The 46582-nt window shown below is 62.4% G+C and carries 41 protein-coding genes, 1 pseudogene and 1 riboswitch; of the genes and pseudogenes, 28 read left to right on the forward strand and 14 right to left on the reverse strand.

From position 1 onward, the window contains the following. Positions 1-28 precede the first annotated feature (28 nt). The 3 genes from DEM27_RS20690 to DEM27_RS20700 all read right to left on the reverse strand — a co-directional run bounded on the left by DEM27_RS20690 (position 29) and on the right by DEM27_RS20700 (position 3979). Complete coding sequence (locus tag DEM27_RS20690) at positions 29-1393, reverse strand: glutamine synthetase family protein (protein WP_109460148.1); 1365 nt, start codon at positions 1391-1393, stop codon at positions 29-31. Positions 1394-1531: 138 nt separating this feature from the next. Next, complete coding sequence (locus DEM27_RS20695; RefSeq protein ID WP_109460149.1) at positions 1532-3079, reverse strand: amino acid permease; 1548 nt, start codon at positions 3077-3079, stop codon at positions 1532-1534. A gap of 126 nt (positions 3080-3205) precedes the next feature. Beyond that, positions 3206-3979 (reverse strand): N-formylglutamate amidohydrolase, encoded by a 774-nt coding sequence (locus DEM27_RS20700; protein ID WP_109460150.1) that lies wholly within the window; start codon positions 3977-3979, stop codon positions 3206-3208. A gap of 178 nt (positions 3980-4157) precedes the next feature. Here DEM27_RS20700 and DEM27_RS20705 point away from each other — a divergent pair, with 178 nt between their 5' ends. The 6 genes from DEM27_RS20705 to DEM27_RS20730 all read left to right on the forward strand — a co-directional run bounded on the left by DEM27_RS20705 (position 4158) and on the right by DEM27_RS20730 (position 10173). Continuing rightward, on the forward strand, positions 4158-5033 hold the full coding sequence (locus DEM27_RS20705; protein WP_109460196.1) for a MurR/RpiR family transcriptional regulator: 876 nt from the start codon (positions 4158-4160) through the stop codon (positions 5031-5033). 338 nt (positions 5034-5371) lie between these two features. Further along, positions 5372-6478 (forward strand): ABC transporter substrate-binding protein, encoded by a 1107-nt coding sequence (locus DEM27_RS20710; RefSeq protein WP_109460151.1) that lies wholly within the window; start codon positions 5372-5374, stop codon positions 6476-6478. An 84-nt stretch (positions 6479-6562) separates the two neighbouring features. Further along, positions 6563-7453 (forward strand): ABC transporter permease, encoded by an 891-nt coding sequence (locus DEM27_RS20715; protein WP_109460152.1) that lies wholly within the window; start codon positions 6563-6565, stop codon positions 7451-7453. Beyond that, positions 7450-8232 carry an ABC transporter permease gene (locus DEM27_RS20720; RefSeq protein WP_109460153.1) on the forward strand — a complete coding sequence of 261 codons (783 nt, stop codon included), beginning with the start codon at positions 7450-7452 and terminating at the stop codon, positions 8230-8232. The genes DEM27_RS20715 and DEM27_RS20720 overlap by 4 nt, the downstream gene beginning before the upstream one ends. A 9-nt stretch (positions 8233-8241) precedes the next feature. Continuing rightward, positions 8242-9303 (forward strand): ABC transporter ATP-binding protein, encoded by a 1062-nt coding sequence (locus DEM27_RS20725; RefSeq protein ID WP_109460154.1) that lies wholly within the window; start codon positions 8242-8244, stop codon positions 9301-9303. An 85-nt stretch (positions 9304-9388) separates the two neighbouring features. Further along, positions 9389-9536: riboswitch (FMN riboswitch) on the forward strand. Positions 9537-9696: 160 nt separating this feature from the next. After that, entirely contained in the window at positions 9697-10173 is a 477-nt protein-coding gene (locus tag DEM27_RS20730; protein ID WP_109460155.1) for a 6,7-dimethyl-8-ribityllumazine synthase, read from the forward strand. 64 nt (positions 10174-10237) lie between these two features. On the opposite strand, the gene DEM27_RS20735 is transcribed toward DEM27_RS20730, so the two are convergent. Next, the gene (locus DEM27_RS20735; protein WP_109460197.1) at positions 10238-11047 is read right to left on the reverse strand and encodes a helix-turn-helix domain-containing protein; all 810 of its coding nucleotides are present in this window, start codon (positions 11045-11047) and stop codon (positions 10238-10240) included. A gap of 193 nt (positions 11048-11240) precedes the next feature. Here DEM27_RS20735 and DEM27_RS20740 point away from each other — a divergent pair, with 193 nt between their 5' ends. The 6 genes from DEM27_RS20740 (at position 11241) to DEM27_RS20765 (ending at position 16880) form a co-directional block, all read left to right on the forward strand. After that, on the forward strand, positions 11241-12323 hold the full coding sequence (locus DEM27_RS20740) for an ABC transporter ATP-binding protein (protein WP_109460156.1): 1083 nt from the start codon (positions 11241-11243) through the stop codon (positions 12321-12323). Positions 12324-12361: 38 nt separating this feature from the next. Beyond that, positions 12362-13522, forward strand: a complete 1161-nt coding sequence (locus tag DEM27_RS20745) for a polyamine ABC transporter substrate-binding protein (protein ID WP_109460157.1) — start codon at positions 12362-12364, stop codon at positions 13520-13522. Between the two features lie 251 nt (positions 13523-13773). Then, positions 13774-14640, forward strand: coding sequence for an ABC transporter permease (locus DEM27_RS20750; protein WP_109460158.1), 867 nt, complete (start codon positions 13774-13776; stop codon positions 14638-14640). After that, entirely contained in the window at positions 14640-15464 is an 825-nt protein-coding gene (locus DEM27_RS20755) for an ABC transporter permease (RefSeq protein ID WP_109460159.1), read from the forward strand. The genes DEM27_RS20750 and DEM27_RS20755 overlap by 1 nt, the downstream gene beginning before the upstream one ends. 4 nt (positions 15465-15468) lie before the next feature. Further along, positions 15469-16230: an SDR family NAD(P)-dependent oxidoreductase gene (locus tag DEM27_RS20760; RefSeq protein ID WP_109460160.1), complete on the forward strand. Its 762-nt coding sequence runs from the start codon at positions 15469-15471 to the stop codon at positions 16228-16230. Between the two features lie 326 nt (positions 16231-16556). Beyond that, the gene (locus DEM27_RS20765; protein ID WP_205908936.1) at positions 16557-16880 is read left to right on the forward strand and encodes a DUF2834 domain-containing protein; all 324 of its coding nucleotides are present in this window, start codon (positions 16557-16559) and stop codon (positions 16878-16880) included. A 140-nt stretch (positions 16881-17020) separates the two neighbouring features. On the opposite strand, the gene DEM27_RS20770 is transcribed toward DEM27_RS20765, so the two are convergent. Then, positions 17021-17986: a GlxA family transcriptional regulator gene (locus DEM27_RS20770; RefSeq protein ID WP_109460161.1), complete on the reverse strand. Its 966-nt coding sequence runs from the start codon at positions 17984-17986 to the stop codon at positions 17021-17023. Between the two features lie 110 nt (positions 17987-18096). Here DEM27_RS20770 and bcoG point away from each other — a divergent pair, with 110 nt between their 5' ends. The 11 genes from bcoG (at position 18097) to DEM27_RS20825 (ending at position 30975) form a co-directional block, all read left to right on the forward strand. After that, positions 18097-18999: a 3-dehydrocarnitine:acetyl-CoA trimethylamine transferase BcoG gene (bcoG, locus tag DEM27_RS20775; RefSeq protein ID WP_109460162.1), complete on the forward strand. Its 903-nt coding sequence runs from the start codon at positions 18097-18099 to the stop codon at positions 18997-18999. A 246-nt stretch (positions 19000-19245) separates the two neighbouring features. After that, entirely contained in the window at positions 19246-20736 is a 1491-nt protein-coding gene (locus DEM27_RS20780; RefSeq protein ID WP_109460163.1) for a carnitine 3-dehydrogenase, read from the forward strand. A 102-nt stretch (positions 20737-20838) separates the two neighbouring features. Next, positions 20839-21999 (forward strand): acyl-CoA dehydrogenase family protein, encoded by a 1161-nt coding sequence (locus tag DEM27_RS20785; RefSeq protein ID WP_109460164.1) that lies wholly within the window; start codon positions 20839-20841, stop codon positions 21997-21999. Positions 22000-22002: 3 nt separating this feature from the next. After that, the gene (locus DEM27_RS20790) at positions 22003-24081 is read left to right on the forward strand and encodes an acetate--CoA ligase family protein (protein ID WP_109460165.1); all 2079 of its coding nucleotides are present in this window, start codon (positions 22003-22005) and stop codon (positions 24079-24081) included. Continuing rightward, complete coding sequence (locus DEM27_RS20795) at positions 24078-24860, forward strand: carnitinyl-CoA dehydratase (RefSeq protein WP_109460166.1); 783 nt, start codon at positions 24078-24080, stop codon at positions 24858-24860. The genes DEM27_RS20790 and DEM27_RS20795 overlap by 4 nt, the downstream gene beginning before the upstream one ends. A gap of 146 nt (positions 24861-25006) precedes the next feature. After that, the gene (locus tag DEM27_RS20800; RefSeq protein ID WP_109460167.1) at positions 25007-26596 is read left to right on the forward strand and encodes an ABC transporter substrate-binding protein; all 1590 of its coding nucleotides are present in this window, start codon (positions 25007-25009) and stop codon (positions 26594-26596) included. Positions 26597-26799: 203 nt separating this feature from the next. After that, a complete protein-coding gene (locus tag DEM27_RS20805; protein WP_109460199.1) occupies positions 26800-27801 on the forward strand; it encodes an ABC transporter permease in 1002 nt (333 codons plus the stop codon). Next, on the forward strand, positions 27798-28625 hold the full coding sequence (locus DEM27_RS20810; RefSeq protein ID WP_109460168.1) for an ABC transporter permease: 828 nt from the start codon (positions 27798-27800) through the stop codon (positions 28623-28625). The genes DEM27_RS20805 and DEM27_RS20810 overlap by 4 nt, the downstream gene beginning before the upstream one ends. After that, positions 28618-30249, forward strand: a complete 1632-nt coding sequence (locus tag DEM27_RS20815) for an ABC transporter ATP-binding protein (RefSeq protein WP_109460169.1) — start codon at positions 28618-28620, stop codon at positions 30247-30249. Before DEM27_RS20810 ends, DEM27_RS20815 begins: the two co-directional genes overlap by 8 nt. Positions 30250-30319: 70 nt before the next feature. Then, complete coding sequence (locus DEM27_RS20820) at positions 30320-30547, forward strand: type II toxin-antitoxin system Phd/YefM family antitoxin (RefSeq protein ID WP_109460170.1); 228 nt, start codon at positions 30320-30322, stop codon at positions 30545-30547. Continuing rightward, positions 30544-30975, forward strand: coding sequence for a PIN domain-containing protein (locus DEM27_RS20825; RefSeq protein WP_109460171.1), 432 nt, complete (start codon positions 30544-30546; stop codon positions 30973-30975). The genes DEM27_RS20820 and DEM27_RS20825 overlap by 4 nt, the downstream gene beginning before the upstream one ends. Before the next feature lie 47 nt (positions 30976-31022). Here the strand turns inward: DEM27_RS20825 and DEM27_RS20830 are convergent, their stop codons facing one another. Beyond that, a complete protein-coding gene (locus DEM27_RS20830) occupies positions 31023-31364 on the reverse strand; it encodes a PAAR domain-containing protein (RefSeq protein ID WP_165823511.1) in 342 nt (113 codons plus the stop codon). A 100-nt stretch (positions 31365-31464) separates the two neighbouring features. Between DEM27_RS20830 and DEM27_RS20835 the strand changes: the two genes are divergently transcribed. Both DEM27_RS20835 and msrA read left to right on the forward strand, forming a co-directional pair. Then, positions 31465-33465, forward strand: coding sequence for a CocE/NonD family hydrolase (locus DEM27_RS20835; protein ID WP_109460173.1), 2001 nt, complete (start codon positions 31465-31467; stop codon positions 33463-33465). Between the two features lie 182 nt (positions 33466-33647). Continuing rightward, positions 33648-34343: a peptide-methionine (S)-S-oxide reductase MsrA gene (msrA, locus tag DEM27_RS20840; RefSeq protein WP_109460174.1), complete on the forward strand. Its 696-nt coding sequence runs from the start codon at positions 33648-33650 to the stop codon at positions 34341-34343. A 2-nt stretch (positions 34344-34345) separates the two neighbouring features. On the opposite strand, the gene DEM27_RS20845 is transcribed toward msrA, so the two are convergent. From DEM27_RS20845 to metH, 3 genes are all read right to left on the reverse strand, one after another. Then, positions 34346-35266 carry an alpha/beta hydrolase gene (locus DEM27_RS20845; protein ID WP_245445972.1) on the reverse strand — a complete coding sequence of 307 codons (921 nt, stop codon included), beginning with the start codon at positions 35264-35266 and terminating at the stop codon, positions 34346-34348. Positions 35267-35407: 141 nt separating this feature from the next. Next, on the reverse strand, positions 35408-36610 hold the full coding sequence (locus tag DEM27_RS20850) for a GGDEF domain-containing protein (protein WP_109460175.1): 1203 nt from the start codon (positions 36608-36610) through the stop codon (positions 35408-35410). A 132-nt stretch (positions 36611-36742) separates the two neighbouring features. Then, positions 36743-40507 (reverse strand): methionine synthase, encoded by a 3765-nt coding sequence (metH, locus tag DEM27_RS20855; protein WP_109460176.1) that lies wholly within the window; start codon positions 40505-40507, stop codon positions 36743-36745. A 170-nt stretch (positions 40508-40677) separates the two neighbouring features. On the opposite strand from metH, the gene DEM27_RS20860 reads away from it, so the two are divergent. Beyond that, a complete protein-coding gene (locus DEM27_RS20860; RefSeq protein ID WP_109460177.1) occupies positions 40678-41940 on the forward strand; it encodes an AGE family epimerase/isomerase in 1263 nt (420 codons plus the stop codon). A gap of 122 nt (positions 41941-42062) precedes the next feature. Here DEM27_RS20860 and DEM27_RS20865 read toward each other — a convergent pair whose 3' ends face one another. From DEM27_RS20865 to DEM27_RS20880, 4 genes are all read right to left on the reverse strand, one after another. Next, a complete protein-coding gene (locus DEM27_RS20865) occupies positions 42063-42230 on the reverse strand; it encodes a hypothetical protein (RefSeq protein ID WP_165823500.1) in 168 nt (55 codons plus the stop codon). Between the two features lie 175 nt (positions 42231-42405). Then, positions 42406-43701, reverse strand: a complete 1296-nt coding sequence (locus DEM27_RS20870; protein WP_128755541.1) for a hypothetical protein — start codon at positions 43699-43701, stop codon at positions 42406-42408. Next, positions 43658-43969 carry a DUF4214 domain-containing protein gene (locus DEM27_RS20875; protein ID WP_109460180.1) on the reverse strand — a complete coding sequence of 104 codons (312 nt, stop codon included), beginning with the start codon at positions 43967-43969 and terminating at the stop codon, positions 43658-43660. Before DEM27_RS20875 ends, DEM27_RS20870 begins: the two co-directional genes overlap by 44 nt. Before the next feature lie 108 nt (positions 43970-44077). Continuing rightward, a complete protein-coding gene (locus DEM27_RS20880) occupies positions 44078-45226 on the reverse strand; it encodes a DUF4214 domain-containing protein (protein WP_165823512.1) in 1149 nt (382 codons plus the stop codon). Between the two features lie 328 nt (positions 45227-45554). On the opposite strand from DEM27_RS20880, the gene DEM27_RS20885 reads away from it, so the two are divergent. After that, positions 45555-46100, forward strand: a complete 546-nt coding sequence (locus tag DEM27_RS20885; protein WP_128755542.1) for a hypothetical protein — start codon at positions 45555-45557, stop codon at positions 46098-46100. On the opposite strand, the pseudogene DEM27_RS20890 reads toward DEM27_RS20885, so the two are convergent. Beyond that, positions 46078-46317, reverse strand: a pseudogene (locus tag DEM27_RS20890) (integrase core domain-containing protein); the annotation flags it as partial. The gene DEM27_RS20885 and the pseudogene DEM27_RS20890 overlap by 23 nt on opposite strands. A 92-nt stretch (positions 46318-46409) precedes the next feature. On the opposite strand from DEM27_RS20890, the gene DEM27_RS20895 reads away from it, so the two are divergent. Next, the coding region (locus DEM27_RS20895; protein WP_165823513.1) for a transposase at positions 46410-46582 on the forward strand (173 nt) is incomplete at its 3' end.

Here is a 46582-nt window from a genome sequence, read left to right on the forward strand (position 1 = left end):
GCAGTCCAAGCCTAAAACCACGAATGCCTTACGCCCTTTCGAAGCCGCGCGCCACTTCCCAATCGGTGATGCGACGATCGTACTCTTCCTGCTCCCATTCGGCGGCACGGGTATAATGGTCGATGACATCGTCGCCGAAGGCGTCGCGCAGCATCTTCGATTCCGTCATCGCCCTGGTGGCGTCGCGCAGCGTGCGCGGGATCTCGCGCACACCCTTGCCGCCATAAGCGTCGCCGACGAAAGCCGGTTCCAGTTCCAGCTTGTTCTGGATGCCGTCGATGCCGGCGGCGATCAGCGCCGCCATGGCGAGATAGGGGTTGAGGTCGGAACCGCCGACGCGGCATTCGACGCGGATCGCCTTGGTGTCCTCGCCGCAGAGGCGGTAACCGGCGGTTCGGTTGTCCTTGCTCCAGACAGCCTTGGTCGGCGCGAAGGTGCCGGCCATGAAGCGCTTGTAGGAGTTGATGTAGGGCGCCAGGAAATAGGTGATCTCGCTGGCATGCGACAGAAGGCCGGCCATGTATTGCTGCATGGCTTCCGACATGCCGTGCTGGCCCTTCTCGTCGAAGAACAGCGGCGTCTTGCCGTCGGCGCTCCACAACGACTGGTGGATGTGCGAGGAACTGCCGGCGGCATTGTAATGCCACTTCGCCAGGAAGGTGATCGCCTTGCCCTTCAGGAAGGCGATTTCCTTGCAGCCGTTCTTGATGATGACGTGCCGGTCGGCCATGGTCAGCGCGTCGGCGTAGCGGACGTTGATTTCCTCCTGGCCGGCCGAAGCCTCACCCTTGGAGTTTTCCACCGGAATGTCGGCGCCCTGCAGACCCTTGCGGATGGCGCGCATGACATCCTCTTCCTTGGTGGTCTGGAAGATGTGGTAGTCTTCATTATAGGCGCTGGCGAGCTTGAGGTCGCGGTAGCCGGAGGCCTGCGCCGCTTCGTAGCTCTGGTCGAAGAGGAAAAACTCCAGCTCGGTGGCCATGAAGGCCTTCATGCCGAGCGATTCCAGCCGCTTCACCTGCTTCTTGAGGATGGCGCGCGGCGAATGCGGCACTTCTTCATGGGTGTGATGATCAAGCATGTCGCACAGCACCAGCGCCGTGCCTTCCAGCCAGGGAATGCGGCGCAGCGTCGATAGGTCAGGCTTCATCGTATAATCGCCGTAACCCTTTTCCCAGCTCGTCGCCTTGTAGCCGGAAACCGTCTCCATCTCCATATCGGTCGCCAGCAGGTAGTTGCAGCTGTGGGTTTCCTTATAGGCGCCCTCGACGAAAAACTCCGCCTGGAAGCGTTTGCCCATCAGACGACCCTGCATGTCGACCTGGCAAGCCAGAACGGTGTCGATGCGCCCTTCGGCGACATCCTTCTTCAGTTCGTCGAACGTATAGGTCATGGTCTATCCCTCTCGAGGTCGAAGGGTTCCAGCCCTTCGATCCTGTGTTTTCTTGCAGCGTCGTGCAGTCGGCGCAGAATGAATTGCGGGAGGCCGCCGGAAAGGCGGCTCCCCTTGTCTCACATGCAGTGAAGCGTCTCAGTGTTCGCCGACGGCCTTTTCGGCAGCTGCGATTTCAGCCTGGCGGCGGGCAACTTCGTCGCCGATCGGCGGGCCACGGAAGCGGCGGCTTTCGAAACCGAACCAGATGATGCCGGTCAACACCAGGAAGCCGACGGTGATGTAGAGCGCCCATTCGTTCGGCGGCTGAATACCGAGGACGAAGATCAGGATCATGGCGAGGACCGTCAGCACCGCAAACAGCTTGAACATGGCTTCGCCGAGGTTCCACGGACCCATCTTGTCCCACTTCGACGTGCCCCAGGCGAACAGGCCGAGCGTGATCGGGATCGCGAAGGAGAAGAACAGGAAGATGACCGTGCACGACACGACGATGGTATAGACCGGCGTTTCGCCGATCGAGACCAGCGAAGAGCCCCAGACGAACAGGACGGCAAGGATCGAACCGGTCCAGATGGCCGCAACCGGCGTACGATAGGTCGGGCTGACCTTCGCGAGCGCCTTGGAGGCCGGCAGGCCGCCGTCACGCGAGAAGGCGAAGATCATGCGTGAAACCGAGGTCACCGTCGCAAGGCCGCACAACCACTGGCACACGAGGATGGCGAAGTAGAGGATGTCCTTGACGACGACATTGACCTGCGTGTCCATCGCCCAGAAGAAGACGTTCCAGCCCTGCTTGGCGGCGTCGTCCATGTTCGGCAGCATCAACACGAAGGAGCAAAGCATGATGTAGCCGAAGATCGCCGACCAAAGCACCGAGCTTACCATGCCGCGCGGCACGGAATGGGCCGCCTTGATGGTTTCTTCCGAAGTATGGGCGGAAGCATCGTAGCCGGTGATCGTATAGATCGGCAAAAGCAGGCCGAGCAGGAAGACCCAGGTGCCCGACGTCGTCGGCCAGACGTTGCCGCCGGCCTCGCCGGAATAGTTGGCGAAGGTGAACAGGCGGCCGAATTCATAGCTCGGCGCGGCAACCAGGCACACGACGGCAAGCGCGATCGACGTGACGAAGATCAGGTAGCCCGAGAAGTCGGTGAGCTTGGCCGTCAGGCCGATACCCATGTGGTTGACCAGCGCCTGCAGGCCGGTGATGACGGCAAGGAAGACGATCCGCGTCACCGTGCTGTCTTCCAGACCGAAGTAAGGCGTGCCGAACGACCCCATGAAGAAATAGTAGGTGCCGACGTTGATGGCGCCGAGCACGGTGACGAGGCCGAGCAGGTTGAACCAGGCGGTCAGCCAGCCGGTGAAGCGGTTGCCGAGGATCGAACCCCAGTGATAGAGGCCGCCCGCTGTCGGATAGGCCGAACTGATCTGCGCCATGGCAATGGCGAAGACGGCCGATACGAAGCAACCCAGCGGCCAGCCGATGCCGATCGCCGCGCCGCCGGCGCCGGCGGTTGCCTGAGCGAGCGAATTGATGCCGCCCGAAAGAATGCAGATGATCGAGAAGGAAACGGCGAAGTTCGAGAACGAACTCATGCGCCGTTCAAGCTCCTGGGCATAGCCCATGGAGTGGAGGACGCTCATGTCCTCCTTCTTGTCCGTATCGGAATAGTTTGACATCGTGCCCCTGCTCCTCGCGGCCTTGCGCGGGATTGCGCCGGCCGTCTCCAATTCATCGCCAAAAGATCCGCCGGCTTCGCCTTGACGGATCGACCGCAGCTTCCGCTGCTCCCCGGGGGTCGATTGTTACGATAGGGCTGGCAGGCTTTCCTGCAGCAGCCCCGTCAGAAAATCGGCCGCGACCCCTTGGCCGTTTTCATCTGCGATAAGGTCGTTCCTGACCTCGATCATCACGTTCAGCAGCCCGTTGTCGAGGCCGTGAAGTTTCAGGCTATGGGTGACGCCGTCCTGCGGACCGTAGGGCTCGTTGCGGGCCACCTTGTAGAGATCCGTTCCGGCCGCGGCGTCGAGCATGGCATCGGCCAGCCGGCTGTCGGTGTCATGGAGAATGCCGATCTCGACTGCACGCGCCACGCCGTTGAAGACCGGCGTAAAGCTGTGCATGGTGACGATCGCCGTCTTCTGGCCACGCGCCCGCCGATCGGCGACGATCCTGTCGATGCGATCGTGGAAAGGCCGGTAGAGCCCTTCGGTGCGCTCGTTTTTCTGCTCCTCCGTCAGGCCACGATTACCCGGAATATCATAGATCTCGCTGGTGACCGGCATGGCGCCAGGCGCCTCCGGCGGACGGTTGCAATCATAAGCCAGGCGCGAGAAGCGCTGGTAGACAAGCGTCGCATCGAGGCTTTTCGACATCAGTCGCGCAACGGCCAGCGCCCCCGGATCCCAGGCGATATGGCTGACCAGGGCGGCATCCGAAAGGCCGAGGGTGCCGAGACGCTCCGGCAAGGTGCGCGACGCATGTTCGCAAACGAGCAGGACTGCGCCACGCGCATCCCCGTTGACCACGGCGACCGGATCGCCTTCCGCCTGCGTCAATAATCCGGATTGCACCAGCATCTACAACGCCCACTCGAAACGTTAATAAAAACTTATAACGAAGAGAATTCTTCACGACGCGGAAACTGTCAATCGAAATCTGAAAATTTCTCTTCAAAACATTGATTGACATCCGCATGATGGAGAGTGTTACAATTCTGTGAAAACCGGCGAAGACCGGAAGGGGAACATCAGGCCTGTGCCAACGACACCAAGAACCGTATCGGACGTGATCCGTGCGCGCTACGACGCGTTGACACGCGCAGAAAAGCGGCTGGCGGAAAGCCTTCTGGAAAACTATCCGGTCTCGGGCCTCGGCAGCATCACCGCCGTCGCCGAGAGTGCCGGCGTGTCGACGCCCACGGTGGCACGCATGGTGCAGAAGCTCGGTTACAAGGGCTATCCGGAATTCCAGGCGAACCTCCGCAGCGAACTCGAAGAAACCCTGTCGAACCCGATCGCCAAGCATGACCGCTGGACGGCGAGTGCGCCGAACGCCCATGTTCTCAACCGCTTCGCCGACGCGATCATGGCCAACATGCGCCAGACCCTTTCCGACCTCGACCCGCAAAGCTTCGACGAGGTCGCCGCCCTGCTCTCGGATCGCAAGCGCAGCGTCCATTTCGTCGGCGGCCGCATCACGGGGGCTCTGGCCGAATATTTCTTCACCCACATGCAGGTCATCCGCCCGAACACGATGCTGATGTCGTCGGGTGCCAGGACGTGGCCGCAATATGTGCTGAACATGAATGCCGGCGACCTGCTCGTCGTCTTCGACATCCGCCGCTACGAAACCGAGATGATCAAGCTCGCCGAAATGACCAAGAGCCGCGGCGGCACGATCATCCTGTTCACCGACCAGTGGAACTCGCCCGTCGCGAAATTCGCCCACCACATCTTCCGCATCCAGATCGAGGCGCCCTCGGCCTGGGACTCCTCGGTCGTCACGCTTTTTGTCGTCGAGGCGCTGATCGAGGCGGTGCAATCGACGACGTGGGATGAAACGCGCGAACGCATGAAAACGCTCGAAGGCCTTTTTCAGCAGACCCGTCTGTTCCGCAAACCCAACGAATAGGAGGATCGACACTGGAGCCGGGACTGCCCGCGCAAGCCGCGGGACAGGAGAATGCCTCTCTTGACCGGCAAGGCGGTTGCTGCTTGGATATGTCACAATCCGATACGGAGGGGATAGTTTCAAACAGCATTTTCAAGCATCTGACGCCATTTGCCGCGGCTTCACAATGGAAGCGCCGTCCGCGGCATGTGACGAAGGATCGATTATCGTGACGTTCTCGAACATTTTTCAGATCTGGGAGCAATCGCCCAGAGGATGAGCAAAAGATCGTCACACAAGCTTCATGCAACGCCATTAACAGCGTCGCCAGACGCTGAAGAAACCAAGAGGAGAAGACAGTGATCTCGACCATGACCCGCCTGCTTTCGCTTTCGACCGCAATGGTCATCGCGACCACCGCCATCGCAGCTGCCGAGCCGAGCCAGGAGCTGATCGACGCCGCCAAGAAGGAAGGCGCACTGACCACGATCGCCCTGCCGCACGACTGGTGCGGTTACGGCGACGTCATTGCCTCGTTCAAGGCAAAATATCCGGAAATCACCGTCAACGAGCTGAACCCGGATGCCGGTTCGGCTGACGAAGTCGAGGCCATCAAGGCCAACAAGGACAATGCCGGCCCGCAGTCGCCCGACGTGATCGACGTCGGTCTCGCTTTTGGCCCGCAGGCCAAGGCCGAAGGCCTTCTCCAGCCGTACAAGGTCTCCACCTGGGACGAAATTCCGGACACCATCAAGGACGCCGAAGGCTACTGGTACGGTGATTATTACGGCGTCATGTCGCTGCTGGTGAACAAGGACCTCGTCGCCAACACGCCGAAGGACTGGGCCGACCTGCTGAAGCCGGAATATTCCGGTCAGGTCTCCCTCGCCGGTGACCCGCGCGCTTCCAACCAGGCGATCCTCGCCGTTCTCGCCGCCGGCCTCGCAAAGGATGCAAAGGCTGGCAAGGAAGCCGGTGAAGCAGGCCTGTCCTACTTTGCAGAGCTGAACAAGGCCGGCAACTTCGTTCCGGTTATCGGCAAGTCCGGCACGCTGGCGCAGGGCTCGACCCCGATCGTCGTCGCCTGGGATTACAACGCGCTGAGCTGGGCCAAGACCCTCAACGGCAACCCGCCGACCGAAGTCGTGGTTCCGGAGAAGGGCGTTCTCGCCGGCGTTTACGTCCAGGCGATCTCGGCCTATGCGCCGCACCCGAACGCTGCCAAGCTGTGGATGGAGCACCTGTATTCCGACGACGGTCAGCTCGGCTGGCTGAAGGGCTTCTGCCACCCGGCACGCTTCAACGCCATGGTCAAGGCCGGCAAGGTTCCGCAGGACCTGATCGACGCCCTGCCGCCGGCGGCATCCTATGAAAAGGCCTACTTCCCGACCCTCGAGGAAGTCGATGCCAACAAGGCTGCCGTCACCAGCGCCTGGGACAGTGTCGTCGGCGCGAACGTGCAGTAAGCGACATCCTTCGTCGCCCCGGCTCTCAGGCCGGGGCGACGATTGCGGTATGCCAATCATGGCAACCCCTTCGAGGTTTTCTTAATGTCATCAGACAGTTCAGCTGCACCACAGCCGACGCGCGCACCCTTTCGCCTGCCGCTGCATTGGCTGGGCGCGTTGCCGTTCGCGATCTTCGTCCTGCTGTTCCTGATCCTGCCGACGATGCGCATCGTCATCGGTGCCTTCCAGACACCCGAGGGAAGCTTCACCCTGGAAAACATCCGGGGTCTTTTCACCACCTCGATCCTGTCTGCCTACTGGATCTCGATCAAGATCAGCATCGCCTCGGCACTGCTCGGCTGCCTGATCGGCTTTTCCGTCGCTGCCGCCGTGGTGCTCGGCGGCCTGCCGAAATGGATTCGCGGCCCGCTGCTGACATTCTCTGGCGTCGCCTCCAACTTCGCCGGCGTGCCGCTCGCCTTCGCCTTCCTGGCGACGCTTGGTCCGGTCGGCCTGCTCACGGTGTTCCTGCGAACCGAGCTCGGCATCGACCTGCGCGCGCTCGGCTTCAACATCCTGTCCTTCTGGGGCCTGACCGTCACCTATCTGTTCTTCCAGATCCCGCTGATGATCCTGATCATCACGCCGGCGCTCGACGGGCTGAAGCGCGAATGGCGCGAAGCGGCGCAGATCCTCGGTGCCACCAATGCGCAATACTGGCGCTTGGTCGCCTTTCCGATCCTGCTGCCGTCCTTCCTCGGCACGCTGGCCCTGCTTTTCGCCAATTCCTTCGGCGCCGTCGCCACCGCCATCGCGCTCACCGGTTCGTCGCTCTCCATCGTGCCGATCCTGCTGTTTGCGCAGATCCGCGGCGACGTTCTCGGCAATCCTCATCTCGGCTATGCGCTTGCCTTCGGCATGATCGTCATCACCGGCATCGCCAACACGATCTACATCTGGCTGCGCGCCCGCAGCGAAAGGTGGCTGAAATGAAGAAATTATGGGCCTGGGGCGCGCTCACCGTCGGGCTGCTCTATTTCATCCTGCCGCTCCTCGGCATGACCAACTTTTCGCTGAAGATGCGCCGCGGCGTCTATTCGCTGGATGCCTATGCCGTCGTGCTCGGCGATCCGCGCTTCCAGGAAACCTTCGTCTTCTCGATCCTGATGGCGCTGGCGACCATCATCTTCGGCGTGCTGCTGGTGGTGCCCACCGCCTATTGGGTACGCCTCAAGCTGCCGGGCCTGCGCCCCTACATCGAATTCGTCACGCTGCTGCCGCTGGTGATCCCGGCCATCGTCATCGTCTTCGGTTATATCCGGCTCTACAACACCTCGAGCTGGCTGCCGCTCACCGGCTCGATCACCGGCACGAACATCCTCTTGATGTTCGGTTACGCGACGCTGGCCCTGCCCTACATGTACCGCTCCGTCGACACGGGGTTGCGCTCGATCGACATCGCCACGCTGACGGAAGCAGCCCAGAGCCTCGGTGCCGGATGGACGACGATCCTTGCCAAGATCATCCTGCCGAACGTGCTGGTCGCCGTTCTCTCCGGCGCCTTCCTGACCTTCGCCATCGTCATCGGCGAGTTCACCATGGCCGCCCTGCTCAACCGGCCTGCCTTCGGTCCCTACATGCAGTTGCTCGGCGCCAACAGGGCTTACGAACCCGCGGCACTCGCGGTGATGTCCTTCGCGCTGACCTGGGGCTGCCTCGGCCTGATCCAGCTAGTTTCCCGTTTCCAGAAGGGCGTGCAGAGCGCCGCCTAAGGACCTTTCATGAGCTTCCTGACCCTCACACACGTTCAAAAATCCTTCGGCCCGGTGCAGGTGGTCAAGGATTTCAACATGTCCATCGAGAAGGGTGAGTTCATCTCCTTCCTCGGCCCTTCCGGTTGCGGCAAGACCACCATTCTGCGCATGATCGCCGGCTTCGAAACGCCTTCGGGCGGCACGATCTCCATCAACGGCAAAAGCCAGCAGAACCTTCGCCCGAACCAGCGCAACATCGGCATGGTCTTCCAGGCCTACGCGCTGTTTCCGAACATGAACGTCGCCGAAAACGTCGCCTTCGGCCTCAAGGTCGCCGGCGCCCCGAAAACGGAAATCGCAGCCCGCGTCAAGGAAATGCTCGGCCTCATCCGCCTCGACCACCTCGCCGATCGTTACCCTTACCAGATGTCGGGCGGCCAGCAGCAGCGCGTCGCGCTGGCCCGTGCGCTTGCCCCCAAGCCGCAGGTGCTGCTGCTCGACGAACCGCTTTCGGCGCTCGACGCCAAGATCCGCGTGTCGCTGCGCGAGGAAATCCGCGCCATCCAGCAGAAGCTCGGCATCACCACCGTCTTCGTCACCCACGACCAGGAAGAGGCACTGTCGATCTCCGACCGTATCGTCGTGATGAATGCCGGCAAGGCCGACCAGATCGGCACGCCGTTCGAAGTGTACAACACCCCGGCAACCCGGTTCGTCGCCTCCTTCGTCGGTACGCTCAACGTCATCGAAGCGAAGGTGGTCGATCCCGCCTCCAACCGCGTTGCCATCGGCGACCAGCAGTTGACGCTCAGGCATTCGATCGCCGCCTTCAAGGCCGGCGATCCGATCTCGCTCGCCATGCGCCCGGAAACCGGTTCGCTGGCCGAATCGGCCGAGGGCGACACGGCGCTGACCGGCAAGGTGGTCTCGGCCCACTTCCTCGGCTCCGTCATCCGCACGCGCATGGATCTCGGCGGCAGCACGATTTCTTTCGACATGTTCAACAATCCGGGCCTCCTGCCGCCGGCCGCCGGCGAGACGGTGACCCTGCGTTTCGCCGCCAGCGATCTGCTCGTTCTGCTCGACTGAGCGGCAAAAGAAACTGTCTGCTTCGTGCCGGGCCTTGCCCGGCATATTTTTCTTTGATTTTTCGTTTTCATCGAGTCTATAGTCATTCCGTTCTCAGGGCGGGGTGCAATTCCCCACCGGCGGTATCGGGCGCATGCCCGGAGCCCGCGAGCGCTTCCGGCTCCCGCCGGAAGGTCAGCAGATCCGGTGAGATGCCGGAGCCGACGGTATAGTCCGGATGGAAGAGAACACGCTGGCCGATACCCGCGACACGTGGGCTATCGTGTCCATGCTGTTCGCCCAAGGGATGCTTGGGATCGGACCGCCGCCTGCGGCAATCCGGTTCAAAACACAAACTTTGCATGGCCCGCCAGTGAAAGCGGTGCCTGCAAACCCTTGAAAGGCAAGAGACCTATGACGATCGCCGTCAACCCGCTTGGAAACCAGATCGCCGTCATCCGTGCCCGCTGGCACGCCGATATCGTCGATCAATGTGTCAACTCCTTCGTCGCCGAATGGGAAAAGCTCGGTGGCAAGGCCAGCGACATCGAGATCTTCGACGTTCCCGGCGCGCTGGAAATTCCGCTGCACGCCCAGACGCTGATCAAGACCGGCCGCTTCTCGGCCGTTCTCGGCAGCGCCTTCGTGGTCGATGGCGGCATCTACCGCCACGATTTCGTCGCCGGCACCGTGCTCGACGCGATGATGCGCGTCAGCCTAGATACCGGCGTGCCGGTGCTCTCCGCCGTGCTGACGCCGCACAATTTCCAGGAATCAGAAGCCCATATCGGCTTCTTCAAGACCCACTTCGTCACCAAGGGCCGCGAAGCCGCCAACGCCGCCAAGCAGATCCTTGCCGAGCGCGCCAAGATCGCTCTGGTCAACGCCTGAGGATTTTGTGGTGGGCTGCTGGATCATCGGCAGCCCACCACCCATCCTTTCATAAGCCCGCCACCTATGCCGGCGACTTCAAATTCCCCAGATACAACGACAGCAATTGCGTCTGCGACGAAATGCCGAGCTTGCGGTAGACGTTGCGCCGGTGAACCTTCACCGTGCCCGTCGAAATCGACAGCCTGAGGCCGATCGATTCGGACGAATGTCCCTGCAGCACCAGATCGATGATCGCCGCCTCGCGGCTGGTCAGGTTGAGGCTGCGCCAGATGCGATCCGGCACCTCGCCGCCCTGCCGCCGGGCATGATGGCGCGCATCGGCTTTTGCAGCATCGAAACGCTCCCCCGTCCGCCCCCAGAACTGCCGCACCATGGCGTTGACCAGCGGTTCGGCCTGCTGCAGCAGCGCGAACTCCGCGGCTGAAAATGCGCCCGTCTCCTCCTTGCGCATCAGCGACAGCACGATGGTTACGCCATCGTCGTCGGGCACGAAAAAACCGATCTCCTCGGCAAGCCCGGTCTTGATGTAATAGGTACGGTAATATTCGCCGGCAAAGAACCGGTCCGGCGCCAGTTCCCGCATGCGAAACACCCCTGCCCGGCTGTCGCGGGCATTGTGGTGGAAGGGATCGAGGAGGTAGGCGCCGTCCTGGTACAGGCTGACGAAGATGACGTGCTCTTGCGGATTGAAGGTGCTGAACAGCTCGATCGGCCGCTCCTCGCCGCGATTGGCGAAGACGACGACATGATCGAAATCGACCAGTGCCGCCATCAGGGCACGGAACCGCTGGCCCACCTCGGCATCGTCCGCGGGCGGATCGGCGATCAGCGAGCCCGCAGCCCGGCATAACATGTTGAGATCGAGCCGCATCATCCCCCGCCTCCCGCGAACCCATGGCTGGGCGTCTTTCGGGTTATATTCCTCCCACAGAACGAAATCAGTCAAAATACCACTTTCGGGGTATATATCTTTGGGGAGACGGGATTAGTCTTGATCCCAAGCGACGGTGGCAAGGCAGCGACAGACTGCCGAAAAAACCCGATACAGCCGCAGGGAACAGAGAGTGACATCCGCGTCCGTTAACGACATCGAATTCCGTTCGGTCACCAAGCGTTATGGCGCGGTGACGGCGGTGACCGACATCAATCTCGCCGTGCCGAAAGGCGCGTTCGTCGCACTGCTCGGCCCGTCCGGCTGCGGCAAGACCACCTGCCTGCGCATGATCGGCGGCTTCGAGCAGCCGAGCGAGGGCGAGGTGCAGATCGGCGGTGCCGCCATGGCCGGCATTCCGCCCTATCGGCGGCCGGTCAACATGGTGTTCCAGCATTATGCCCTCTTCCCACATTTCGACGTCGAGGCGAACGTCGCCTACGGCCTGAAGCAGATGCGGCCGAAGATCGAGGCGGCGGAAATTTCACGCCGGGTCGGCGCGGCGCTCGAGATGGTGCGTCTCGGCGGTTTCGGCAAGCGCCGCATCCACGAGATGTCGGGCGGCCAGCAGCAGCGCGTGGCGCTTGCCCGCGCACTGGTCAACAAGCCGAAGGTGCTGCTGCTCGACGAACCGCTCGCCGCTCTCGACAAGAAGCTGCGCACCGCCATGCAGATCGAGCTGCAGACGCTGCAGCGCGAACTCGGCATCACCTTCGTGCTCGTCACCCACGACCAGGAAGAGGCGCTGTCGATGAGCGACAAGGTCTGCGTCATGAGCGCCGGCCGCATCGTGCAGTTCGCCAGCCCCCAGGAGGTCTACGACCGCCCGGCCAATATCTTCGTCGCCGATTTCGTCGGCAAGACCAACCGCCTCTCCGGAACGCTCGAAAACGGCAATGCCGTGCGTCTGTCCTCCGGCGCCCTGATGCCGGTCCGCGATACGTTGCTGGCGCCGGGTACGGCCCTGACGCTTGCAGTTCGTCCGGAAGCGATCCGCCTCGCCAAGGCCGCGGAAGCGGCAGGCGGTATCGCCGGCACCGTCACCCACCGCATCTTTCTCGGCTCCAGCGTCGAATATTCCGTCGCCGTTTCGGGCCTCGGCGACCTGCTCGTCACGGCGGAACGGCAATCGCTGGCCGCGGACGGTCTCGCCGAACCGGGCGATCCCGTCCGGCTCGTCTTCGACCCCTCGGGTGCCCACGTCTTTCCGGCATGAAATCGTAAAGCAGCCAAAATATAAAAGGGAACAACGACATGAGCAAAGATTACAAGGACAGCCTGCCGATCTCCGCCAGCCGCTTCATGGAGGAATTCATGCGGCTGAAACGCGGCTCGGTGAGCCGCCGCCATTTCCTCGGCGTCACCGGCCTGGGGCTTGCCGCCGCCGTCATCGCCCGCGTCCCCGGCCTGCAGGGCGGCGCAGCCTACGCCCAGGATCTCGGCACGCAGATGTCGATCGCCACCTGGCCGAACTACCACGACCCGGCCACCTTCGAAGCCTTCACGGCAGCGACGGGCGTTGCCGTCGAAGTCAACGTCTTCGGCTCCAACGAAGAAATGCTGGCGAAGCTGCAGGCCGGCGCCTCGGGCTGGGACCTGTTCGTGCCGACCAACTACACGATCTCCACCTATGTGAAGCTCGGCCTGATCGACGAACTCGATATTGCCAAGGCGCCGAACTTCAGCCCATCGACCCAGAACACCCGCTTCACCAACGAAGGCATGGTCGACGGCAAGACCTATGCGCTGCCGAAGAACTGGGGCACCACCGGCTTTGCCGTCAACACCGGCAAGATCAAGACGCCGATGACCTCGTGGAAGGATTTCTTCGAGTTGGCACAGACCGAGGCCGACGGCCGCGCCATGGTGCATGATTACCAGCTGACCACCATCGGCAATGCGCTGGTTTCGCTTGGCTATTCCTTCAACTCCATCAAGCCGGAAGAACTGGCCAAGGCCGAGGAACTGCTGATCAAGGTCAAGCCGCACCTCTACGCCATCAACAGCGACTACCAGCCCTCGATGCGCGCCACCGACGCGTGGCTCACCATGTGCTGGACCAATGACGGCGCCCAGCTCAACCGCGACATGCCGGAGATTGCCTACATCCTCGGCAAGGACGGCGGCGAGATCTGGACCGATTTCTACGCCATCCCCAAGGATGCGCCGAACAAGGCGGCCGGTTATGCGCTGCTCAACTTCCTGATGGACCCTGCCGTCGCCGTGAAGGAACACATCGCCAACGGCGCGCCGACCACCGACAGCCGCGTCATCGCGCTGCTGCCGGCGGAGATTACCTCGAACAAGATCGTCTATCCGGATGAAGCAGCCCTCACCCCGCTCGAATTCGGCGCCGCCGTGACGCTCACCGATCCAGGCCGGGCAGAGCTGATGGCGCGGTTCAAGTCGGCCTGACGGGCTGCGAGGGGTCTGGCGGACCTGCCCCTCACCCGTGATCGGCGGGGCGCAAGCCTCGCCTCCTCCCCTTCTCCCCTCGGGGAGAAGGTGGCCCGAAGGGGCGGATGAGGGGCTGACACGACCAGCCTCGGCGCTTGTCGCACCCCCTCATCCCGCTGCGTCCTGCAGCCCCTTCTCCCCGAAGGGAGAAGGGGCTGGGCGCACCCATTCATACTCTCTCTCCAACCCGACACCGGAAACACTGCAGCATGCCTTTAGCCCCCGCCACGAAACGAAACCTCGTCACCTCGGCGCTCGTCGCGCCGGCGGCGGCGTGGCTGTTCGTGTTCCTGGTGCTGCCGTTCATCGCCATCCTGGTCTTCGCCTTCGGCGAGCGCGCACCCGAGGGCGGTTACCAGGCAGCCTTCACTTTCGCGCAGTTCGCCAATCTCGGCTCGCGCGCCGCTGCCTTCCGCAACACCATGATGATCGCCCCGGTCGGCGCCTTCCTCTGCCTCATCGTCGCCTATCCCGTCGCCTATTTCCTCGCCGTCAAGGCCAGCCCGAAATACCGGCTGGTGCTGGTGTCGCTGGTGGTGGTGCCCTTCTGGACCAGCCTTTTGGTGCGCACCTATGCCTGGATGTACATCCTCGGTTCGCGCGGCCTGCCCAACCTGCTCGACATGGTCGGCATCAGCGATGTCAGGATGCTGAACACGCCGGGCGCCGTGCTGCTCGGCATCGTCTACGGTTACCTGCCGCTGATGATCATGCCGATCTATGTCAGCCTCGAAAAGCTCGACCTGCGCCTGCTGGAAGCCTCCGCCGATCTCGGCGCAAAACCGCTCTCGACCTTCTTCGGCATCACCCTGCCGCTGTCGCTGCCCGGCGTCATGACCGGCACCGCACTCGTCACCATCCTGCTGCTCGGCGAATACCTGATCCCGCAGTTGCTCGGCGGCGGCAAGGTGTTCTTCATCGGCAACGCGCTGGTCGACCTCTTCCTGCAATCGCGCAACTGGCCGTTCGGCTCGGCGATCGCCGTGACGCTGGTCGCCGTCGTCGTCCTCGTGCTGCTGGTCGCCATGCGCATCGCCTGGCGGTTTGCCGGCACCCGCCAGGTGGATCTCGTCTGATGCGCGCCCTCGTTTCCGCCGTCTACCTGTTCCTCTATGCGCCGATCGCTCTGGTGGTGCTGTTCTCCTTCAATGCCGGGCGCAATGCCAGCGAGTTCACCGGCTTCTCGACGCAATGGTACGGCAAGGCGCTGTCCAACGGCTTCCTCACCGACGCGCTGATCAACAGCCTGATCATCGCCTTCACCAGCGCCACGCTCGCCGCCGTGTTCGGCACGATGGCGGCCCTCGGCATGGAACGCCTGTCGCCACGCGCCCGCGCCGTCTTCGACGGCCTGTTCGCCGCGGCGATCGTCGTGCCGGGCGTCGTCATCGGCATCGCCACGCTGGTGGCGCTGGTGGAGGTCTTCGCCTTCATCAATCCGGTGCTGGCAAGCCTCTGGCCCGGCGAACGGCCGCCGAAGATCGGCCTCGGCTACGGCTCGATCATCGCCGCCCACGGGCTGTTCTCGATGGCGCTGGTGACGATGATCGTCAAGGCGCGCATCTCAAGCCTCGGCCGCGACATCGTCGAAGCCTCCGGCGATCTCTACGCCACGCCGCTCACCACCTTCCGGCAGATCGTGCTGCCGCAGATCCTGCCGTCGATCCTCGCCGGCTTCCTGCTCGCCTTCACCTTTTCCTTCGACGATTTCATCGTCGCCTTCTTCGTCGCCGGCTCGAAGACGACGCTGCCGATGTATGTCTTCGCCTCGATCCGCCGCGGCGTCACGCCGGAAATCAATGCCATCGCCACGCTGGTGCTCGTCGCCTCGCTGGTGATGATCGTCGTCGCCCGCGTGCTGATGCGCGAACGCAAGGCGAAGACCGCCGCCACGGAGTAACCCCATGATCCTCAAAGACCGCGTCGCCCTCGTCACCGGCGCCGGCTCCGGCATCGGCCGCGCCTCCGCCGCCATCCTCGCCCGCGAGGGTGCGCATGTCGTCATCGTCGACCGCCAGGCGGACAGTGCCGCCGCATCGCTGGCCGTCATCGAGGCGGAGGGCGGCAGGGCCGAGATGCTGGTCGCCGACGTCACCGACGACGGCGCCCTGGAGGCCGGCATCAACGGCGTGCTCGCCCGCCACGGCCGCATCGACATCCTGCACAACCACGCCGGCGCGCAGGTGGAGGGCGATCTCGAAAGCGTGTCGCTCGACGGCTTCGACCGTTCCTGGGACCTGAACGTCCGCTCGCATTTCCTCGCCGCAAGGCTGGTGGTGCCGGCAATGAAGGCGGCCGGCAGAGGCGTCATCCTCAACACCTCGTCGTCCTCCGGCATCCTCTACGACCGCGAGATGATCGCCTATACGACCACCAAGCACGCCGTCATCGCCATGACCCGGCAGATGGCCGGCGACTACGGAAAATTCGGCATCCGCGTCAACGCGCTCTGCCCCGGCTGGGTGGACACGCCCTTCAACGACCCCTTCATCCGCCAGCTCGGCGGCCGCGAGGCGCTGGAGGCCTATATCCGCGACCGCGTGCCCCTCGGCCGCTGGGGCAGCGTCGAAGAGGTCGCCGAATCCGTGTTGTTCCTGGTTTCGGACCGCTCGTCCTACATGACGGGGCAGGTGCTGGTTGTCGATGGTGGCGAGACGGTGGTGTGAAAGCGGGCGGCCATTCGTCGGCCGGCGCCTTCGCCAACTCAGGAGTTCCAGTTCGAGCGCTATGCGCCGATACCAGGCATGCTTCAGGATGTTCCTGACTGTCCCCACTCTCGCACCATCGGCTATACAGCCACAACGATCGCTCATCCTAAACCTGCATCATGCCGCACTTTCAAAGTGCGGCATCATCCTGAGCGCGCCTTGAAAGACGCACGGCGCTGTAACTGAATATTTTATTTATTATTTCCCGGTAACGCAACTGCGTGGGGAGGATCAGGAATCCCGAACCAAATAACAGACAAGTCCCATGATTGGGATTTTTTGTGATGAAGGACGAGGAAATGAGTGCCAGAAACTTCTATTTGGTTATGGCTGTATTGGGAACTGTGGTGCCTTGGTCGTTTTTTGCATCTTTCTTCGCACTGAACGGGCCTGATATTCCGCTTTTCCTGCAGTCGTTGTTTGCCAACGGTGCAGCCGGTGGTTTCTCCGCCGATGTACTGATTACGATCTTCATATTCTGGGTATGGTCATGGCGGGATGCGGCCAGGAGCAGCGTCGCTTACTGGTGGCTGGTTCTTCCAGCAAGCTTTTTCGTTGGGCTATCGCTGGCGCTGCCGCTTTACCTGTATCTGCGTGAACGGAATTAATACCACCGCCTTTCAGGGCCGACCTTTCCGCTTCTCACCCCATCTCGGACATGTTCACAGCAGCCATGTCGTGGTGCTTCCCGCCGAAACCTGTCTTTTTCCACACCTGCAACGTAACACGGGAAACCACAGGCTGACGTTTACCCCTGCAACCGCCGCCGCGTTTCCGATGCGCTCTCGCGAAAATGCGCCTTGTAGCTGCGCGCAAAGGCCGAAGCCGAGTTGAAGCCCGTCGCCAGGGCGATGTCGGCGAACGGTAGCCGGCTTTCGATCACCTTGCGCCGCGCCGCATTGAGCCGCAATGCCAGGTAATGAACATGCGGCGGTACGCCGATGCTTTCCTGAAAGAGCGCCTGCAAATGGCGGGCGCTGAGACCGATGCGGCGGGCGAGGCGCGCCAGCAGCAGCGGCTCGTCGATATGCTCCTCCATCAGTTTTACCGCCTGCGCCACCCGCTGGTCCATCACCCGCATGCTGCCGGTGGACGGCATGGCAGACGTCTCCTGCCTTCGGTCGGCCTGTTCGTAGATGAACTGCCGCGACACCTCCAGCGCCAGCGAATAGCCTTGCCGCCGCCGAACGATCTCCAGCATCAGATCGACGGTCGGCAGCGAGCCGCCGGTGGTGATCCGCTTGCCGTCGATGACGAAGCGCTCGCGCACCATGTCGATCTGCGGATAGGCGCTGGCGAAATCGTCGAAATCCTCCCAATGCGTCGTCGCCCGCACGCTGTCGAGCAAGCTGGTTTCGGCCAGAAGCCAGGTACCCGATTCGATGCCGGCGACCATGCTGCGGTGACGGGCCGTCTTCGACAGCGCCATCTTCAGCGCCGGTGTGGCGTTCCGGCGCCAGTTGTGGCTGGAGAGCACGAAGAGCGGCGCCGTCTCCTTCTCCGGACGGAACGCGCCGTCGACCGGGACCGGAATCCGGCTTTTCGTCTCGATCGCCTGTCCGTCCGGGCTGAAGATCCGCCAGCGATAGAGGTCGCGCCCGACGATACGGTTGACCACACGCAACGGCTCGATCACCGAAGCGACCAGGATCAGGTTGGTGTCGGGCAGGACGAGGAGATCGATATCGAGCGTTTCCGGGATGGGAGCGAACATGGGTCCAGACCGAATGAAGATGTTCCGATAATGTAAAGCACAGTTCCGGGAATGCAAAGCACGGCAACCTGACTTGGATCGTAATGCATTTCAAACACGGGGAGAGAAACATGCCGCTTGCTATGAATCGCGAAGTTTTCATCACCTGCGCCGTCACCGGCTCGGGCGATACCGCCGGCAAATCGCCGCATGTGCCGCGTTCGCCGAAGGATATCGCTGCTGCCGCGGTCGATGCCGCCAAGGCCGGCGCCGCCATCGTCCACTGTCATGTCCGCGATCCGGAAACCGGCGCGCCGAGCCGCCGCAACGACCTCTACAAGGAAGTCACCGATCGCATCCGTGACGCCGAGGTCGACGTGGTTCTCAACCTCACCGCCGGCATGGGCGGCGACATGATTTTCGGCGATGTCGAACACCCGCTGCCGCTCAACCCCAAGGGCACCGACATGGCCGGCGCCACCGAGCGCGTTTCCCACGTCGCCGAATGCCTGCCGGAAATCTGCACGCTCGATTGCGGCACGATGAACTTTTCGCTTGGCGACTACGTGATGACCAACACGCCGTCGATGCTGCGCGCCATGGCCAAACAGATGACCGACCTCGGCGTCCGCCCGGAGATCGAGGCTTTCGACACCGGCCACCTGTGGTTCGCCAAGCAGCTGGTCGAGGAAGGCCTGATCGAGGATCCGGTGCTGATCCAGCTGTGCATGGGCATTCCGTGGGGCGCGCCGGACGACCTCAACACCTACATGGCGATGGTCAACAACGTGCCGTCCAACTGGACTTTCTCCGCCTTCTCCATCGGCCGCAACGCGCTCGCCTATCCGGCTGCCGCCGTGCTTGCCGGCGGCAACGTCCGCGTCGGGCTTGAGGACAATCTCTACGTCGGCAAGGGCCAGCTCGCCACCAATGCCCAGCTCGTCGAAAAGGCCGTCTCGGTGATCGAGGGCATGGGTGCGAAGGTCATCGGGCCGGACGAGGTCCGCAAGAAGCTGAAGCTGACGAAGCGGTAGGGGCCGGAAGCGCCGAGGCCCCCCATCCGCCCTCGGGCACCGTCTCCCCACGGGGGAGAAGGGGAGCGAGCCGCTACGGCAGTGCTTTTTCGGTAAACCACCACAGGATATCGCCCAACGCTATGGGCATTGTGCAGACGGCAAGCAGCAGGTTCCCCCTTCTCCCCTCGGGGAGACGGTGCCCGAAGGGCGGATGAGGGGCTTCGCAACACCACGAATTCGAATTTCAAAGGCGCGGAAAACATCATGACCAAGATCAACAAGGCCGCCTGCATCGGCGGCGGCGTCATCGGCGGGGCCTGGGCGGCCCGCTTCCTGCTCGGCGGCATCGATGTCGCCATGTTCGACCCGCATCCGGAGGCCGAGCGCATCGTCGGCGAGGTGCTGGCCAATGCCGAACGCGCCTATGCGATGATGACCATGGCGCCGCTGCCGCCCAAGGGCAAGCTCACCTTCGTCAGGAGCATCGAGGAAGCCGTGCAAGGTGCTGACTGGATTCAGGAAAGCGTGCCCGAGCGCGTCGACCTCAAGCGCGGCGTCATCACCCAGATCGATGCGGCCGCCGACCCCAAGGCGCTAATCGGCTCCTCCACCTCGGGCATCCTGCCGACCGACCTGCAGCGTGACATGAAGCATCCCGAGCGCATGTTCGTCGCCCATCCCTACAACCCGGTCTACCTGCTGCCGCTCGCCGAACTCGTCGGCGGCGAGAAGACCTCGAAGGAAACGCTGGAAGAGGCCAAGGCGAAGCTCGCCACCGTCGGCATGAAGGGCGTCATCCTCAAGAAGGAGATCGAAGCCTTCGTCGGCGACCGCCTGCTGGAAGCAGTCTGGCGCGAAGGCCTGTGGCTTATCAAGGACGACATCTGCGATACCGAAACGCTCGACGACGTCATCCGCTACTCCTTCGGTATGCGTTGGGCACAGATGGGCATGTTCGAGACCTACCGCATCGCCGGCGGCGAAGCCGGCATGCGCCATTTCATCGCCCAGTTCGGTCCCTGCCTCTCCTGGCCCTGGACCAAGCTGATGGACGTCGTCGACCTGACGCCGGAGCTCGTGGACAAGATCGCCGACCAGTCCGACGCCCAGTCCGGCGCCCGCGGCATCCGCGAGCTGGAACGCATCCGCGACCAGAACCTCGTCGGCATCATGCATGCGCTGAAGGGCGGCGACGAAGGTCGCGGCTGGGGCGCCGGCAAGCTGCTCGCCGAATTCGAGGATTATCTCTGGGCCAATGCCAGGAAGGTCGACAAGGATCTCGGCGAGGCGCAGCCGATCCGCATCATCGACACCAAGGTCAGCGCCGCCTGGGTGGACTACAACAACCACATGACCGAGCACCGCTACCTGCAGGTGTTCGGCGATACCTCGGACGGCATCCTGCGGCTGATCGGCGTCGATCTCGACTATGTCCGCGACGGCCACAGCTACTATACGGTGGAAACCCATATCCGCAATCTCGGCGAAGCAAAGCTCGGCGACGCGCTCTATTCCACCTGCCAGGTGCTGTCGAGCGACGAGAAGCGGCTGCATATCTTCTCGACCATCTACAACAAGGCGACGAACGAGGCGGTTGCCACGGCCGAACAGATGATGCTGCATGTCGACTCCAAGGCCGGCAAGGCGGTTTCGGCGCCGGAAAGCGTGCTGTCGAAGCTGCGCGCCATCACCGAGGCGCATGCCAGCCTGCCGAAGCCCGAGGGGGTCGGGCGTGCGGTCGGGCAGAAGCGGTAAGAGGCATCAAGGGGGCTGCAAGGCCCCCTTATCTGGCCCCAAGGGCCACCTTCTCTCCGCTGGGGAAGGAAAGCCCACATAGGAATAGGAGGGAGAACAACAATGAATTTCGGATTGACCGACGAGCAGGAAATGATCGTCAAGACCGTGCGGGATTTCGTCGAGACCGAAATCTATCCGCATGAGGACGAAGTGGAGCGCACCGGCTTCGTGCCGCCGGAACTCGGCCAGGAAATTGCCCGCAAATGCAAGGACATCGGCTTCTTCGGCTGCAATTTCCCGGAAGACGTCGGCGGCGCCGGCCTCGATCACACGACCTTCACCCTTGTCGAGCGCGAGCTGGGTCGCGGCTCCATGGGCCTCACCGTGTTTTTCGGCCGCCCCTCCGGCATCCTGATGGCCTGCAACGACGAGCAGCGTGAAAAATACCTGCTGCCAGCGGTCAAGGGCGACAAGTTCGATGCGCTCGCCATGACCGAGCCGGATGCCGGCTCCGACGTGCGCGGTATGAAGTGTTTCGCCAGGCAAGACGGCGACGACTGGGTGGTCAATGGCAGCAAACACTTCATCAGCCATGCCAACATCGCCGATTTCGTCATCGTCTTCATCGCCACCGGCGAGGAGCAGACGCCGCGCGGCCCGAAAAAGCTGATCACCTGCTTCCTCGTCGACCGCGGCACGCCCGGTTTCGAGATCCGCGACGGCTACAATTCCGTCTCGCACCGCGGCTACAAGAACTGCATCCTGACCTTCGACGAATGCCGCCTGCCCTCCTCCCAGATCCTCGGCGAGCTGCACAAGGGGTTTGACATCGCCAACGACTGGCTCTACGCCACCCGCATCACCGTCGCCGCCACCTCCGTCGGCCGCGCCCGGCGCGTCTTCGACTACGCCCTGCCCTATGCGGCCGAGCGCAAGCAGTTCGGCAAGCCGATCGGCGCCAACCAGGGCGTTTCCTTCAAGCTCGCCGACATGATCACCTCGATCGATGCCGCCGACTACCTGACGCTCGCCGCCGCCTGGCGGCTCGACCAGGGCCTGCCGGCCAACCGCGAGATCGCCTCGGCAAAAGTCTTCGCCACCGAGATGCTCGCCAAGGTCACCGACGAGGCGATCCAGATCTTCGGCGGCATGGGCCTGATGGACGACCTTCCGCTCGCCCGCTTCTGGCGCGACGCCCGCGTCGAGCGCATCTGGGACGGCACCTCGGAAATCCAGCGCCACATCATCAGCCGCGACCTGCTGCGGCCGTTCGGAGCGTAAGGCATGGTCAAGCAGCTTGCTCCCGGTTCCCTCGACCGGCTGATCCGCCCGAAATCCATCGCCGTCTTCGGCGGCAAGGAGGCCGGCCGCGTCGTCGAGCAATCCCGGAAGATGGGATACAAGGGCGACATCTGGCCGGTGCATCCCACCAAGGACGAGGTGCACGGCTACAAATGCTATCGTTCCGTCGCCGACCTGCCGGCCGCCCCTGATGCCGCCTTCGTCGGCGTCAACCGCGGCCTGACCATCGACATCATGCGCCAGCTCTCCGAGCGCGGTGCCGGCGGCGCCATCTGTTATGCCTCCGGCTTCTCCGAAGCCGTCAAGGAACTGCCTGACGGCGACGAACTGCAGGCGAAGCTGGTCGAGGCCGCCGGCGACATGGCCGTCGTCGGCCCGAACTGCTACGGTTTCATCAACATGCTGGACGGCGCGCTTCTGTGGCCCGACCAGCACGGCATGGTGCGCACCGAGCGCGGCGTCGCGGTGCTGACGCAATCCTCCAACATCGCCTGCAACATCTCGATGCAGATGCGCGGCCTGCCGCTCGCCTACCTGATGACCGCCGGCAACCAGGCGCAGACCGGCCTCTCGGCACTGGCCGTCGCGGCGCTGGAAGATCCGCGCGTCACAGCAGTGGGCCTGCATATCGAGGGTTTCGATGATCTCGAAACGCTGGAACTGCTCGGCCGCCGCGCCCGCGAGCTGAAGAAGCCGGTCGTGGCGCTGAAGATGGGCAAGTCGGAAGCCGCCCAGAAGGCGACGGTGTCGCACACCGCATCGCTCGCCGGCAACGACACCGTCTCCGGCGCGGTCTTGGAACGGCTCGGCATCGGCCGGGTGAAGTCGCTGCCCGAGCTTCTGGAAACGTTGAAACTGCTGCATGTCGTCGGCACGCTGGAGAGCAACGCCATCTCCTCGATGAGCTGCTCCGGCGGCGAGGCCTCGCTGATCGCCGACAGCGCCGTCGGCCGCAACGTCGATTTCCGCGACCTGAAGCCGGAACAATACCAGCCGCTGCGCGACACGCTCGGCGCCATGGTGACGATCTCCAATCCGCTCGACTACCACACCTTCGTCTGGGGCAACGGCGAGAAGCAGACGCTGGCCTTCTCGACTATGATGCAGGGTGGTTATGCGCTGAACCTCGTCATCCTCGATTTCCCGCGCTCCGACCGCTGCGACCCGGTCGACTGGATGACTACCGTGAACGCCGTCATTGCCGCCCACAAGGCAACCGGCGCCAATGCCGGCATCGTCGCTTCCATGGGCGAGAACCTGCCGGAAGACGTGGCGACGACGCTGGTGGAAAACGGCGTCGTTCCCTTCATGGGCATCGACGAGGCGCTTGCTGCAGCCGAGACGGCGGCGGCCATCGCCGTCGCCTGGGCGAAACCATCGCAGGAACCGCTTCTCAAGTCGGAATTGATCGATGGCGACAGCATCACGGTGACGGAAGCCGATGCCAAGGCCGAACTTGCGGCCGCCGGCATGCCGGTGCCGAAGGGCTGGATCGCCGAAACGCCGGAGGAGGCCGTCCGCGGCGCCGAAATGATCGGTTTCCCGGTGGCGTTGAAGGGCCTCGGCGTCGCCCACAAGACCGAGGCGGGCGCCGTAAAGCTGAACCTGGCGACACCGGATGCCGTGCAGCAGGCCGCCGAAACGATGAAGGACGTCGCCAGCGGTTTCCTGGTCGAAAAGATGGTCGGCAAGCCGGTGGCGGAAATCATCATCGGCGCCATGCGCGACCCGGTCGCCGGCCCGGTGCTGACGGTCGGTGCCGGTGGAATTCTAGTGGAACTGCTGGACGATGCCGCTCTGCTGACGCTGCCGACGACACCGGCCAATATCCGCTCCGCCATCGCCGGCCTGAAGGTTTCGAAGCTGCTCGGCGGTTATCGCGGCCAGCCGAAAGGCGATATCGTCGCTCTTGTCGCCGCCGTCGCATCAGCGGCAGATTATGTCGTTTCAAACGCTTCAAACATCGAAGAACTGGATATCAATCCTGTGATGGTATTGCCCGTAGGCCAGGGAGTGGTCGCGGCGGATGCCCTGATCAGGCGAAGGAGGAAAGCATCATGAGCGACCCCGTTCGCACTCGACGCGTCGGCGGCATTCTCGAAGTCACCATGGACCGACCGAAGGCCAATGCCATCGATTTCCCGACCAGCCGCAAGATGGGCGAGATCTTTCGCGATTTCCGCGACGATCCCGAATTGCGCGTCGCCATCATCACCGGCGCCGGCGAAAAATTCTTCTGCGCCGGCTGGGACCTGAAGGCGGCCGCGGCCGGCGATGCGCCAGACGGCGATTACGGCGTCGGCGGTTTCGGCGGCATGCAGGAACTGCGCGACCTCAACAAGCCGATCATCGCGGCGATCAACGGCATCTGCTGCGGCGGTGGCTTCGAGATCGCCCTGTCCACGGACCTGATCCTCGCCGCCGAACACGCGACCTTCGCCCTGCCGGAAATCCGCTCCGGCACGGTTGCGGATGCCGCCTCGATCAAGCTGCCGAAGCGCATTCCCTATCACATCGCCATGGACATGTTGTTCACCGGTCGCTGGCTGGATGCGCAGGAAGGCAACCGATGGGGTTTCGTCAACGAGATCCTGCCCGCCGACAAGCTGATGGAGCGCGCCTGGGAACTCGCCCGCCTGCTCGAAAGCGGCCCGCCGCTCGTCTATGCGGCCATCAAGGAAGTGGTCCGCGTCGCCGAAGGCTCGGACTTCCAGACGGCGATGAACAAGATAACCCAGCGCCAATTGCGCACCGTCGATATCCTCTATTCCAGCGAGGACCAGCTGGAAGGCGCCGTCGCCTTTGCGGAAAAGCGCGATCCGGTGTGGAAAGGAAAGTAAACGAAAGCTTGACCCCGCAATGAATTTGCGGGCCTAATCACCGGCAAGCCGCCCGAGGAGAAGAGGAAAATCCTTGGGAACAACGGCTTGAAGGTGACCGATCATCATAAAAAGAACAGATCACCACAAAGAAAGGGAACAGGGAAATGAACGATTTTACCAAATATCTCGCAGGTCGCGTCACCGCCGGGGGCATGAACCGCCGCGAGTTCATGGGCCGCGCCATGGCTGCCGGCCTGACGCTGACGGCAGCGACCCATCTGTTTGCCGCAAGCGCCGAGGCGCAGGAGCCCAAGAAGGGCGGCACGCTGAAGCTCGGCCTCGAAGGTGCGGCGGCGACCGACTCCAAGGACCCGGCAAAGGCGCTGTCGCAGTTCATGTTCGTCGTCGGCCGCTGCTGGGGCGACATGCTGGTGGAATCCGAGCCGCTGACCGGCGCGCCCGTACCGGCGCTGGCCGAATCCTGGGAACCGTCCGCCGATGCGGCAACCTGGACCTTCAAGATCCGCAAGGGCGTCAAGTTCCACAACGGCAAGGACCTGACGGTCGATGACGTCATCGCCACGTTGAAGCGCCACACCGACGAGAAGTCGGAATCCGGCGCGCTCGGCGTCATGAAGTCGATCAAGGAAGTCAAGGCCGACGGTGAAAACCTCGTCCTGACGCTCACCGAAGGCAACGCCGACATGCCGTTGCTGCTCACCGACTACCACCTCGTCATCCAGCCGAACGGCGGCCTCGACGATCCGAACGCGATGATCGGCACCGGTCCCTACAAGGTCGTGAACTTCGAAGCCGGCGTGCGCGCCACCTTCGAAAAGAACGCCGAGGATTGGCGCAGCGACCGCGGTCACGTCGATTCCGTCGAGATCATCGCGATGAACGATGCGACCGCACGCATCGCCGCCCTGTCCTCCGGCCAGGTGCACTATATCAACCGCGTCGACCCGAAGACCGTCAGCCTGCTGAAGCGCGCGCCGAACGTCGAGATCCTCAACACCTCCGGCCGTGGCCACTACGTCTTCATCATGCATTGCAACACGGCGCCGTTCGACAATATCGACCTGCGCATGGCGTTGAAATACGCCATGGACCGCGAGACCATGGTGCAGAAGATCCTCGGCGGCTACGGCAAGGTCGGCAACGACTTCCCGATCAACGAAACCTATGCCCTCTTCCCGGAAGGCATCGAGCAGCGCGCCTACGATCCGGACAAGGCCTCCTTCCACTACAAGAAGTCCGGCCACAGCGGCCCGGTTCTGATGCGTACCTCGGAAGTCGCCTTCCCGGGCGCCGTCGATGCCGCAGTGCTCTACCAGGATAGCGCCAAGAAGGCCGGCATCAACATCGAGGTCAAGCGCGAGCCGGGTGACGGCTACTGGTCGAACGTCTGGAACGTCCAGCCCTTCTCGACCTCGTACTGGGGCGGACGCCCGACTCAGGACCAGATGTATTCCACCGCCTATCTCTCGACGGCGGACTGGAACGACACCCGCTTCCTGCGCCCGGACTTCGACAAGATCCTGCTCGAAGCCCGCGCCGAACTGGACGAGGCCAAGCGCAAGGACATGTACCGCACCATGGCGATGATGGTGCGCGACGAAGGCGGCCTGATCCTGCCGATGTTCAACGACTTCGTGAATGCCTCCACCAAGCAGGTGAAGGGTTACGTCCACGACATCGGCAACGACATGTCGAACGGCTTCGTCGCCAGCCGCGTCTGGCTGGAAAGCTGATCTGAAGACGGGCCTGAGCGCTATTCCAGCAAAAGTGCGCAGCGGTTTTGCGTCCGGAATTGCGTCAAAAGCATAGAGCATTCCTGCGTTTTCCAAAAAGCGGGAATGCTCAGAAGGCCTGCGACACCAGGAATACGTCTGCGGAGGCACTCTCCGCAGACGATCTTCGGTTTTCTTTCAGAGCGAGTGATCCGCCCATGACCATGACGTCAGAGCCCAGCGGCTTGCCTGCGCGGAAATTCCGGGAGCGTTATCCGCTTCTGGCGCTGATCCTTCAGCGCCTGGGGTTGAGCGCCGTGCTCCTGCTTGCCGTTTCCGTGCTTATCTTTGCCGGCGTCGAGGCGCTGCCCGGCGATTTCGCCACCACCTATCTCGGCCAGTCGGCGACGCCGCAGGCGGTTGAAAACATCCGCAGCCAGCTCGGCCTCGACCGGCCGGTGACGACCCGTTATTTCGAATGGCTCGGCAACGCCCTGCAGGGTGATTTCGGCACCTCCTGGGCCAGCCGCAACTCGGTCAGCGAGCAGATCGGCAACAGGCTCGGCAATTCGCTGTTCCTCGCCTTTTTCGCCGCGCTGGTCTCGGTGCCGCTGGCGATCGCCCTCGGCATGGTCTCGGTGCATTTCCGCAACCGGGTGCCGGACAAGGTCATCAACGTCATTTCGCTGGCGGCGATCTCGCTGCCGGAATTCTTCATCGGCTACCTGCTGATCCTGTTCTTCGCCGTCAATCTCGGCATCGCCACCTTCCCGGCAACGGTCTTCGAAGGCATGAGCTTCGTCGACCGGCTGAAGGCGATCGCACTGCCGGCGGCGACGCTGGTGCTCGTCGTGCTCGCCCACATGATGCGCATGACGCGGGCGGCGATCCTGTCGGTGATGTCGTCGGCCTATATGGAAACGGCGGAACTCAAGGGCCTCGGCGCCTTCCGCGCCATCGTCAAGCACGCCGCCCCGAACGCCATCGCGCCGATCGTCAACGTCGTGGCGCTCAACCTCGCCTATCTCGTCGTCGGCGTCGTGGTGGTCGAGGTGGTCTTCGTCTATCCCGGCATGGGGCAATACATGGTCGATGCCGTAACGGTGCGCGACATGCCGGTGGTGCAGGCTTGCGGCCTGATCTTCGCCGCCTTCTACATCCTGCTCAACATGCTGGCCGATATCATCGCCATCGTCGCCAATCCCAGACTGAGGCACCCGAGATGAGATTGCGCGATATTCCCATCACCGCCTGGATCGGCATCGCCGGCATCGTGCTGGCCTTCATCTTCGCGATTTTCGCCCCCTGGCTCGCGCCGCATGGCGAAAGCGAAATCGTCGCCGGCGTCTGGGAGCCGATGGGGAACACCTACCTCCTCGGCACCGACAATCTCGGCCGCGACCTGCTTTCCCGCGTCATCTACGGCGCGCGCACGACACTCTTCGTGGCGCTCGCCGCCACGATCATCTCGTTTTCGCTCGGCATCCTGCTGTCGTTCACCGCCGCCGTCTCCCGCGGCATCATCGATACCGTCTTCTCGCGCTTCAACGACCTGATGATGTCGATCCCGACGCTGATCTTCGCGCTGGTGGTGCTGGCGGTTCTGCCGCAGAACCTGCTGATCCTGATCCTCGTCATGGCGGTGCTCGACAGCACCCGCGTCTACCGCCTCGGCCGCGCCGTGGCGCTCGACGTCGCCGTCATGGAATTCGTCGAGGCCGCCAAGCTGCGCGGCGAAGGCCGGCTGTGGATCATCTTCCGCGAGATCCTGCCGAACACGCTGTCGCCGCTGCTGGCCGAATTCGGCCTGCGCTTCGCCTTCTCGATCCTGTTCCTCTCCACCCTCTCCTTCCTCGGCCTCGGCATCCAGCCGCCGGCCGCCGACTGGGGCGGCATGGTCAAGGACAACAAGGACGGCATCATCTTCGGCATCCCGGCGGCGCTGGTCCCCGGCGGGGCGATTGCGGCGCTGGCGATCTGCGTCAACCTCGTCGTCGACTGGCTTTTGAAACGGACTTCCAGCCTCAAGGGAGGGCGCGGCGATGCCTGAGCTTCTGTCGATCCGCAACCTGAAGATCGAGGCGACCAGCTATCCGCCCGGCGAGCCGCCGAAACGGGTGACCATCGTCGACGGCGTCTCGCTCGACCTTGAGAAGGGCAAGGTGCTCGGCCTGATCGGCGAGTCCGGCGCCGGCAAGTCGACCATCGGGCTTTCGGCGCTGGCCTATGGCCGCGGCGGCGCCGAGATCACCGGCGGCGAGGTGCTGCTCGACGGCCAGAACATCCTGGCGATGGGCAAGGGCGGCATCCGAAAGGTGCGCGGCGCCCGCGTCTGCTACGTGGCGCAATCGGCCGCCGCCGCCTTCAACCCGGCCCACAAGCTGGGCGACCAGGTGATCGAGGCCAGCGTCAGGCACGGCCTGATGACCAGGGAGAAGGCGCGCGAACGGGCGCTCTACCTGTTCCGCGTCCTCGGCCTGCCCAATCCGGAAGGGTTCGGCGACCGCTTTCCGCACCAGGTCTCCGGCGGGCAGTTGCAGCGCGCCATGACGGCGATGGCGCTCTGCTCCAACCCGGAGCTGATCGTCTTCGACGAACCGACCACGGCGCTCGACGTCACCACCCAGATCGACGTGCTGGCCGCCATCAAGCACGCGATCGAAGAAACCCATACCGCCGCCCTCTACATCACCCACGACCTCGCCGTGGTCGCCCAGATCTCCGACGACATCATGGTGCTGCGCCACGGCAAGACGGTGGAATACGGCACGGCGCGGCAGATCATCGAGGAGCCGCGGCAGGACTATACCCGCGCCCTCGTCAATGTCCGCCAGACCGGCAAGGAGGAAGCGCAGGACCAATCCGGCACGCTCTTGAAGGTGGAAAATATCACCGCCGGTTATCCCAACGGCTTCAAGGTGCTGCACGACGTCTCGCTGCACCTGCCGAAGGGCCAGACGCTGGCCGTCGTCGGTGAATCCGGCTCCGGCAAGTCGACCTTGGCGCGTGTCATCACCGGCCTCCTGCCGCCGCTGTCCGGCACCGTCACCTTCGACGGCAAACCGATGTCGGCAGCCCTGTCCGGCCGCTCGCGCGACGACCTTCGCCGCATCCAGCTCATCTACCAGATGGCGGATACGGCCATGAACCCGCGCCAGACGGTGCGCGATATCATCGGCCGGCCGCTGACCTTCTATTACGGCCTGCGCGGCGCGGCCAAGACCGCCCGCGTCAAGGAACTGCTGGAGCAGATCGAAATGGCCTCCGGCTTCGTCGATCGTTATCCGGCCGAACTGTCGGGCGGCCAGAAGCAGCGTGTCGCCATCGCCAGGGCGCTCGCCGCCAAGCCGGAACTCATCCTCTGCGACGAACCGACCTCGGCGCTCGACCCGCTGGTGGCGGAAGGCATCCTGAAGCTTCTGATGCGGCTGCAGGAGGAGAGCCAGCTCTCCTACGTCTTCATCACCCACGACATCGCCATCGTCCGTGCCATCGCCGATTCCGTCGCCGTCATGCATCGCGGCAAGCTGGTGCGGTTCGGCCAGAAACGCACCGTGCTCTCGCCGCCGTTCGACGACTACACCGACCTTTTGCTGAAATCGGTGCCGGAGATGGAAATCGGCTGGCTGGAACGGGTGCTGGCGACACGGCGCATGGAGAGCGCCGGAAATTGACGGAAACGGACACGCGTCGAAACGGGAGGAAGACGCAGGATCGGATGGCCTGACCACAAAGGAAAAGCGCATGCGGGAAATTCAGCTCAAGGACGTCAAGGCGCGCCTCTCCTCCATCGTCGATGAAGCGATGCAGGGTGTGGGCACGATCGTGACCCGCCATGGCCGCAAGGAAGCCGTGATCATTTCCTTTTCGGAATACGAGCGGCTGGCCAAGGTGCCGTCCTTCGGCTGGCTGCTGGCGCATTCGCCGCTCGGCGAGGACGACGAGGCTCCCGGCAAGGACGGTGGCGCGTGAACTACCTGCTCGACACCAGCATCGTCGCACCGTCAGGCGAAAGCGTCGGCATGCGACAAGCGCTGAAATCCTGGCTGGTGCGGGCCTCCGACAGGCTGTTCCTGTCCGTCGTCACGCTGGCCGAGATAGAGCGCGGCAGCCTTGCGATGGAAACCGGCAAGGGCGGAACGGACCGCAGCGCCTGGCTGGACCTGATGCGCCATCTCTACAGCGATCGTTTCCTGCCGCTGGATATCGAAACGGCCCGGCTATCCGGCAACCTGCTCGACAAGGCGCGCCGCAGCGGTGCTGCACCGACCTTCGAGGACGCGGCCATCGCCGCCACCGCCAGCCGTCGCGGCCTGACGATCGTCACGACCCGCGAGCGGCATTTCCGTCTGATGGATGTTCATTTCATCGATCCCCAGCAGCACCTGCCGGACCCGTGATGAACGCGCTGCCGAAACCGGGGCTACGGCAGCCCGCCCTTGCGACCTCAATTCGTCGTGCAGGTCACGTCGCCCAGCGCCTGCGTCGCCTTGCCTTCGACCGTGATGTCGTTGCTCGGCTTGACGGTGCAGTTGCCCTTCTCGCCGGCAGCCGGCTTGAACTGTACCATCGGCTGGCCTTCGATCATGACGCTCTGGACGATCTGGTAGCTCTCCGGCGGGCAGTTGATGACGTCGCTCAGCCGCAAGGCGGGCTTGCCGTTGAACATCACGCTGGTCGCCCCGCTCATGGCGCAGGCGGGAATGGGTGTCGGCGCGTCCTGCGCCCGGACGGGCGTCAGAACCGCCATCGACATCGCCGCCGCCAAAATCGCCAATTTCCGCATCATAATCCCTCCGCTTTCAAAACCCGATGCCGCGTGGGACTCTCCGCCCCGCGTGACGCATATTCGAAACACCATACCCCTACCGCCCGAAATGGACACGACCATGACCGAACGCAGCTTCACCGTGCTTGAGAACGAATGGATCACGCTGAAGGACGGCACGCGCCTCTCCGCCCGTATCTGGATGCCGGACGGCGCCGGTCAAGACCCGGTGCCCGCCGTTTTCGAATTCCTGCCCTATCGCAAGCGTGACGGAACCTGCCTGCGCGATGAATCGACCTATCCGGTCTTTGCCGCCGCCGGCATCGCCGGCGTGCGCGTCGACATCCGCGGCTCGGGCGAATCGGATGGCGTCATCGACGGCGAATACACGCCGCTCGAACTGGCGAATGCCTGCGAGTTGATCGCCTGGATCGCCGCGCAATCCTGGTCGAACGGCTCGGTCGGCATGATGGGCATTTCCTGGGGCGGCTTCAACTGCCTGCAGGTCGCGGCCCTGCGCCCGCCGGCGCTCAAGGCAGTGATCTCGATCGCCTCCACCGTCGACCGCTACAACGACGACATCCACTACAAGAACGGCACACATCTTTCCGCCCAGCTCTCCTGGGCGGCGACCATGCTCGCCTACCAGTCGCGCTCGCCGGACCCGGAGCTGACCGGCAACCGCTGGAAGGAGATGTGGCTGGAGCGGCTGGAAAACGAACCCTTCTTCCTGGAGGAATGGCTGACCCACCAGCGCCGCGACGATTTCTGGAAACACGGTTCGATCGGCGAGAATTTCGACGACGTCGCCGTGCCGGCCATGGTCATCGCCGGCTGGGCGGACGGCTACCGCAACACGCCGATCCGCGCCGTCGAGGGCCTTGGAGACAAGGCCAAGGCGCTGATCGGCCCCTGGGTGCACAAATATCCGCATTTCGCCTGGCCGAAGCCGCGCGCCGATTTCACCGGCGAGGCGATCGCCTGGTGGAACCGCTGGCTGCGCGGCGAGGAAAACGGCATCGACACCCTGCCGCAGGTGCGCGCCTACATCCTCGACGGCATCCGCCCTGCCCCGCGCCGCGATGTCGACCCCGGTTTCTGGATCGGCAAGGATCGCTGGCAGGCACCCGAGATGATGAATTTCTACGCCGACCAGTTCCGCATGCTCATCCCCGGCAATCCGATCCCCGGCGCCCACGACCATGACCGCTACATCCGCTCGCCGCTCGATACCGGCACGGCGTCCGGCGAATATTTCACCCTGAAACCCGATGTCGAGATGGCCATCGACCAGCGCGGCGACGATGCCGGCTCGCTGGTCATCGAAGGCGAGGTGCTGGAGGCCGACCTCGACGTGCTCGGCCGGCCGGTGCTGGCGATGACCGTTGCCTGCGACGCCGACCGGGCCAATCTCTGCGCCCGCCTCGTCGACGTCCATCCGGACGGCACGGCAACCCGCGTCTCCTTCGGCGTGCTCAACCTCGCCCACCGCGACAGCTATGCCGAGCCGCAGGCCATGCCCAGGGGCGAGAAGGCGATGGTCCGCATCGAGCTCGATGCCTGCGGTTACCGCTTCCGCAAGGGCCACCGCATCCGCCTGTCGATCTCGACATCCTACTGGCCGATGATCCTGCCGCCGCCGACCGATCCGGGCGTCAGCATCGACATGGCTTCGCTCGGTTTCGCCCTGCCGAAACTCGGCACCCACGACAGGATCACCGTCAAGGAACCGGACGATCCCGATCCGCTGCCGCACTATATCGAGCACGCGCCGGCGGCGACGCAACGCAGCGTCACCCGCAACCTGACGGAAAACCGCTCCGAGTACCGCATCCACGAGGACACCGGCCTGTTCGAACATCCCGGCAACGGTCTCGCGACACGGCAGTTGCGCGAAGAACTCTGGTCGATCAGCCCGGACGATCCGCTGTCCATGACGGGTGTTTCGACCTGGACCTGCGACATGCGGAGGCCGAACTGGTTCGTGCGCACCGTCTCGACCGCCCGCATCGCCTGCTCCGCCGACGAATGGCTGATCAGCGCCGAGGTGAAGGCTTACGAGGACGAGGCGCAGATCTTCGAAAAGACCTTCGAAAAACGCATTCCGCGCGACTTCATGTAACCGTTTTTCCTATCCAACTGGGCCCGAGGGCTTTCGCAGAAGGTGCCGCCTGCCTCCCTCTCCGTGTCCCGATTGAAACGCACCGCTGCCGAAACCGCCGTCACATCCGCGTGTATCACGGCGTTGCGATTTGACCTCCTGCGGCCGGTACGCAAACCTCGGCCGCGAACGAGGAGACCGTCATGATCAGACCCGTATCCCTTGCCCTGTCCGCAGCATCCCTCGCTGTCCTGTTGTCGTGCGTGCCGGCGATCGGCGCGGAAGAGGCGATCATCATTCCGCCGCCCGCCCTCGACGAAGCCAGAAAACCCGGGCAGGAAAAGGCGGTGTTCGCCGGCGGCTGTTTCTGGGGCGTGCAGGGTGTCTTCCAGCATGTCAACGGCGTCACCGCGGCGGTCTCGGGTTATGCCGGCGGACGCAAGGAGGATGCGGATTACAGCATGGTCAGCACCGGAACGACGGGCCATGCGGAAGCCGTCGAGGTGAGCTACGATCCGGCCAAGGTGACCTATGGCCAGTTGCTGCAGATCTTCTTCTCGGTCGCCCACAATCCGACCCAGCTCAATTACCAGGGGCCGGATCACGGCACGCAATATCGCTCGGCATTGTTCGTGACGAACGGCGAACAGGAAAAGATCGCCAAAGCTTATATCGCCCAGCTCGACGACACCCACGTCTTCGCCGAGCCGATCGTCACCCAGGTCTCCGACAACAGGGGCTTCTTCCCCGCCGAGGCGTATCACCAGGATTTCCTGACGCTCAACCCGACCTATCCCTACATCCTCTTCAATGACATGCCGAAGATCGAGAACCTGCGCCTGCTGTTTCCCGGCGCCTTCCGCAACGAGCCGGTGCTGGTGCTGAAAGCCAAGGGCTGACATCAGAGCGTGCCGGCAAACCGGCTGACGGCAACCACCAGCGCGCGAAAACCGGCCTTCGCACCGTCGCTCATGTGACGCGCCCGCAACCAGGCGTGCACCATCTGCGGTTCGTCGCGATACCACACTTCCACGCCCGCCTTGGCCAGCCGCGCGGCATAGTTGGCACCGTCGTCACGCAGGGGATCGTAATGCGCCACGGTGATGTAGGTCGGCGGCAGGCCGGCGACGGAGGCCGTGCGCAAGGGGTGGGCCACCTCGGCATCCGCCGGCGCCTGCAGGATGTCACGATAATATTTCACGTCGGCCGTCGTCAGGCCGGGCGCGTCGGCCATCTCCACATAGGAGCCCGACACGAGATCGCCGCCGAGCGCCGGATAGATCAACGCCTGGCCGACGATGCCGGAAAGCCCGTCCGCCCGTGCCCGCAACGCCAGCCCCGCGGCGAGATTGCCGCCGGCGCTGTCGCCGACCAGCACGACCTGCAGCCCCTCGCCGAGCAGCTGTTTCAGCACACCGTAACAATCGTCGGTCTGGGCAGGCCAGACATGTTCCGGCGCCAGCCGGTAATCGACGGCGGTCAGCGCCGCGCCGACGCCATGGGAAAGCTCGGCGCAGATCGCATCATGGCTTTCCAGCGAGCCGACGACAAAACCGCCGCCATGCAGATAGAGAAGCCGCGTCCCGGTGCGCATATCCGCCGGCGTATAATGGCGGACCGTCACCCCGCCCAAAATGTCGTCGCGCTTCGACAGGCCTTCCGGCAGCGGTGGGGAAAAATCGGCACAGAGCGCATCGTACCAGCCGCGCTGCTCCTCGATCGTGCCGTTGACCGCATCCGGCGGATAAAAAGCGTCACACCGCTTGAGGAAAGCCAGGATGCCCTCCTCCGCCGGCATCGGCCGTACCATCTTGTCCAGCATATATTGCTCCCGTTTGCGAAACGATGCCCGTTCTTCTCTGGAGAAACAAGAGGCTGGCGCGGCAAGCTGAATCAGCTTGCCAGCATGTTGAATCACTGTCGCAAGCAGGTGAATCGATCTCTCAGGAGAGGCGGCAAGGCCCTATTTCGACGCGCCCTCGCCGCTCTTTCGGGGCTGAGGCACGATGTGCAGCGCCGGCTCTTCCACCGAAGAAATGCCTTCCATCATGACGGTGTTGCGGCCGTTGACCTTGGCGGCATACAGCTGCTTGTCGGCCCGGGCGATGGCATCGTGCGGCGAATGATCGCCCGGCGCCACCCCGGCCACACCGAAACTTGCGGTGATCTGGCGATGGAAGCCCAGGCCGCTCCAGTCCCGCGCCGCAAGGTTGAGGCGCAGCAGATTGGCCAGCGCACCGGCCTCACCGAGGCTGTGCTCCGGCAAAAGGATGACGAATTCCTCGCCGCCGAAACGGGCAATCGCAATTCCTTCCGGCAGGTGCCGGCGCAGGAGTTCCGCGACGCCGGCGATCACCCGGTCGCCGGTGGCATGGCCGTAGGTATCGTTGACGAACTTGAAGTGGTCGATATCGCAGATGATGGCTGCACCGGATTGGTGCCAGTCCTTGTCCAGGTTTTGGACCAGGCGCTCGAATCCACGACGGTTGAGAAGGCCGGTGAGCGGGTCCTGCTCCGCTGCTTCCCGATAATGAAGGATCAGATCCAGCCCGACTCCGGCGAGCGCCGTCAGCGCCAGTACGAGGCCGAGAACGCCGGCACCGACCTGCATCACGAAAGCATAGTCCGAGGCCAGGAAATCGCCGAAGCCCTTGGCGGGAACGCTCGTCAGGTAGATCGAGGCACGCACCAGCGTTTCCGTCACGACCAGGCCGACGACCAACAACAACACCTTGTCGAGCACATGACGCGCCTTGCGCAGCGTCAGCAGCAGCGGGAAGAGCAGCAGACCGGCACATCCCAGGTCGCCGGCCAGAAGTTCGGCGCGCAGATTGTGTTCAACGAAGATGGCATGAGCGACGACGGCAAGCACCGCGACCGCGAAGCTCACGCGCAGCACAGGATAACGCTTCGTTCCGAAACGCCGCAGCACGGCCTCGCCGTAAAAATAGAACCCGGCCAGGAACAGGGCATTGCTGATGATCGCCTGCTGGGGAAACGGCAAGCGGGAAAAGATCAGCGGCGCCGAGAAAGCCAGGAAGATCAGCAGGAAGGCACAGCCCCACGATCGCGCCGGCTGAACGCGCCAGCGGCTGACGATCATGAAGGTGCAGCCGAATGCCAGCATGACGAACGGCAGCAGAAAAGCGAAATTATCCGATTCCATCTTTCCTCTGCTGTCAACGCACTCGACAAGATACGGCGGTTTCGGGAAAGCAGCGTAGAGACAAAATGTTAAGAAAACGGCATGCGACCTGCCGGAACCGGCCGCCGCCGGAAAGCCGGCAGCAGCGGCTGGTCAGGCCGCGTCATCGACCACGGCGGCGGCCGGCACATAATTCAGGACCGGCCCCAGCCAGCGCTCGACCTCGACCACCGGCATGCCCTTGCGGCTGGCGTAATCCTCCACCTGGTCGCGCTCCACCTTCGCGACGCCGAAATAATAGCTGGCGGGATGGCCGATATAGAGGCCGGAAACGGAAGAGCCCGGCCACATGGCATAACTTTCCGTCAGCCGGACCCCCGTCGCAGCCTCGGCATCCAGCAGCCGGAACAACGTTTCCTTTTCGGTATGGTCAGGCTGGGCCGGATAGCCGGGTGCGGGACGGATGCCGCCATAAGGCTCCATCGCAAGCTCCTCCGTCGGAAAATCCTCATCCGGGGCGTAACCCCAGAATTCCCGGCGAACACGCTCGTGCATGCACTCTGCGAAGGCCTCGGCGAAACGGTCGGCCAGCGCCTTGACGAGGATCGAGGAATAGTCGTCGTTCGCCCGCTCGAACCGTTCGGCGATCGCCACTTCCTCTATGCCGGCGGTGACGACGAAACCGCCGACATAATCCTTCACGCCGCTTGCAACCGGCGCGACGAAATCCGACAGGGCGACGTTCGGCCGGCCGTCGCGCTTGGAAAGCTGCTGGCGCAGCGTGTAGAAGGTGGCAAGCTCCGTCGAGCGGCTCTCGTCGGTGAACAGGCGGATGTCGTCGCCTTCGGCACCGGCCGGCCAGAAACCGACGACGGCACGCGGGCGGAACCAGTTTTCATCGATGATCTTCGCCAGCATCGCCTGCGCATCGACATAAAGCTGGCGTGCCGCCTCGCCCTGCTTTTCGTCGTCGAGGATCGCCGGGAAGCGTCCCTTCAGCTCCCATGTCTGGAAGAACGGCGTCCAGTCGATGTAGCGCGCCAGTTCGGCGAGATCATAGCTTTCGAAGATGCGCGTGCCGAGGAATTGCGGGGTCGTCGGCCTGTAGGCGCCCCAATCGACCTTTTCGGGATTTTCACGCGCCCGCGAGAGCGGCAGGCGCACCTTTTCCGCCTCGTTGCGCGCATGCGCCGCCGCCACCTTGGCATATTCTGCCCGGACGGTTTCGATGTAGCCGCCGCGGCTGTCGGGCGAAAGCAGCGCCGAAACGACGCCGACGGCACGCGAAGCGTCGGTGACGTAGACCGCTTGGCCCGCCTTGTAGCCCGGATGGATCTTGACGGCGGTGTGTACGCGGCTGGTAGTCGCGCCGCCGATCAGCAGCGGGATATCGAAGCCTTGGCGCTCCATCTCGGCGGCCACATGCACCATCTCGTCGAGCGACGGCGTGATCAGTCCCGACAGGCCGATGATATCGACCTTCTCGGCCACCGCCGTCTCCAGGATCTTCGTCGCCGGCACCATGACGCCGAGGTCGATGATCTCGTAATTGTTGCAGGCGAGCACGACGCCGACGATGTTCTTGCCGATATCGTGGACGTCGCCCTTCACCGTCGCCATCAGCACCTTGCCGGCCGACTGGCGCTCGCTGCCGCCGTTCAGCCGCTTCTCCTCCTCCATATGGGGCAAGAGCACGGCGACAGCCTGCTTCATCACCCGGGCGGACTTCACCACCTGCGGCAGGAACATCTTGCCGGCCCCGAACAGGTCGCCGACGCCGTTCATGCCGGCCATCAGCGGTCCCTCGATGACATGCAGCGGCCGGTCGGCGGCAAGGCGCGCCTCCTCGGTATCGGCCTCGATATATTCGGTGATGCCGTTGACCAGCGCATGTTCGAGGCGTTTTTCCACCGGCCACTCGCGCCAGGCGAGATCCTGCGCCTTGGCTTCGCGCGTGCCGGCGCCGCGGAACCGCTCGGCGACGTCGAGCAGGCGTTCGGTGGCGTCGGCGCGGCGGTTCAGCACGACGTCTTCGCAGGCCTCGCGCAACTCGGGGTCGATGGTATCGTAGACCGCCAGCTGCCCGGCATTGACGATGCCCATGTCCATGCCGACCTGGATGCAGTGGTAGAGGAACACGGCATGCATCGCCTCGCGCACCGGCTCGTTGCCGCGGAAGGAGAAGGACAGGTTGGAGACGCCGCCGGAGATATGCACCAGCGGCATCGTCTCGCGGATCGTCCGCGTCGCCTCGATGAAATCGACGCCGTAATTGTTGTGCTCCTCGATACCCGTCGCCACGGCGAAGATGTTGGGATCGAAGATGATGTCTTCCGGCGCCAGCCCCGCCTCTTCCGTCAGGAGCTTGTAGGCGCGGCTGCAGATCTCCACCTTGCGGGCATAGGTATCCGCCTGCCCCGTCTCGTCGAAGGCCATGACGACGACCGCGGCACCATAATTGCGCACCAGCCGCGCCTGCCGGAGAAACGCCTCCTCACCTTCCTTCAGCGAGATCGAGTTGACGATCGGCTTGCCCTGCACGCATTTCAGCCCGGCCTCGATGATCGAGAACTTCGAAGAGTCGATCATCACGGGCACGCGGGCGATATCCGGCTCGGCGGCGATCAGGTTGAGGAACTCGACCATCGCCTTTTCGGAGTCGATCAGCCCCTCATCCATGTTGATGTCGATCACCTGCGCGCCGTTTTCCACCTGATCGCGGGCGACGTCGAGGGCGGCCGTATAATCGGCATTGGTGATCAGCTTGCGGAATTTCGCCGAGCCCGTGACGTTGGTGCGCTCGCCGACGTTGACGAACGGAATATCCTTGGTGAGTTCGAAGGGTTCGAGGCCGGAAAGCGACATGAACGGCCGGTGCTCCGGCACCTGCCGGGGCCTGTGGCCGGCCACCGCCTCGGCAATGGTGCGGATATGCTCCGGCGTCGAGCCGCAGCAGCCGCCGACGACGTTGACGAGACCGTCGGCGGCAAAACCCTCGATCTGCCGCGCCATGTCGTCGGGGCTTTCGTCGTACTGGCCGAATTCGTTCGGCAGGCCGGCATTCGGATAGGCGCAGACGAAGGTATCGGCAACGCCGGACAGCTCCTGCAGGTGCGGGCGCATCGCATCGGCGCCGAGCGCGCAGTTCAGGCCGATGGTGAACGGGTTGGCATGCCGCACCGAATTCCAGAAGGCCGACGGCGTCTGGCCGGAGAGCGTGCGGCCGGAAAGGTCGGTGATCGTGCCCGAAATCATCACCGGCAGGCGAATACCCTTGGCCTCGAAACGCTCCTCGCAGGCGAAGATCGCCGCCTTGGCGTTCAGCGTATCGAAGATCGTCTCGATCAGGATGATGTCGGCGCCGCCGTCGATCAACCCGTCGAGCTGTTCGCCATAAGCAAGCCGCAGGTCGTCGAAGGTGACGGCGCGGTAGCCGGGATTGTTGACGTCGGGCGAGATCGAGGCGGTCCGGTTGGTCGGGCCGATGGCGCCGGCGACGAAACGCCGCTTGCCGTCCTCGCGCTCCGCCCGTAGCGCCGCCCGCCGCACGAGCAGCGCGCCGTCGCGGTTGAGATCGTAGACCGCCTTCTCCATCTCGTAGTCCGCCTGGGCGATGCTGGTGGAGGAGAAGGTGTTGGTCTCGAGGATGTCGGCGCCCGCCTTGGCGTAGCGGTAGTGGATTTCCTCGATCGCATCCGGCTGCGTCAGGATCAGGAGGTCGTTGTTGCCCTGCTGGTGGCAGGCGCAGCCGATGAACCGCTGCCCGCGAAAATGCTCCTCGTGGAAACCGAGCCCCTGGATCTGTGTGCCCATGGCGCCATCGAGGATCAGGATCCGTTCGCGGGCAGCCTGCCGCAACGCCTTCATGATTTCCGCGCCGTCACGCTTCGTCGCCGGCTCGAACAGATCGTCAAACATTGCATACCTCACGTCTCGAATGGTGGGCGAAAATCACATAAAGATATCTTTATGTCAACATATCTATATATCTACAAGAGAATTTCGTTCGGGAGGACGGATGACATTGCCGGAGCGGCCGGCTATAGGCATTCAAACGATTAGCATCGGGACGGCACGGGAGGGCTTCGATGACGGACAAGGCGCAGGCGGCGAACGCAACGGCAAAATGGACCGAGCGTCCCTATCATCGCCGCTGGCTCTGGCAGCAGGCGGACGGGTTGTTCGATTTCTTCCAGTATCGGGCCGTCAACGCCAGGGGCGGCTTCAACGATCTCGACAAGGCCGGCAAGCCGCTCGATCCGCAGGGCCAGGTGCGCGGCATCCATTCGACGGCGCGCATGATCCACTGCTTTTCCATCGGCAGCCTTCTCGGCCGGCCGGGCGCCGACGACATCGTCGACCACGGCATGACCTATCTCTGGGAAAACCATCGCGACCGGCAGAACGGCGGTTATTTCTGGACCCTCGACGGCAACGGGCCGGCCGACGCCAGCAAGCAGGGATACGGCCATGCCTTCGTGCTCCTGGCCGCCTCGTCGGCCAAGACGGTCGGCCATCCGCTGGCCGACCGGATGCTGGCCGACGTCGCCGAAATCCTCGAGACGAAATTCTGGGAACCGCACCACGGCGCCATCGCCGAAGAATTCAACGCCGACTGGTCGCCGATCGACGGCGGCAGCTATCGCGGCCAGAATTCCAACATGCATCTCACAGAAGCCCTGATGGCCGCCTTCGAAGCGACCGGCGAACGCACCTATCTCGACAAGGCGGAAAGCATCGCCGACCTCGTCATCCGCCGGTCGGCCGGCTCCGTCGGCTGGCGTGTCGCCGAACATTTCGACCGCAACTGGGCGCTCGACAAGCATTACCGCGGCAACGAGATGTTCCGCCCGTCCGGCACCACGCCCGGCCACTGGCTGGAATGGGCGCGCCTGGTGCTGCAACTCTGGTCGCTCGGCGGCAAGCGCCACGACTGGATGCCGGAGGCGGCCAAGGGCCTGTTTTTACAATCCATGGCTCTCGGCTGGGACGAAGACAAGGGCGGCTTCTTCTACACGCTCGACTGGGACGACGTACCGGCCAAGCGCGAAAAACTGTGGTGGCCGGTCTGCGAAGGCGCCGGCGCGGCGCATTTCCTCAACGAACACGCCCCCAGCAGTTTTCACGAAACCAGCTACCGCAAGATCTGGAACAGCGTCGCCACCGCCTTCCTCGACCACGAGAACGGCGGCTGGCATGAGGAACTGACGGAAGACCTGAAACCGGCGCACACGATTTTCCCCGGCAAGGGCGATATCTATCATGCGCTGCAGGCCTGCCTCATCCCGCTCTATCCGGCGCAGGGCAGCCTGACGAAGATGATCCAGGAGACCGGCGGCAGGCTGTTATGAGACCTGAGAGCGGATAGGTTTCTGGCTGAATTTCCTGTGTTTTCCCCGGATGAATGCAGTGGCTGCATGTTCCCATAAGCCTGGAGGGCGCCGGCAGGCCGCTCGACGTGCCATTGTGCTGCCTATCCGGCTGCCGCAATAATCTTCGGCTTCGCTTCATATTGCAGGCAATGGCGGTCAGACGAATTTGAACGCACGGCTTTGCAAGCCATCGCCACCGCATCCGGCGCGGCGAGCGCTACCTTCGCCTTGAAAGCCGGGCTGTGGTTCTGGCGCGGTCGTCTCGTCATGATATCTCCTGTTCCCGGCATCCAAGCCGAAATCAGGCAGAAATTCCACTTATCCCCCTGTCCAGATTTCCCGAGCCAGCCCTGACCTCAACACGCCGAATAGAAAAGGTCTCATTAGGCCCAAGGCCGGTCAAGACTGTCCCTTCACCAGTACTAAAGCCGGGCGGGCGTTTGATCAACTGAGCACAAAATTATCAGCGCTTAGTATGTTTTCTGCGACACCCATGAGCTTTACCTTGAGACTGATTTCTGAAGCCACCAGTTTACCGTCAGAGTTGGCGTCATCCGCCCAGTAGACGTACCCATTGCCGTTTTGGTATGCGACCAGATATCCCGACCAGTCAGCCCGGATATCGGCATAGGCGCGTGCAGTTCCCGCACCTAGGCCTTGCATCAGCAGCGATCCGTCGGCGACTTTATCAAGCTCACTTCCGGTCGCGTTCAATTTGGGTAGGATGTAAACGGCGATAGTATCACTGTCGATCAGGCTTCCCGTAATTTGATCGAACCCTTGGCTGCCATGTAGACCTGTGTAATTGGCGAGGGTGGGATTTGTCCAAGGTGCAAAATGTATGTCTGTTATGTCAAAGGTCGGCCCCGTATCGGTAAAAACGTCGGCGTTCGAAATTGCGAATTTATCCGCTTTGTCGAAGCCTTGGATGTATACGAGCGTGTTTTTGGTGTTTAGATCTCCGCCAAGACCGGTCGTGTCGATGCGAATTGTTTCGACCGAGTCTCCGGAGGTGAGGGTGATGGTGTCCTTGCCACTTCCTGGCAGATAGGTGTTTCTCCCCGTTCCACCTATCAGGTTGTCGTTGTACTGAGTTCCCATCAGGGTATCGTCGCCGCCGTTACCACTGAGGATAACGCCTCGGCCAAAGCCGGAATAGTTGAGAGTATCGCCTTGCTCCGTTCCCACTACGGCAATCGTGTCGGCCTCTTTGATGACTGATGCAGCAGCACCTTTTATCGCAGCGTCAGTGTCGGCGAGACTGTAGTCGAAGCTTGACGCATTCTTAGCTCCAAGCAGTACCTTGGCGCCTTCGACCGTGACCGCGCCGACGCCGCCGATCGAATTTGTCAGTTGATAGCTGTCGGCATTCTTCATGACGTCGGGATTCGCCACGATTTTGTCGAGCCGATCCGCAAGGATGTAATGGCTGCCGTTTGCTGCGCCGTCCAATACTTGTTGAACTGACAGGGTGCCTGCTGGTTGACCCGTTCCCCCTTGAGGTAGCGTTGCGATGAAGGCGTTCACCTGGGGAAGAGTGGGGACAGTGCTGGGGTCTTTCGTTACAGGCTCGAGAAACTGACGCCCCATACCGGCAGCGATCGGTCCGGCATAGAGAGCTTGCTCTTCCGATGTGTCGAGATTGCGTGTGAAGAGGTCTGAGGCCACCAGCTTGTTGTCAATGATTGCCTTATCTTCATTGAGAGCGCCGTCCAAAACGTTGGATTGCAATGTTTTCAATCGTCAGGCGCCCTGCGGCAAGCTCGCCTACGAAGAACTTCAAACCGCCCTCATCGGCATCGCGCCCGAACATTGCTTTGAACAAGGCGTTTACGATCTGTTCGTTGGCGAAGCCTGTGAACCGGCTAAGATATTCTTCCGTTCCGGTGAGCCCATTAATCTTGGAGAGATCCAAGCCGTTATTGGTAACGCCATTGAAGTAGTCCAAGCCCGCCGGATCTGCCGGACGACCGAAAAGCGCAAGATAGATACCTTGGATAGAAGCCATATTCCCCTCCAGAAAGACAAGTGCCCGAAGTGAACCAGGCTCGCGGGCTTACGACGAACGCTACCAGGCGGCCAGCATTAAACTGACCGCCAGCATGATTTAGATTGTTCAGACGAACTCGATACCCAGATCGAGCACTGTTGACATGAGCTGCGTGCGGGATATCCCGCTGAACTCTATTTGCATGTCGTTGCTGTGAAGGCTTTTGTCACCGTCGACGTCAATATAAAGCGTCAATACCTGTGAGCTTTCATTGTAATGGAAGACGCTTAGAAGTTGCTGGTTTTCGGCCGCTTTCCCAATTGGATGTTGTGCGAAAACGTTGAACGTCTGCTCGCCACCATACGCGACGAAAAAGCCATGATCCGCGGGCAGCGATCCAGGAGCGCTTGAGGTATTGAAGAGATTGCCCCCGAATACGAAGCTGCCATCGTCATGAAGAGTTTTGTTTGCCGCGGCGCCGGCGAAAGCCGTGCCTTCCAGTTTGATTTGAACCGATCCTGGAGCCCCGTCCATTACCAAAAACTTGTCTATTCCGCCGCTGGCGTTGGATTGAGAAGGATCGGTGTAATGGATTATGATCGGCTTGCCTGCTTCCAAAGTATGGGTGTTCGCCCCTGCTTCGCCTTCGATCGTCTTGTGAGAAACACTTGGCTTTACGAGCGAGCCGGTATTGGCGGGGTCGTTGATAACACCATCTGCCACATCTGCAACATAGCTTCGAATTGCGGCGCCAAACGTTTCATGGAATTCCCCCGATGTCAGTATCGAATACGCGACATCCTGCACCGACAAGCCACGATCTATAGACGATGACCAATGGCGGACATCATCGACATTCGCGGACCTATTGAGGAAATTCTTGTAGAACAGATTGATTATATCTGTATTGGTGGGTGAATTCCCGAGAGACGGATTAACCTGGGCAAATTCCGGCGAACCCGTGAAAATCGGCAGCAAGTTCGCCTTGGCGATGCTGCCTTGCTCCATCGCAGTCTTGAAGAATTTAAACTCGTCAGCGGAAGGTAACCGCCCGAGTAGACCTTGATACATTGCCACCACAGGCATGTCGAAGTCTTGTTTTGCCCGTGCTTCGCCAGACGAACTTATAATTGAAAGGGCACCAAAAATATCGAAAGCCCCCTGGAGAATTGAATCCAAGAAGTAACCGCTTTCCGCCTCCGCCGGGGTCCTTAGCAGAACCTTCTCAAACATCTCATTAATCAAGTCAAAAGAAGACTGCTGTACGCTATCCATATTTTCCTCCGAATATTTACTAAATCTTAATTCGATATTCATTAACTTCAAGATCGTTTTTTAGACGCCCCCTTAAAATATTATATTGAAGAAAATAAATTCTACTGGGCTTGGCTTGCGTAGGAAATTATTCAATATTTATATAATAATAAAAGTAATATTCTAAATATTCTAAAAATCAGGATTCGTAATCTAAAGTATAAATCGTCCTTTTTTGGTGAAATTTGCGGGCGGCAACCACTGGTCAGTGTTTAAAGCAGATTCTGTCCAGATGTTTGATCCCATGCTTTAGTGGAGCAATCTTCTCACACGAATGGAGGAAGGCATTATGGGTCAGGTGTCGTATCGCGACTACGCAGAAGCGGTCATTGACTACAATAGCTCGCTGCAACGATACGGATTCAAGAACGCATTTGCTGTCAGCGATGATCATCCATTAAGGCCAACGACAGGGCCAGGGATGACGAACAGCGACCTCGCCGTCTCACACAGTAGAGAGAGACAACGCGGCAACGCGTGGGCCGCGAAAACGATCATCGAGAAAGCAGACCACATCAGGTTATTGGAAGAAATTCTCGGCGCTACATCGAATGAGCGAACTTTGGCAGCGATGGACGCAAAACGAGCTAAGGATACCCTGCTTGTTTATCCTCGAAATCGTGCAAAGAACCCCCTTACTCGCGGCAAGCCGCTTTCTGAAGTCCTCGGGTTGCCAAACGTGGAAGAAATACAGGTTGCAACAATCAATAAGTACCTCCAGACTTACAACGAGCTATTCGAGTGGGCGAAGCAAAACCATCATATGGATGAAAATTTCTTTTTGGAGTTGACCCCGAAAGGCCCAGACCTGCTCAGGTTTGAGATTGCGAACTGATGAACTCGCGTGGCGATTGATATCCTAAAGCACTGTACGGGTGAAGATTATTGTAATGGTCGAACCAGAACGGCAGTTGCGCCATGACGGTTTCGGCATCCGGGGTGGGATTCACCGCGACGTAATCGCGCTTGAAGGTTTTGACGAAGGCCTCGGCCATTCCGTTCGATTGCGGGCTGCGCACCGGCGTCGTGCACGGTTCCATGCCGATATCGCGAAGCAAGGAGAGCTGGCTCGGGAAATCTGGACAGCCAAGATAAGTGGAAATTCTGCCTGCCTTCGGCTTAGATGCCGGGAACAGGAGATACCATGACGAGACGACCGCGCCGGAACCATAGCCCGGCTTTCAAGGCAAAGGTGGCGCTGGCCGCCATCCGAGGCGAGCAGACGTTGGTGGAATTATCCCAGCAGTTTGACGTGCATGCCAATCAGATCAAACAGTGGAAAGACCAGCTCCTTGAGGGGGCGACAGGCGTTTTCGG

This window comes from Rhizobium album (assembly GCF_003122325.1).
In the GTDB taxonomy this organism is placed as follows: Bacteria; Pseudomonadota; Alphaproteobacteria; order Rhizobiales; family Rhizobiaceae; genus Metarhizobium; species Metarhizobium album.

What these genes read in the sequence shown, in the direction of transcription:
- DEM27_RS20690 (WP_109460148.1), bottom strand. Translation starts at nt 1,393, where the DNA reads ATGACCTATACGTTCGACGAACTGAAGAAGGATGTCGCCGAAGGGCGC.
- DEM27_RS20695 (WP_109460149.1), bottom strand. Translation starts at nt 3,079, where the DNA reads ATGTCAAACTATTCCGATACGGACAAGAAGGAGGACATGAGCGTCCTC.
- DEM27_RS20700 (WP_109460150.1), bottom strand. Translation starts at nt 3,979, where the DNA reads ATGCTGGTGCAATCCGGATTATTGACGCAGGCGGAAGGCGATCCGGTC.
- DEM27_RS20715 (WP_109460152.1), top strand. Translation starts at nt 6,563, where the DNA reads ATGTCATCAGACAGTTCAGCTGCACCACAGCCGACGCGCGCACCCTTT.
- DEM27_RS20720 (WP_109460153.1), top strand. Translation starts at nt 7,450, where the DNA reads ATGAAGAAATTATGGGCCTGGGGCGCGCTCACCGTCGGGCTGCTCTAT.
- DEM27_RS20725 (WP_109460154.1), top strand. Translation starts at nt 8,242, where the DNA reads ATGAGCTTCCTGACCCTCACACACGTTCAAAAATCCTTCGGCCCGGTG.
- DEM27_RS20730 (WP_109460155.1), top strand. Translation starts at nt 9,697, where the DNA reads ATGACGATCGCCGTCAACCCGCTTGGAAACCAGATCGCCGTCATCCGT.
- DEM27_RS20735 (WP_109460197.1), bottom strand. Translation starts at nt 11,047, where the DNA reads ATGCGGCTCGATCTCAACATGTTATGCCGGGCTGCGGGCTCGCTGATC.
- DEM27_RS20745 (WP_109460157.1), top strand. Translation starts at nt 12,362, where the DNA reads ATGAGCAAAGATTACAAGGACAGCCTGCCGATCTCCGCCAGCCGCTTC.
- DEM27_RS20750 (WP_109460158.1), top strand. Translation starts at nt 13,774, where the DNA reads ATGCCTTTAGCCCCCGCCACGAAACGAAACCTCGTCACCTCGGCGCTC.
- DEM27_RS20755 (WP_109460159.1), top strand. Translation starts at nt 14,640, where the DNA reads ATGCGCGCCCTCGTTTCCGCCGTCTACCTGTTCCTCTATGCGCCGATC.
- DEM27_RS20760 (WP_109460160.1), top strand. Translation starts at nt 15,469, where the DNA reads ATGATCCTCAAAGACCGCGTCGCCCTCGTCACCGGCGCCGGCTCCGGC.
- DEM27_RS20765 (WP_205908936.1), top strand. Translation starts at nt 16,557, where the DNA reads ATGAAGGACGAGGAAATGAGTGCCAGAAACTTCTATTTGGTTATGGCT.
- DEM27_RS20770 (WP_109460161.1), bottom strand. Translation starts at nt 17,986, where the DNA reads ATGTTCGCTCCCATCCCGGAAACGCTCGATATCGATCTCCTCGTCCTG.
- bcoG (WP_109460162.1), top strand. Translation starts at nt 18,097, where the DNA reads ATGCCGCTTGCTATGAATCGCGAAGTTTTCATCACCTGCGCCGTCACC.
- DEM27_RS20780 (WP_109460163.1), top strand. Translation starts at nt 19,246, where the DNA reads ATGACCAAGATCAACAAGGCCGCCTGCATCGGCGGCGGCGTCATCGGC.
- DEM27_RS20785 (WP_109460164.1), top strand. Translation starts at nt 20,839, where the DNA reads ATGAATTTCGGATTGACCGACGAGCAGGAAATGATCGTCAAGACCGTG.
- DEM27_RS20790 (WP_109460165.1), top strand. Translation starts at nt 22,003, where the DNA reads ATGGTCAAGCAGCTTGCTCCCGGTTCCCTCGACCGGCTGATCCGCCCG.
- DEM27_RS20795 (WP_109460166.1), top strand. Translation starts at nt 24,078, where the DNA reads ATGAGCGACCCCGTTCGCACTCGACGCGTCGGCGGCATTCTCGAAGTC.
- DEM27_RS20800 (WP_109460167.1), top strand. Translation starts at nt 25,007, where the DNA reads ATGAACGATTTTACCAAATATCTCGCAGGTCGCGTCACCGCCGGGGGC.
- DEM27_RS20805 (WP_109460199.1), top strand. Translation starts at nt 26,800, where the DNA reads ATGACGTCAGAGCCCAGCGGCTTGCCTGCGCGGAAATTCCGGGAGCGT.
- DEM27_RS20810 (WP_109460168.1), top strand. Translation starts at nt 27,798, where the DNA reads ATGAGATTGCGCGATATTCCCATCACCGCCTGGATCGGCATCGCCGGC.
- DEM27_RS20815 (WP_109460169.1), top strand. Translation starts at nt 28,618, where the DNA reads ATGCCTGAGCTTCTGTCGATCCGCAACCTGAAGATCGAGGCGACCAGC.
- DEM27_RS20820 (WP_109460170.1), top strand. Translation starts at nt 30,320, where the DNA reads ATGCGGGAAATTCAGCTCAAGGACGTCAAGGCGCGCCTCTCCTCCATC.
- DEM27_RS20830 (WP_165823511.1), bottom strand. Translation starts at nt 31,364, where the DNA reads ATGATGCGGAAATTGGCGATTTTGGCGGCGGCGATGTCGATGGCGGTT.
- DEM27_RS20835 (WP_109460173.1), top strand. Translation starts at nt 31,465, where the DNA reads ATGACCGAACGCAGCTTCACCGTGCTTGAGAACGAATGGATCACGCTG.
- msrA (WP_109460174.1), top strand. Translation starts at nt 33,648, where the DNA reads ATGATCAGACCCGTATCCCTTGCCCTGTCCGCAGCATCCCTCGCTGTC.
- DEM27_RS20845 (WP_245445972.1), bottom strand. Translation starts at nt 35,266, where the DNA reads ATGCTGGACAAGATGGTACGGCCGATGCCGGCGGAGGAGGGCATCCTG.
- DEM27_RS20850 (WP_109460175.1), bottom strand. Translation starts at nt 36,610, where the DNA reads ATGGAATCGGATAATTTCGCTTTTCTGCTGCCGTTCGTCATGCTGGCA.
- metH (WP_109460176.1), bottom strand. Translation starts at nt 40,507, where the DNA reads ATGTTTGACGATCTGTTCGAGCCGGCGACGAAGCGTGACGGCGCGGAA.
- DEM27_RS20860 (WP_109460177.1), top strand. Translation starts at nt 40,678, where the DNA reads ATGACGGACAAGGCGCAGGCGGCGAACGCAACGGCAAAATGGACCGAG.
- DEM27_RS20865 (WP_165823500.1), bottom strand. Translation starts at nt 42,230, where the DNA reads ATGACGAGACGACCGCGCCAGAACCACAGCCCGGCTTTCAAGGCGAAG.
- DEM27_RS20875 (WP_109460180.1), bottom strand. Translation starts at nt 43,969, where the DNA reads ATGGCTTCTATCCAAGGTATCTATCTTGCGCTTTTCGGTCGTCCGGCA.
- DEM27_RS20880 (WP_165823512.1), bottom strand. Translation starts at nt 45,226, where the DNA reads ATGGATAGCGTACAGCAGTCTTCTTTTGACTTGATTAATGAGATGTTT.
- DEM27_RS20885 (WP_128755542.1), top strand. Translation starts at nt 45,555, where the DNA reads ATGGGTCAGGTGTCGTATCGCGACTACGCAGAAGCGGTCATTGACTAC.